This is a genomic window from Chloroflexota bacterium (genome assembly GCA_034717495.1).
GTDB lineage: Bacteria > Chloroflexota > Anaerolineae > JAAEKA01 > JAAEKA01 > JAYELL01.
Genome location: JAYELL010000014.1, coordinates 1 through 51,799, shown reverse-complemented (window position 1 = coordinate 51,799; position 51,799 = coordinate 1). Strand labels below are relative to the sequence as shown.

Below are 51,799 nucleotides of genomic sequence, written 5' to 3'. Positions count from 1 at the left end.
GCCCGCATTGCCGACACCTGTCATCGTTGGCGCGCCGCCCCTGGTAGGGGCAGTGGCTTGTCCCTGCCCGTGGTCGTCCCTGCCAACAGAGGGCGACCACGAGGGTCGCCCCTACGCCGATGTGCCCGGCTTTTTCAAATCGGCTTCGTTGGAATGGGTGCGGCGATATGAGGGCGTAAATTGAAAATGTACGGGTAGGGCCTTGTGCCTGCCCCCTATCCCACCAAAACGGGTGCAATGCCCCCGTCTCATCCAGCGATCGAACGAGGTTGCTCCGGTTTTCCTTCAAGCAGGCGCGGTGGTGAAAACACCGCGCCTGCCCATGGGCAACCCGAGCCGGTGTAGCCTCAGTTGCTCAATGGTTCAGGGTAGCGAAGGGACGCCGTCCTTCCACTCCTCCCAGTTATCGACGATGTGCTGCGCAGCAGCAGATCCGACACGATATGCGTTTTGAACCGATGGCATAAACCCATCGTTCTCGGCACGCACCGACTCAGCCGCCGTCTGGCCCGGGTATTGCTGGTCAAAATTACTGGCGGTGCGAAGCACAGCCACGCGGTCCAGGTCAAGCAAACCTGCGTCTGAAAGCCGACTCAGGGAGGTCAGCGTTCCTGAGTCTTCCATGTTCGACATGCAGTAGTTGCCCTGGCCATCAGTCAACTGATCGGTCCACCATTCGGCCCAATCCGAGAGCAGAGCGCCGTGCCAGTAGGTGCTTGCAGCGAAACTATCGCACTTGGTTACAAATGGGGTTTGCCTTGCCGGCAGGCCCTCGGGATAGTTAGCCCTGTAATCAGGTGCTCCTTCGGAATCGAACAGCTCGACGTCCTTGGAGAGTTGGTAGGACCATTCCGCCAGGTCGGCGTTGAGATGGAATACGTCAGTCCCGGATGACCATCCTCCATCACACCAGGGCTCGGCACAGCCCAGCCTGAACAGAGGATAATCCCACGACTCTGGTATCTCACGAGAATCGATCTCATGGGCGAGATCTCCGTCGACGACCCACTCGGCCCAGGCTGCAGCGCCAAGAGTTCCGTCGTCGGGCGGGGTGCCTGCAATGCCGGCTACCATGATGTACGTCTTTGTCAGGTCAAATTGCGGATCCAGGCCAACCGCCATCAGACTGGCAGCTGCGTTTGCCGTCCCCATGCCGGTGACCATGGCACAAAAACCGGCCTTGTTGCAATAGACTGGCGAGAATGCCCCAGTGACGTCGTACTCCTGGGTCATTTCCTCACCCTCAACCCAGAGTTGAACTTCACCCGGGAAGTCACCTGTAGACTCGCCAACTTCAAACATGGCGACCGTGAGAACTTTCACTTCAAGCGGTTCCCCGCTCTCGGTTTCGGGGACTGTCGCAATGGCGGCGGTGGGGAAGCCCTCCGCTGGTGTTTGTGGTTGTGATACCAGTATGGGCGCGCAGGCCGACACAACCAGGGCGAACAAGACAACGACCGACAGGGTCAGTTGTTTACGATTCACTTCAACCTCCTTTTGCAGGCAACAGGCAAGACTCCATCCAAAAAGCGTCAGACTTTCACTTACACTGGCGTGATCTGGTGACCAGGCGCAGCAACCCTGAGTGGATCGCGGTCGCCATTCAGTGCGGACGCCCATGGGGCACCCGACAGAAGACTACACCGACTTCCTGCAACCATTATACCACAGCTGCTCCCCCGCCATATTCTTACTGGAAAACTCTCACGACCCCTCTCTCAGCCCGCGCGCTGCTCCTTCCGCTTCGCTCCGGAGTCCTGCATAATCGTTTTGGAATTGCCGGCATATGATTCAGGTCATTGTCCCGCTGCCCGTGTTGTGTTATGATTCAACCAGGCCCCAATGGCTGGCCGCGGAAGAGGCGCAAGGATATCTACTTCTCTCTCCTCTCTGCGTTTGCTCATGATGTTGTCAGTGATCAGTGTCCACTAATGACTATCGACTCGAAAGTAGAAACATGACCCCAACCAACACAACAACCCCAGGCGATTCGCTGCCGATCACGCGAAGCCTCACCGTGGCCTATGCTTCGTCTCTCATCGTCGCTCTTCTCATGGCCGCGGTGTCCGTGGCTGGTCTCTTGTACCGGTCCGACATCTATCCATCGGAGGAATTGGCGCAAACTTTCGTCGCCAATGATGTGGTGAATCTTTTTATCGGCGTGCCTATCCTGCTCGTTTCGATGTACTTCGCGCGCCGCGGCAAGCTCATCGGGCTGCTCTTTTGGCCGGGCGCGCTCTTTTTCATCGTGTATAACACCATCGTCTACCTCTTTGCCATGCCGTTCAATTGGGCGTTTCTATCTTATCTCGCGCTCCTGGCGTTAAGCCTGTACACGATGATTGGCCTGGTAGCCAGCATCGATGGAAAGGCAGTGCAGCAGCGGCTCAGCGGAAATGTACCAGAACGATTGGCCGGCGGCGTACTGACCGGACTGGGGACACTCTTCCTGTTGCGCACCCTGGGCGAGCTGGCCAATGCCATCGTCAACCAGACAGCTATTCCCAGGACTGAAGTGGCGCTGCTTGTGGCGGATTTTCTGATGATACCGGCATGGGTCGTCGGTGGCGTGCTGCTGTGGCGGCACCAGGAGCAGGGCTACGTGGGTGGCACGGGACTTCTCTTTCAGGGCAGCATGTTGTTCATCGGCCTGATTGTGTTCCTGCTCCTGGCGCCGATCATGACCGGCGCGCCGTTCGTTCTGGTCGACGTGATTGTGGTATTCATTCTGGGCCTGATCTGCTTCATCCCTTTCGGGCTCTTCGTGCGCGGCGTCGCCAGAGCATAACCAGAAAACGTAACTGCTCAGGCAGTCCCGGGTTTTCCACAGATTTCGCCGATTGACACAGATTCAAACAAAAAAATCTGTGGAATCTGGGCAATCTGTGGTTGATCTGAGCGCAAACAAGTCATTTTCCTGCCGAGCCTGAGTAGTAACGTTGGGGTTAGCTTTTTCGAATACTAAAACGGAGACATCACCATGACTTACACCACTCCTTTCACGCAACTTGGCAAAAACGACATCCCGCTCGCGGGGGGCAAGGGCGCCAATCTCGGAGAGTTGACCGCAGCCGGTTTTCCCGTTCCCGCCGGATTCGTCCTGACGACGGAAGCGTATGGTGCATTTGTGAACGAAAATGGGTTACAGCATCAGATCACCGAGCTGGCCTCTGCGGTTGCGGCCGACGATCCGCAGTCGGCTGAAGAGGCCTCCGCAGCTATCAAAGAGCGCTTTCTCGCTGGCGACATGCCGGAGGCCATCCAGATCGATTTATTGGAGGCGTATGCGGATTTGACCATGGAAGGGGCGATCCCGGTTGCCGTGCGCTCTTCCGCCACCGCCGAGGATTTGCCCACAGCGAGTTTCGCCGGTCAGCAGGACACTTATCTCAACATTCGAGGGGGGCGCGCATTATTGGATGCGGTGAAAAAATGCTGGGCCAGTTTGTGGACGGCCCGCGCCCTCTCCTACCGGATGCGTCAGGACATTGACCCCGCCACTGTGAGCCTCGCAGTAGTTGTGCAACAATTCATTCCGGCCGAGTCCGCCGGCGTTCTGTTTACAGCCAACCCGATTGATGGCGAGCGCGACCAGATCGTTATCAACGCCACCTGGGGCCTGGGTGAGGCGATTGTCGGTGGGCTAGTGACACCCGACACCGTGGTCGTGGATAAATCGACCTGGCAGATAATATCCCGCGAGACAACCACCAAAACGGTGATGACGGTGCTGATTGACAATGGCACAGAGGAGCGATCCACACCCCAATCACAACAAGATCAACGGGTCCTGGACGACGCCACGGCCATCGAGCTGGCACGGTATGGCGCACAGATCGAGGCGCATTATGGTTTGCCGATGGACATTGAATGGGCGATATTCGGCGGCAAAATCGCCATTCTGCAAGCGCGCCCCATCACCAATTTGCCACCGGTGCCGTTGCGAGATGTGCGTTGGGATCCGCCCAGGCCCGGCACTATCTGGATGCGACGACAAGTCGTCGAGCACATGCCGGAACCCCTCTCCCCGCTTTTCGACGAGCTTTATCTGCAAAACGGCCTGGATAAATCGATGGATGAAATTGGCGTTTCTTTGACCGACCTGAGCGGCTTCGAGATCAACGTGTGGGACTTCGTCGAACCGCCCTTTGCCGCCACAGTCAATGGCTACGCATACAGCATCGCCAGCTTTGACTTCAGCTTGAAGATTGTTCCGCTTGTCTTGCGCATCTATACGGTCGTCTTGCCGAAGATGATCCGCCACCTGGTTCCCCGTTGGCGAGACGAGTCATTGCCTGACTATCGGGCTGCCATCGAGCATTGGAAGAGCATCGACTTGCCCAATGCGTCCGACGAGACTCTGTTGCAGGGTGTGCGTGAACTTGCCGCAGAGGATGCTATCTACTGGTTTGCGGCGGCTGTACCCCTGGGATTGGCGCGAGTCACGGATGCCGCGCTCAACCGCTTTCTGAAATCGGTTGGGCGCGGCCGGTCAAACGGCGCCTGCCTGACCAGCGGCTCTTTTCTGCGCGGCTTCCCATCCAAGGCGGTGGAGGCGCAGGCCCGGCTGGAAGCCATCGCCAGAAAGATCCAGGCCTCTGAGACATTGCGGAAACAGGTGTTGAATACGCCAGCTCCACGCTTGCTCGATATGCTGGCGGAGCATGCGGACGGGCAGGCGGTGCTGGACAACCTGCAGCAATATCTTGATGCGTATGGCCACCAGGTCTACAACCTGGACTTCGTTGCACCTACCCTGGCGGATGATCCCCTCCCTGTTCTGTTGAGCTTGCAGGCGGCCGTCGCCTACCCGGAGCGGGATGCGCTCGCTCGCCAGGCCGAGCTGGCGCGGGAGAGAGAGGCGCTGGTCGCGCGCACGGAACGCTCATTGAATCCCACCCAGCGCCCGATTTTCAGGCGCTTATTGGGCTGGGCGCAGCATTACTCGCCCTACCGGGAAGAGGCGCTCTTCTATGTGGGCGCGGCCTGGCCTGCTCTGCGACGGCTGGCCCTCGAACTGGGCAGACGGCTCACGGAAGCCGGCTCCCTCGATGCGCCGGTCGATGTCTTCTATCTGAAGAGCGCAGAACTGGAGGAGGCCATCAATGCACGCGCGGATGGTGTCGGTCGACCAGACCTGGCCAGCCAGGCCCGGGAGCGACGCATTCTGCGCGAAGCGCGCAAGCGCCTCGATCCACCGGTGGTGGTTCCGCCGGATGGCCGGATGAAGTTCGGGCCGATCGACATGGCCATGTTCGAGCCTAAATCCCGCACCATCAGCGCAGGCCCCACGTTGGATGGCTTCGCTGTCAGTCCCGGCCGGGTCACTGCACCGGCCAGCGTTATCCGGTCCCCGCAAGACTTCGACAGGATGGTCCCGGACACGATCCTCGTCTGCACGACCACCACCCCGGCCTGGACGCCTCTCTTTGCCCGGGCGAAGGGGCTGGTCACCGACATTGGAGGCGCATTGGCCCACGGTTCCATCGTGGCGCGAGAGTACGGGATCCCAGCGGTGATGGGTACAGGTATGGCAACCCAGCGTATCGAAAATGGTCAGCGCATTCTGGTTGATGGCGATGCCGGCACGGTAACGCTGCTGGATGAAGTCGACACAGAAGCGATAACAAAAGTGGAGGAAACAAATTCTCCCGCACGGAAATTCGCTCTGGCTGCGTTGGCTGTCGGGTTAGTTGTTGGTTTGGTTGTGTTGTGGGAAAAACGCAGGTAGGTTGTAAAATTGGTGGTGCTCCCCGACTGACTGAGGGTTTGACATCGGGCCGGCGGTTGATGCCCAGACGATGATAGCGCCATCGGGCATGGTGCCAGGTTTGTGGTCCATTTTTTCGGCGGCGGTCGGGTCCACGCTCGGCTCGTCGGTCTGGACGAAGATAACATCGGTTGCAGGCATTTTGACGGCGCGGGGGATGGGATCTTTCGCCAGGCTCGGGCTAAGATCCTTCTAATCCTGCTCATGCCCGTGGCCATGCGCAACACTCTCGGCGCATGGAGCAGCCTCACGCAGTTCACCGGCGTTGTAGCTTGCCAACGTATCACGCACCGTACCGCTGGCGCCGGTTGCAACTCCGATGCCAAGCTGTTCGAAGAATTGGATAGCCCGGCCGCCCATCCCGCCACTAAGCATGACATCTGCTTTCTGTTCATGGATAAACCGTGGAATCTCCCCTACCTGATGACCAGCATAATAGGGATTGTCGATGACTTCTATTGCCTGGACCTCGTTTCCCTGCATGTCCACCAGTGCGAAATAGGGACAACGTCCGAAATGCTGAGCGACGATGCTGTTCAGGTCATTGTTGGTTTGTAGTGAGATTGCGATACGCACAGGTTGTTTCTCCTTATCGATTGATGAGTGTTGTCAATTGCTTCAGTTTTTCTGCTTGCTCATCACTCATGGTTCGCTATCTTCCAGTTTAATCGAGACGTTCGCTGAAACGGCCCTCATTCACGCATCACCAGCTTGTAGAAGGAAGCCTCTCCGCGAATTTTTCAAGATGGAATGGAGCGAAAATGGACCATGCCGATATTTGCATTATCGTTCAGGTAAAGGGCGTTCTTACTGCTCATACGCTCACAATGCTGAAATCAGTCTTTATCCGGCGTCAGTCTACTGCGTTGGCGGATGCCACCGTCTACCAAAACTGAGGAAGGTAGTCCCGGTAAACTTTCAGGTAGTCATCCAAGATGAGTCGAGCCACCTCCAGATCACTGACGATCGGATCCAGCAGCAGGCACTGTAGCGCGGCCTGTCTGTCTCCGTGTATGGCGGCGTCGATGCCCAGGCGGGCGACGGTGAGCTCGCGGCGCAATAATTCGGCGACAGGCTCCGGCAGATTCCCCACTCCCACGCCTTGCACGCCCGCTCCACTAACCAGACCCGGCACCTCCACGATAGAGCCGTCAGGTAAGTTAGCGATGTAACCCTGGTTGGGCAGGTTGACGGCAGGGTGGTAGTGGTTTCCAGCGCCGGCGATATTGACAATCAACTCCAGAGCCCCTTCGCTATCCACCTCCCGAAGAAAGCCGATGTCTTTTTCGCCTGCACCCATCTCAGCAATATCGTCATGCCCTATCCTCCGCAAATCCTCCCACAGACCCCAGTCGTAGAGGCTGATGTCGTATTTCTCCCAGGGTTTGGTAATGGGATCGTTTACCCAGGGCAGGTATTCGCACATGTGCTCATCGCCGGCAACGGGGAATAGGCCGAAGATGTCATAGATGCGCCGGGTCAGAGGTTCGAAGGTGGGGTCCAGCTCTGCCCAACGTTCTGTGAAGAGCGGATACAGATCCCGGCCATTTTGTCTGTCGTAGATGCCCAGCACCCAACTGAAGTGATTGATTCCGGCCGCCTGGATGTCGATGCGCTTCATCGCCTGATGGATCACTTTTACCAGAGGCGGCCAGGTATAGGGATCAGCATGTGTGGATGTGACTGGTTCTGGCACTGTGATGCCAAGGTCATCGGCAAGAGCATAGCCAATCATCCCATAGGCAGCGTGTATCTGATGGCAGAGTCCAACGACCTTGATCTCGCTGTAGCGAGCAATGGCATCGCAGATACGGATCATGGGGTTAGTGTAGTTAAGGAACCATGCGTCGGGGCATTGTTGCTCCATGTCGTGAACGATCTCCATCACCGGCCCAATGTTACGGGCGGCATGGATGAATCCGCCCGGGCCACCGTTTTCGGCGTAGGGCTGGCGCACACCATACTTGAGAGGGATCTCGAAGTCGGACCGCCAGAGAACTTCGCGCGGCGGTGCTTCGATGGCTGAAACAACGAACTCGGCGCCTGAGAGTGCATCATTGTGATGGGTGTGGGCGCTGATCGTCATTTCAGCGTCCCATTCGCGGTTGAGTCGTTCGGCCAACCGGGTGATCAGGGCCAGTGTCTCGGCGTTTCTGTCGACCAGCGCCAGGTGACTGCCCCGCAGGCGTTCACTGCCCATCAGGGCGGCAACGGTATTGAGGCCGAAAATGGCGCTGCCTGCGCCGATTGCGACGATCTTAGTTGGTAGCATTTTCGGTCGTCCTTCTCAGGTTGAGTATTATTACTTATCTTTGCACTTTTACATCTGAATCGAGCTGGCATGGCCCAAATCTAGGATGATAGGGTAGCACAAACCCTCCCTGTGAGTCAATGTAGAGGAACATCCCCCGGAAAGCTCTTGACTCGGGTTTCAATTCCTGCTATACTGATCAAGGTGAGTTGAGCACACGTGTGTTCAGCCAGATAGCAGGAAACGCGACTCAGATAATATTTTTACTATTATTGTACAGGGTATGAAGTAGCACAGGTCGTATTATTTCCGATTTCGTCAAGTCCAGCAGAACTTGTTTTAACCACTACCGCGTGCACAATTCCATTCCAGATTCCACGGCTGTCTTTCTTGTCGTATGGCTTCAGCACTTCAAGTGAACGACCTGCGGGTGTACTACCATACATCCCGCGGGATAGTCAAAGCTGTAGACGCTATCACCTTCGGTGTGAAGGCTAGCGAACGCTTTGGTCTGATTGGGGAGTCCGGTTCGGGAAAGTCAACTATTGCCCTGGCCATCATGCGCCTGATCCGCCCGCCCGGAGTCATTGAGTCTGGAGAGATCCGTCTTGATGGCGAAAATCTGTTGGACCTCTCAGACGAGGAAATGCGCCAACGTCGACTGGCCAGCGTGGCGATGGTCACTCAGGGGGCCATGAACTCCCTCAACCCGGTGATCCGCATTCGCCAGCAGTTTGCGGACGGCCTGAACAGTCACGGTGTAAAGGTTACGCAGAAAGATGCCCGCGAACAGTTGAGCGAACTACTGCTTCGAGTGGGGCTACAGCAGGACGTTGCCGACATGTACCCTCACCAATTGAGCGGAGGCATGAAGCAACGTGTCTGCATTGCCCTTGCCATGAGCTTGCGTCCCAGCCTGATCATCGCCGACGAACCGACCAGTGCACTGGATGTGGTTGTTCAGCGCCAAGTCATGCAGACATTACGTCAGGTGCAGGAGGATCTGAATTCCGCGGTGATCCTTATCGGACATGACATGGGTCTGATGGCACAGTTCACAAGTCGCATTGGAGTAACATACGCGGGTAAGCTGGTCGAAGAAGGACCGGTGCGCGCTGTCTTCCGCCGCCCACAACATCCTTATACGCAACTGCTCATGGACAGTCTGCCATCACTGGAGGAGAAACAGATGTTGTCCGGAGCGGCTTCGGGTTCCCCCCCTTCGGCGTCGGAGCGCCCCGAAGGTTGTGTCTTTCATCCCCGTTGTCCCTATGCGATGGACCAATGCATCGATATGGCTCCAGTCTATCGTCAGGTCGCTCCAGAACAGTGGGTTGCCTGCCACCTGCATAACGACGGGGAACAGTGGAGCGTTCAAACCGAGAAGAGTTACGCGTGACTGCACTGCTTGAAGCGAGGAAGGTCACCAAGATATTTGGCGGTGGGGTTGGCCAACGCACCGAAACTGTTGCTCTAAGACATTTGACCTTCAGTATTGATTCCGCACGCCCTTCCATTACGGGAGTCGTGGGCGAGAGCGGCAGTGGCAAGAGCACAATGGCGCGTCTGCTCTTAGGGCTGGAAACGCCGACAGAGGGGAACGTACTGTATGAAGGCAAAGATCTTACGCGATTGAGCGGTTCAGAACGCCGCGCGTTTCGTCAGGACGTGCAGGCGGTCTTTCAGGATCCGTTTGGGTCGTTCAATTCCCTGTACAAAGTTGACCACATGTTGGAGGTGCCGATCAAGAAGTTCAAGCTCGCGCGGACCAAAGAAGAGAGAATGCAACTGATGATCGGCGCACTGGATGCGGTAGGACTGAGGCCGGAGGAAACACTCGGTCGATTCCCGCATCAGTTAAGCGGCGGTCAACGTCAACGGATCATGGTCGCGCGTGCGCTGATGTTAAACCCTAAGCTGATCGTCGCTGATGAGCCAGTGTCGATGATCGATGCGTCATTGCGTGCAACTGTGCTCACCAATTTGCGTCAATTGCGTGACGAATATGGTATTTCAGTGATTTACATTACGCATGACCTGACTACTGCGTATCAAATTTGTGACGACATCATTGTGCTTTATCGCGGCTACGTTGCAGAGGCCGGGGACGTTGGCATGGTCGTGAAAGATCCCAAGCATCCATACACACAACTATTGGTCAGCTCAATCCCCTGGCCCAATCCTGACCGCCTATGGTCGGAGGAGTCAGAGCCGTCTCCCCTGGCGGCTCAGGCGCAGAATGATCTTGGTTGTCCATTTGCTGCACGCTGCCCAAGCACATTTGAGCCATGTATTCAGAAAGCGCCACCGTTCTTTCGCATGCATGAACAGCGCGCAGCCACTTGCTACCTGTACGAGGATTGCCCGACCTTGGCGTATGACAGCATGAATGAACTGCTCATGCATACATCGGAGGTCGGCGGGCCGACTACAGTTCTGTAGCTGTCATATTCGTCAACATACCGTTCGCCAACGGAGGAGGTGATGATGAAGTAAACGTTTTAGGACGCAGATCGAAGGTTTGTCGTCCGTCAAAGTCTGTTTTCTTGTCTGAGTGAAGAAGGAGATAATCATGTACAGCTTCACAAGGAAAATGGTGGTAGTTTTTCTCATACTTGCCATTGCGATGGTCGCGACGGCGTGTCAGGTAGCGGCACCAGCGGCACCAGTGGCACCAGCGGAGCCGGCAACACCGGCGGAGCCGCCGGCTCCGCCCATCGTTTCGGAACGTGCGTCAACGCTCAATGTTGCTGTCTCAAAACCCTTCGCCAACACTGACAACTACAACATCTATGCACCTGGATTCGATCGCTCTCGCAGCGGGTTGGGAGCGTTGGTTCATGAATATATGTTTTACCTGAACCTGGAATCCGACGAATACATACCGTGGCTGGCGGAAAGCTACGAGTACAACGACGATTCTTCCGAGATCACCGTGAAGCTGCGTTCAGGCGTCAAATGGAGCGACGGCGAAGAGTTCAACGCTGATGATGTGGTCTTCACCTACGAAATGCTGCGCAACAATCCAGGCATGACGTGGGCCAATGAAGCCAACCAGGCAGTTGCAGTGGTTGAGAAGGTCGATAATCTCACCGTCAAATTTGTCCTCACCGAACCGAACCCGCGCCTCCATCTGGTGCGCGAAGCGTTCCCTGCCGTTCCCGTCTGGAGCGGTATCACAATCCAGCCTGAGCACATCTGGAACGGAATTGAAGACCCTGTAACATTCGCCAACGACCCGCCGATCGGCACAGGCCCATACCTGTTGGAAAACGCCACAGAGTCGGCCTATTCGTACGTGCGCCGGGGTGACTGGTGGGGAACCGAGGTCTTTGGCGTCACACCTGCACCTGAGAAGGTGAACTTCATTCACGTTGGACCGGAAACCAGCGTGGCCATCGCGCTCTCCGCCGACGAGATCGATTCACCGGCGATTGGCATTCTCTCAACGGGCGCCTTCCTGTCAGTCAAGGAACGCAACCCCAACGTGCAGGCCTGGCTGGAGGACGCTCCGTACGCCTGGTATGACCCCTGCCCGCGCGCGCTCATGTTCCAGCACGCCAGCGAGCCGTGGAACGATCCGAACCTGCGTAAAGCCGTGTCCAGCCTGGTCGATCGCGATCAGATTGTCAGCCTGGCCTATGAAGGCGCCACGGCAACGGCCGACACAGTCTGGCCTGCCTATTCAGGTCTCGCCCCCTATATGGACGCGATCAGCGACGTCATCGCCGAAGGCGCTGTGACCTATGATCCAGCCAAGGCCGAAGAATTCTTCGCGGCGGCCGGTTATGCCAAGGATGACGAGGGGTTCTGGGCAAAAGATGGCGAACGATTGACCCCTGTGCTACAAACCAACGCCGACTCGTCTGAAAATATGAAGGTGGCCCAGGTCCTGGCCGATCAGTTGGAGGTTGGCGGAGTGGCGGTGGAACTACAACCATTGTCCGGTGCAGTCAATGCTTCAGCCCTTCTCGCCGGCAACTGGGATCTCTATGCGCCGCAGCCCTTCTGTCCCGGCACGGTCTACGAAAACATGGAGCTCTTCCACGGCAAGTTCTACGTACCGCTGGGTGAGGCGGCCCCCTGGTATGAACGCAACTCGTTCCGTTACCAGAATCCTGAATATGATGCCATCGTAGATGAAATGCTGGTGGCATTGGGCGAAAATGCTGACCAGGCGACCCTGGTTGAAATCTTCAGTCGCGGAATGGAAATCTGGTACGCGGATCTGCCCGTGACACCACTGACCCAGGCGCCGGCTCTGGTACCCTTCAACACCACGTACTGGGAAGGCTGGCCTGATGCAGAGAACCCATGGATGATGCCGGTCAACTGGTGGGCAACGATGAACCTTCTGCTCACCGGTTACGAGTCACCGACGACCGGACAGTGGTTTGATGGTATCCGACCGGCAGGACAATAGCGAACTGCCTATCCGCACGTCGTGCGGGTTAATTGTCTGATTCACGCCTACTCGGCAGGATCTAATTGGTTCCAGGGTGAGCGCGCAGGCGCCATCCCCTGCCGAGTAGGTTGGTAAATCCATATGAATGCTTATTCGCGCTATGTGGGCAAACGATTCTTGCTCTTGATCGCTACGGTCTTTCTTTCAATGACCGTCGTCTTCTTTGTGCCGCGCATGGTGCCTGGCGAGCCGATGACAGCTATCTTCGCCAATATGGCTTCTGTGGGCGGCAGCATGAATGCACAGGAGATGATTGCCGAATACCGCGCCAGGTTCGGCCTGGATGATCCGTTGTGGAAACAGTACATCAGTTTCTGGCGGGAACTCTTGCGGGGCAACCTGGGGATCTCGATCAGCAATTTCCCATCGCCAGTGTCTGAGATGCTGATGCGTGCGTTACCCTGGACAATCGGACTGCTCACGGTGACAACGCTGCTGAGTTGGGTATTGGGGTCTGTCGTTGGCGCCATTACCGGTTGGCGCGGACGCAAAGCCGGCGTCTTTCGCCTTTTGGTGCCAGTCTCTCTGGTGCTTTATACAACGCCCTATTATATTTTGGCTCTGATTTTGGTCTTTTTCTTTGCCTTCCGTTGGCCGATTTTCCCGTTATCCGGAGCCTATTCCGTCGGCATGCGTCCTGCACTGACAACGGACTTCATCCTGGACGCGCTTCACCACGCCGTGCTGCCTGCATTGAGTATATTGCTTGTGTCACTGGGCTGGTGGTTCCTGAGTATGCGCAGCCTGATCATCTCGTTAAAAGGGGAAGATTACATTCTGAACGCCGAGGCAATGGGAATTCAAGAGCGACGTGTTACGTGGGGATATGCGTTTCGCAACGCTCTGCTACCTCAGACCACGGGCCTGGCAATCGCCCTCGGTCACATTGTCGGCGGCGCGCTGATCACCGAGGTGATCTTTGCCTATCCTGGCGTTGGCTACCAGATCTATAACGCGATCAAAAGCCTGGACTATCCGCTCATCCAGGGTGGGGTGCTGCTGATCATTCTGTCGGTGGCGCTGGCAAACTTTGTAATCGACATTGCTTATCCTTTGATCGATCCCCGCATTCGTTATGCTGACTCGGGAGGCAAGTAGGCCATGGCTGTTGTCCCGGTGCAGGAACAGGCGGTCGAGGGTCGCCATGGGTTCCTATGGGACCTGCTGCGCAACCGTAATTTCACCATAGGCGGCACCATCTTTCTCTCCCTGTTGCTCTTTGCTCTGCTTGGCAAGCTCTTCGTAGACCCAGAGTTACGCAGGGTCGGTGCTTTCCCGCCCGGGCAACCACCGCTCCAGGACACGCTAATGGGCACCACCTCACTTGGGCGGAGTGTCGCCATCCAGTTGACTGAAGCGATTCCAAATTCAATCATGATCGGCTTGATCGCGGCGACGGTCGGCACAACCCTGGGCGCGTTGATCGGGTTCACCGCTGGCTATTTCGGCGGCAGAGTCGATGCAGTCCTGCGCGTCCTCATCGACATCTTTCTTGCGGTGCCCTCGCTCCTCTTCCTGATCCTGATCGCGGCGCTGGTGCGCAACGTCAGCGTGGTCACGATGGCGCTGATCATTGGCGCATTTGCATGGCCCTCGCCGGCGCGGCAGGTGCGCGCCCAGGTGCTGAGTCTGAAGGAAAGGGGCTTTGTGGAGATGGCGAGACTCTCAGGCATGACCGGCATGGAAATCGTTGTGCGCGAGCTAATGCCACATATGGCTCAGTGGTTGGGGGCCAATTTCGTCAACGCTTTCATTGCCGCTGTATTGGCGGAATCTGGACTGTCAATATTGGGTCTGGGCCCCCAGCGTCAAATGACGCTGGGCATGATGATTTACTGGGCGCTCAGCTTTAGCGCCATCTTCCAGAATTTCTGGTGGTGGTGGATGGCGCCGGTATTTACACTGATGGTGCTTTTCCTGTCACTTTATCTGATCCACGTCGGTTTGGATGAAGTAAGCAATCCCCGACTTCGCATGCAATGATTGAAGAGGTTCAATCAGAGGGGGAGAAGAATATCGGATTGCTCACCGCCCACAGGCCGTCGTCTGCGTCGCGTAGTTCCACATTGCACCACTGTCGTTGACCCGCGTCCAGATGCCACTCCTGTACTCCAGACGGGCCGACAATCTTCTCGTGATAGGCTCGCCCATCTACGACAAGCCGAATATAGTCGCCATCATGGCCGTCGCGCCAACGAATGATAATGGTCACCGCTTCCTGCGGTACAGAGTCTCCGATCATCGCTTCGACGCCAGACTCCGTTCTGACATTGAGCAACAGTTCCGGTCCGGCGCTGATGTAGGAACGCCCGGCCTTGATCGCCTCAATAATAGCACTCTCGTTCAAATCCTCAGCGTAGACCACATTCACTGCCCCGCGCACGCCCGCCGGAGGAGGACCGTGCAGGTCGGTGCCCGCTGTAGCCGTCAGACGATGGCCCTGGTTGAGCCAATGATAAAAGAGTTGAAGCGCCTCCTGGTCAGAGCTCTCCCAATCCCCGTTCCATATCTCCACGGCAGAGGCGTTGCCCGGCATCATATCGTCGTATTCCCAGCGGCACCCGCAACAGCCCGGATCTCCGGGATGCATGGGATGCGCGATGATAAAAAGCGCACCGCTGTCAATGACATTCTGTGCGAGTTCCGGCACCGTAATTTGGCTTCCATCAAGTTTACGCCAGTCAAACCATTGTGTGACGCCAAGTGCTACAGCATGGCCGAAAAAGGTGGACAACTCTATACCGCCCATGGTCAGCAGTTGATCGTCAGCCATGCTGCGCACCTGCGCCAGGCCGGAAATGGTGTTATGATCGCTCAAGGTCATGAAGTCTGCCCCTCGTGCTTTCCAGAAGTCGATGATGTCCGGTATGTCCCAGGAACCATCCGAGTGAATCGTGTGTGCGTGCAGATCGCCGCGGTACCAACCAGGTCCACGTCCAAGAGATCGACCCGCTGGCCACATTAGTGGCTCCTCCTCGATGGGTTCGAAGGACATGCTGACGGTAAGTTCATAGTCCACTGGCGTGTCGGACAGGAGACGAAACACCAGGACAAAGACCATCCAGCGCCCTGCCGGAATCGGACCTGGCGTTCCGCCAGGTGATGTGCGCGCCGAATTGATGAACACCCCTTGCTCATCCGGACGCGAGATTTCAAAACGAGGGCCATTCGTATCGAAGATCATCAGGCTGATCTGGTTCGGTAACTTTTGATCATCGCCGAATCTTGGATTATGACTGAAGAGAAAATGAATGTTGGTGACACCATCAGGCACATCGATATAGAAGGGCTTCGTTTGGTGCATATCCTCTGATGTCAGGTTCCCTCGCAATTCAATCTTCTGTATGTGCGTGCTCATGATATCAGTGACCTCCCAAGATCACATTAACGATGGTAGCGCCATCGGGCATGGTGCCAGGTTTGCAGTCCATTTTTTCGGCGGCGGTCGGGTTCACGCTCGGCTCGTCGGTCTGGACAAAAATCACGTTCGTTGCAGGCTAGAGTTGCGAGACCAGTGGGATGACCCGCTTACGACTGTAATCGCGGTTATTAACCTTCCACCGCTGGATTGAATCGCGGCAGCCAGGCTATTCACCATATGGTCACGCACGTTGTCGGGGATGCTGGGGAATGGTAAGACCATCGTTAACGCTACTCCATCATCTGAAGATACTTCAATATCACGCAGCATCCCCAAATCCAGCAAAGTTGTAGCAATGGCGGGGTGCTCGACGCTCTCAAGAGCCTCCATAACTCTTTGGTTCGTGTTGATATCAGACACTTTTTTCTCCTATACGGCTAATGTGAGATTCCAGAATTGAAAAAGAAGGGAAGACGACAGAAAATGGGGTATCGACTCCCAAAACCATAATCGGAGGACTCCCCAATGAGCAGTATACACTTGGAAGACTTAGCCGCGACAGTTTTTGTATTGGTCGACGACTGGTATAACGTAGTTTGCTGATCTTGACGAGCTTCATTTGCTTTTCAAGCCAGATTGGACGCGTTCGGGGGTGTATGGCAGTTCTCGCATCCACACACCCGTGGCATCATGGATTGCGCTGGCGATGGCTGGAGCTACTGCATCAATTGAAATTTCGGCAACTGATTTAGCGCCAAAAGGTCCGCTCGGTTCATCGGTCTGAACAAAAATCACGTCCGTTGCAGGCATTTTGGCGGCGCGAGGGATATGGTATTTGCCAAAGCTGGCGTTGAGGGGCTGCCCGTCCTGATCGAAGAGCATTTCTTCAGTCAGAGTGAAGCCTAAAGCCTGTGATATCCCGCCCTCCACCTGTCCAGCGGCGGTGAGCGGGTTGATCACCCGCCCGCAATCCACCACCATCAACAGCCGCTCGGTGTCAATCTTGCCTGTTTCGATGTCTACAACGATTTCTGCGAACTGGGCGGCGGTCGGCGGTGGGCTGAGTGGGCTGGTATGCGAGGTGGTCGCCACAATCTGATGCTGGTTTTGCTGGTGCAGACTGCTCAAGCCAACTTCTTCCAGCGTGACCGAGCGTCCATCCGGGGCGATCACTTGCCGATTTTCGAGTTTTAGCCCGGCTGTATCGGTGAGTTCGAGCATCAGCGCGGCATGTTCCAGAATTTGTTCTTTGACCTGCAACGCCGCTTTGCGCACCGCGCCGCCGCTGATGTAGGTGGTGCTGCTGGCATACGCCCCGACATCAAAAGGCGTGAAATCGGTATCCGAGGAGTAGACAATCACATCCTCCAAGGGGATGCCCAGGACCTCCGCCGCCATTTGCCCCAGAATGGTGTCCGAGCCGGTGCCCAGGTCGGTTGCGCCTATCAGCAAGTTGAAAGAGCCGTCGTCGTTCATTTTCAGCGTCGCCGCGGCCATGTCCAGGTCGGCGATCCCGCTGCCGTGCATGACCACCGCCATGCCAATCCCCCGCCGATAGCGTCCGTTTTGTCCGCGATATTGTTTACGTTTGGAATAGAAATCGGTGGCTTCCAGGCCGATGTCCACGCATTGTTCCAGGGCGCTGGTTTGCAGGGCCTGCTCGACCCCCTCGCGCCCCTCGCCCAATTTTTTGGATAGGTGCATCGGTTCGCCGATTTTGAGCCAGTTCTTGCGCTTGAATTCGACCACCTCCAGGCCGAGGCTGTCGGCAATTTCAGCCATCAAAACTTCGATCCCATACTGACATTGCATCGCGCCGTAGCCGCGGAATGCGCCCGCCGGGATCGTGTTGGTGTAAACGACATCGCTGATGAATTGGGCGTTCGGCGGGTTGTAGAGCGTCAGCCCCTTGAAACCGCCGACCATGTTGACTGTCAGGGCGTGCGCGCCGTAAGCCCCGGTATCTCCGAGCAAATAGAGGTCGGCTGCGGTGATAACTTCATCTTTGACCCCGACCTTGTAGCGGACGATGTTGGCGTGACGCCGGCGCGAGCTGGTGAACTCCTGCGTGCGGGTATACTCCATACGCACCGGGCGGCCGGTCGCTAAACTAAGATGGGCACATAAATCTTCCAGGAGCAGTTCTTGTTTGTTGCCAAAGCCCCCGCCGATGCGCGGTTTGACCACACGGATCTTTTTCACGGGCAAACCAATCAGTGGGGCGACCATGCGGCGGATATGGAAGGGAACCTGCGTGCTGGTGCGGATCACCAGGCGGTCGTCCTCGTCCATGTAGGTGATCGTGACATGCGGTTCCAGGTGCGCCTGCTGTTGCATGGGGGTGCGGTATTCGCCCTCAAAAACGTGGTCGGCCTCGATAAAGGCTTTCTCCACATTGCCGACCTGGGCATCAATGTGGACAGCGACATTGCGCTCTCTATCATAAACACCTTCGGTATCTGGCTCATCGTGGATAATTGGCGCGCCCTCCTGCATGGCGGCTTCCATGTCCACGACGACCGGCAAAACTTCATAGTCCACATCGATCATATCCAGCGCCTGATTGGCAATATCGAGCGTCTCGGCAGCCACAATGGCGACGCGGTCACCGACGTGACGGACTTTATCGTCCAGACTGACCTGATCGTAAGGCAACGGCTGGGGATAGCTCTGTCCGCCCGATGCGTACTTGACACGCGGGATGTCCTCGTGAGTCAGGACGGCGTGGACACCTGGGAGGGCGCGCGCCCGGCTGGCATCGATGCCCCGAATACGGGCATGGGCATGGGGACTGGTGAGCAGCGCCCCGTAGAACATCCCATCCAGCCGAAAATCATCGGTAAAGACCGGACGTCCCTGCGCCAGTTTTTTAGCATCCACTTTAACTTCGGACTTGCCGACGACCTTCGTCTTGCCCATCGCCTCTGGGGTGAAAATCAGCGGTGGTAGGGGATTACGCCCCCCATCGCGGCGGTAAAATTCTTCTGGAAGTTCGATTTGTCTCGTGTCAGCGGGCAGGGCGTGGTCAATATGGATATACGGTTCAACCTTCTCCCCACGCATGACCGCAGCCGCGCGATGCACCGCATCCACACCGCGCACATAGCCTGTGCAGCGACAAAGGACGGGGTTCAAGGCTTTGCGGATTTCGCCATCGCTGGGGTTTAAGTTCTTATCCAGCAAGGATTTGGCAGAGAGAATTTGTGCCGGCGTGCAAAAACCACATTGAATAGCGCCGGTTTCCATGAAGGCGGTTTGGATGGGATGCAGTTCACCGTTCTGGCTCAGCCCTTCAAGGGTTGTGATCTTAGCGCCATCGACATCAACCGCTTTCGTTTTGCAACTGAGCGCTGGTTTCCCATTCAACAGGACTGTGCAAACCCCGCAAGTGCCATCGTCACAGCCAGATTTGACGCTGAAATAGGAGGCATTGCGAAGTGCATCCAGAAGGCTTTCACTTTTTCCCACGGAAAGCGTACGGACTGTGTTGTTAATGCTCAGGGTGATTTTTGTAGTAGTTGTTTTCATAAGGTGTTCATCCTCCTCAGATCAGCGTTCACCGAAAAGTTTCGTGCCAATTCTGACGATGTTTGCGCCTTCTTCGATGGCAATTTGATAACTATTGCTCATGCCCATGGAAAGATATTGCATGGTGACATGGGGGATATTTTTAGAGGAGAGACGATCAAAAGCCTCCCGCGTGGCCTGAAAATAGGGCCTGCTGTCCTCTGGCTCGCCGAAGCGTGGCCCCATGGTCATCAGGCCCTCCACGTGGAGATGTTCGAGCGTGCTGATTTGCTGCACGAGTTCGTCTACGTCATTTGGTAGCACGCCCGTTTTGTTTGATTCTCTCCCGCTGTTGATTTCGACCAGCACAGGCATGGTTTTCCCAATATCCGCGCAGCGGCGATCTAAAGCCTGGGCGAGCCGCCACGAGTCAACGGTTTCGATCATGTCGAAGTGTTGCACGGCCATTTTTGCTTTGTTGCGCTGCAGATGGCCGATCATATGCCATGTCACCCGTCCGCCTACCGCCTGGATGATGGGTAGCGCTTCTTGAATATAATTGTAACCGATATGGGTTACACCTGCCTCGATAGCAGCTTCCACCTCCTCCAGTGTCCGTGTTTTTGCCGCCGCTACCAGGATAACTCCTGGGGGAATCGTTGCGAGGATTTGTTTTACTGATTTGAATATCTCGTCCGTTTGTGAGTTCATCTTTATTACCCTTGAGCTTGGACCGCTATTAGTCGACTTCCGAAAAATAGTTGAGGGAAATTTTATCATTTTTCGGAAGTCGCTAGAGGCATTTTCGGATTGGAGGCTTATTTATTTTTCCGAAAATGCCTTACCGATGCAGGCTAGAGTTGAGAGACCAATGGGATGACCCGCTTACGACTGTAATCAGCGACTGATTTCATATCTGTCAAGACTTCGGGAGAAATGGGCACCAGGATTTCTTCAGGCTCGAAAGGTGCATCTTTGATGCGCTCGATACGCATGTAAAGCCGGAAAGGCGCTTTGGTGCTATGTGTCATGATCAGGTTGTCAACGACGGCTTCCAGTTCAGCGATCTCTTCTGCTTTTGCAGTGGTGCTTGCTGAAAATAGATAGGTGCACTTTCCCGTTTCCTGAGCGGTTGCCTTTATTTTTTCTAGGATGCCTCTACCATAAGTGGGAGAGAATAAGAGTAAATTTAAGGCGGAACTGAATATCAGAATCCCAGGCCCCTCGTCCGGCACCATTTTACAGGCTTGTTCGATGGCCGCATCCCACACCTGGGGTTTAACCATATTGGCGCTAAAGTGATTGCCTATTGGGGCAGACATAGCTTCCAGAGTTGCATCCAACTCGATGAAAGCTGTCTGGTCGGCGTAATCGTCCAGGTTAAGCCCGGAAACGTTCTGCAACCCCGACACAATGAAACTGTGATCGGGATATTGCAAAGACATAAAAACGACACTACCGCCCTGCCGCAGCCAGTCTGCCACGATCACGTTGCCGATCAAGGGTTTGCCGGAACCACCGGGGCCGCTTAACAATGTTGAACTGGGGATAGGAAACCCTTCCGGAAAAAGATGATCGAACCAGTCATGATTTGTGTAGAATTTATCCATCGTTTAGCCTCTCCAATTTTGCTGTTCTATTGTCAAAAAGTTCTGGCGCTCTTCTTCGTTCATCACAGCCAGATTCACGGTTACTAATTCTCCACCGCTGGATTGGATCGCGGTAGCCAGGCTATTCACCATATAGTCACGCACGTTGTCGGGGATGCTGGGGAATGGTAAGACCATCGTCAACGCTACTTTTTTATCTGACGATACTTCAATATCACGCAACATCCCCAAATCCAGCAAAGTTGTAGCAATGGAGGGGTGCTCGACACGCTCAATAGCCTCTATAACTTTTTGGTTCGTGTTAATATCAGACACTTTTTTCTCCTATGTGAAAATAAGCGGGGTGTTTCATACATACCAGACGCACCCCGGCGTGATGGATTTGCGGAAAAATACCGCCCTGTCTCACTGTCCGCAGCACCGGCTCGATAGCAGTTACGACCGATCCGCAAAGCAGATCGATCTCGTAATCGAAAAGAACTGGACTGAGAGGAGTGCTTGCTCTCAACAGGATGACATGCGCCTGAGGCGAACAAAGCGCCAACAGGTCTTCTAGCGTGTGGTTGATCAACGCAGTCCCCGTGATGGCAACAACCTCTGCTTTGGGAATAACAGCTAACGCCGTGTCCGCATGAAGGTCTCCGGGCTGTGGGTGTTGCTCCAGGACGACTAACTCGCCAACGCGCGTGCGCAAGCGGGGAATGAAGGGGAAATGCCCAATGAGGGCGACCAGTTTGCCTTCTCCATGCTCGGCGATGACTTCTTCCGCGTTCAGGTCCACCCAGGCATCGGGCTGCGGTGGAATCAGGGCATTGATCGCCGCTACGCCAACGCTGGCTAGCACAGGTTGTTCCGATTGAGCCAGTGCAGCCAATTCCAGACCCGATAATCTCTCCAGTTGTCCCGCTTGAGGCACATCTGGCTCGCCGTGGCGTTTGTGCACGTTGGACAGGGAGGATGCCAGGCCGCAGCGTTGGGCGCCATCGATTTCGACGACGACTGCCGTCCAATGCGAACCGATGTTGACTTGGATCGTTTTGCCGTCGGGCAGGGTGGATAACAAATGGCTAAACATGGAATGGATTCATGAAGAAAGGTCGGGATGCACGATGAAAGTTGGGAAAACAGTAAAACGGGTGGGGTTACTGCCCCTATCCGTGGCCGTGGGCGACACTTTCGGCGCATGGAGCAGCTTCACGCAGTTCACCGGCGCTGTAGCTTTCCAACGTATCACGCACCGTACCGCTGGCGCCGGTTGCAACTCCGATGCCAAACTGTTCGAAGAATTGGATAGCCCGGCCGCCCATCCCGCCACTAAGCATGACATCTGCTTTCTGTTCATGGATAAACCGCGGAATCTCCCCTACCTGATGACCAGCATAATAGGGATTGTCGATGACTTCCATTGCCTGGACCTCGTTTCCCTGCATGTCCACCAGTGCGAAATAGGGACAACGTCCGAAATGCTGAGCGACGATGCTGTTCAGGTCATTGTTGGTTTGTAGTGAGATTGCGATACGCATAGGTTGTTTCTCCTTATCGATTGATGAGTGTTGTCAATTGCTCGGCGCCCACATAGCCTTCAACGGTGATGTTCTGGGACATCACCCCAGGCACTTGAGCAACCGCCTGTTTAATCTGCTGCGCCAGTGATACCGCAATCGGGCACACTGGCGATGATGGACGAAAAGTATAGGTCACTTGACCGTCAGCGGTCACTTCAAGGTCTTCAATCAAACGCATACGAACGACGTCCGCGCGGGTTTCAGGGTCGATGACCAAACGCAAACGGGCGATAATCAACTTCTTGAGTTTTTCAGCTTGTTCATCATTCATGGCGAAACACCATTTTGCAATAGCGCAGTCACCTGCCCCCACACTTCAAGCAAGGCTCGACTGGAAGGAGCATCTGGAGCAAAAAGTGTCACGGGTTGCCCTTGCACCATCGCTTCTGTTACGGTGGTGTCGAAGGGAATCCTGCCCACGACTTGAACTGCTTGCTCGCGACAAAAAGCTTCAATTTCGGCAGCCCCTTTGGGATAAATATCGGCTTTGTTGATACAGACCAAAGATTGCACACCGAAGTGAGCGGTCGTCTCCAGGACGCGATGCATGTCATGCACGCCTGCCGCGGTAGGCTCAGCAACAATGAGCGCCATATCTGCGCCGGAGACGGCCGAAATGACCGGACAGCCGATCCCTGGTGGACCGTCGACAAGCACCAGATCGTAATCCTCATCCAGGGCCAGCAAACGCGCCTGCTGCTTGACCAGCGTGACCAGTTTGCCGGAATTCTCCTGAGCCGGTCGCAAGGACGCATGAAACAATGGCCCATAGCGACTTTCAGAGCGAAACCATTCCCCGACAACCTGATCGTGCATGGTGATGGCATCCACCGGGCACTGGTACACGCAGGCCGCACACCCATCGCAAGCAATGGGATCGACTATCGGGAGCTCAGGGATTGGGGAGGAAGGCGTATCTGACTGCGCAACGCGACGGGCTGCAAGTCGATGAAATTGCGGGCGGGAGGTATCGCCAATGGCATCAAAACGACAAACCTGTTCACAAATGCCGCAGTCAATGCAGGTGTTCCAGTCGATTCTGGCGTACAGGCCGCCCCGGAATGATTCTCGGGTGATGATCTTGGGGGAGAGCACCAATTCCAAATTGGAGGCGTCCACATCGGCATCGGCCAGAACCGTGCGGAAAGGAGCATCATCCAATGAAAGCAAGTGCGCAAAGGCGGCAGCGACGCTGGTTTTGCCGGTGCCGCCCTTGCCACTGAGGATGACCAATTGTTTCACCGGTCACCCCCATTTGCAGCCAAATCCGCAATCTGCGCGTACAACGTCTGAAAGGCATCCTGGTATTCCGGATGGATTTCCAGCAGCGTTTTTCCTTGAGCTATTCCCTGTCCGATTTCCCGTTCGAGCGGTATTTTCATCAAAACGGGCAGCCCAACTTCCTGGCAGTAGACATCAACGCCGGGATCGCCGATTCCATCACGGTTGATAATCAGGCCAGCGGGGATATCCACTTCCTGTGTCAATTCATACGCCTGACGCAGGTCGTGCAGTCCAAAAGGGGTCGGCTCGGTGACCAGGAGCACAAAATCTGCCCCGCGAACAGATTCAACCACCGGGCAGGATGCGCCGGGAGGCGAATCCAATATCACAACCTCAGCATCCATGTAATCGCGCCACGATTTTAGCTGCGTGATGACCGGGACGGCCATCGGTTCGCCCACGTTGAGCAAGCCATGCCCGAAGTTGATCCCATCGGGGGAAAGCCCACCTTCTAAAATGCCCAGCGTTCGTGGCACTTCGGTGATTGCCTTTTCAGGGCACACCAAGGTGCAACTGCCGCAGCCATGACACAATTCCGGGAAAACGAGCGTTTGCCCGCCCAGCACGACAATGGCGTGAAATTGACAGACTTCCGCGCATTTTCCGCAACCGTTGCACAGATCGGCATCCACCTCCGGGATCAGTAAATCAACGTTCTTATGGTGATCCAGCGTGGGCCGAATGAAGATGTGGGCGTTCGGCCCTTCGACATCACAATCCAAACAGGATACAGAAATATCTGCGTGGGCAAGGGCTTGAGCGAGAGCGGTGGCAACGGTCGTTTTACCGGTGCCACCTTTCCCGCTGGCAACTGCAATTATCATTGTGGAGCTGACGCTCAATGATGGAGTTCTGGACCGGTAGCAGCGTTGACCTGTTCCAGCTGACCAGCCAGGAATCTGTCGAGCAGCTCTTCCGGCGTACCGCTATCTGCGACAAAGGCCTGAATGCCGGCCACATCGAGCGCGGAGAAAGCCGTGGGGCCATAACGTCCGCTGATTGTAGCTTCAACGCCGCTATTCGAGAGGAACTGAACCACCTGAGCGCCAGCTCCCCCCCGGGCCGCAGCGGCAGGGTTGGGTCTGGCTTCCCAATCCCGGGTCTCCGTGTCGAAAAAGATAAAGTAATCGCAGCGCGCAAATCGGGAGCTAAGTTCAGTGTCGATTTTTCCATCAAGTGAAGAAATCGCCAGTTTCATGTCTTATCCTTTCCATCGTCCTGTGCTTTCAGCGTGTCGAGCCTGTCATTGACGCGTTGTAGCGCATCTCTCAAGCTCTGGGCTTGCGACTTGAGCATGTTGACTTCTTGTTCAGGCAGGGTTGTTGCGGGGGTGGCAAAAAAGCCTCGACCTCGCCTCCGACCGCCGCGGCCACGGCCAAATCCGCGCCCAGCTCCCCCACCGCGGCCAAATCCACGGCCTTCAGGTATGATATTCTCCGGGACATCCGTTTCTGCACAGTAGCCCAACCTTCGTCCGTTCATTGGGCCTTTCCCTTCAGGGCCTGTTCTATCTCGGAATGGCATTTTTACCTCCTGGTGAGTAAATTGAAGAACGAATTGAATCTCTCTTGGAGCCACAATTGACAATTGACCACTGACAATTAGCTAGCTCTCTTGCTCATAGGCCTGTAGCAGGCGATCTATCTCGTCCCGCGTGCGGCGCAGATCGTCCATCCAGATTGTCAAGCGTATCTTGCCTTCCGGCAAAATTCGATACACACGGCGTCGAGGACCCTGGCTGGCATCATCCCAGCGTGAATCGACCCAGCCTGCATCTTCCATATTGCGCAAGGCCCGGTAAGCCAGGCTGGAATCAAATTGATAGCGGTCGAAGCCAAAATCCTCCAGCCCATCAAGCAGGCTATAGCCATGTGCTTCTCCCCTGGTAAGCAGAAACAACAGGCAGGGCTGCAAAAAACTCATCACCCTCTGCCGGCCTTGTCCTCTTCCCTTACCTTTTCCAAAACCTCGACCTCTTGGCATGGGTTACGCTCCTTACGTTCAGCCATCTACAGTATACGCGACTATAGACAAAATGTCAATAGTCGCCCCAAAGAGATTCCCCCTCCCCTTTTTCGATGCACGCGAAAACGGGCAGTGCCCACGGCACTGCCCGTTGCTCTTGCCATTGACGGTCGCTGGGGTGTCTACACAATCGCTGCCTGAGGCTCCAGCGTCGGTCGGAACTTATAACTATAGAGGATCAAGCCCTCGTCGCCCTGTTCGTTCAGCCGGCGGGTAACCATTTCCACCGGCATTCCAATGGAAATCTCCTCCGGTACAACATCGGTTAGCTGAGCGGTCACCATGGGTCCCTCATCCAGTTGGACCAGGGCTACCGGGTAGGGCGCGTAGCGCTCAAAGCCAGCGGGAGGATCGAAGACCGTCGTGAAGGAAAAGATGGTACCCTTGCCACTCAAGGCGAATTCCTTTTGAGCAGGCTCTGCGCAGTGGGGGCAGACATCCCGCGGCGGGAAGATGGCGTTGTGGCAATACTCACAGCGCTCACCGACTAGACTATATCGTTGGCGACGGGTGCGCCAGCTTCTGGCAACTGTCATTATCAAACTCTCCTATTAAGTTGGTGCGTGCTACGATCCTGGTGATTTACTCTCTGATCGCACACGAACACGATTTTATCATAGTTTTCTCGCCAAAACCTATCAGGATACGTGCCTTTTTTCTCTATTGAGGCCACTTGGTAGGTTTTGGCAGTCTTTTTTCACAGTTATTCGCCGATCAGAATGTGGGAAACGATGGTGGCGCCACTGCCGCCGATGTTCTGGACCAGGGCAATATCAACGTCATGCACCTGGTTTGGGCCGGCCAATCCCTGCACCTGCTGGGCAGCTTCCACGATCTGATAAACGCCGGTAGCGCCTACCGGATGGCCTCGAGCCTTGAGACCGCCCATGGTGGCGACCGGCACCCGACCCTCGATGGTGATCTCCCCCTCCTGGGCCAGGCGCACACCCTGACCCCGTTCGGCGAAGCCGCTGGCTTCCAGCGACAGGGCGGCCATGATGGTGAAAGCATCATGGAGTTCAAACAGGTCGACGTCGGCAGGCGTTATGCCGGCCTGTTGATAGGCTTTCTGGCTGCTAATCCAGGCTGCCTCCAACCAGAGAGGATCGCGCCGATCGTGGATTGCCAGGCTGTCGGTGCCGGCCGCGGAACCGGCAATGCGCACAGGGCGCCGGCCGCCGTTCATGGAGCGGACCAGGTGTTCCGACATCAGCACAACAGCAGCCGCACCGTCACAGATCGGCGAGCTATCCATCAAGTTGATCGGCTCGCAGATCATGGGTGCCTTAAGATAGGTGTCCAGGCTAATTGCACGGCGAAACATGGCATTGGGGTTGCCAACGGCGTTCTGATGGGCGTTGACAGCGAAATAACCAAAGGCGCTGTGGGGCACGTCGTAGACATGCATGTAGCGACGCATGAGCATGGCGTTCAGAGCCACGAAGGAGACCCCCTCGGCCGCCTCATATTCCTGGTCGGCTGCCATGGCGAGGGCAGCGGTGGTGTCCTTGCTAACCGTGTCGGTCATCTTTTCGACGCCGGCGACAATGACCACGTCGTGGATGCCACCGGCGACGGCGATATAGCCCATACGCAGCGCGGCTGCGCCTGAACCACAGGCAGCTTCCACCTTGATCGCCTCGATGCCCCTCAGGCCAACAAAGTCGGCCACGAGAGCACCCAGATGTTCCTGGCCAACCAGCTCACCCGACAGCATGTTGCCAACGTAGAGCGCGTCGGCCCGTTCGATTCCGGCATCCTGCATGGCTGGCATAATGGCATCGTGCGCCAGGTGGCGCAGGGAACGCTGCCACTGCTCGCCCACGGGCGTCTGGCCGTAGCCAGCTATGTAAACAGATCTCATTTTGTTCAGTCCTCCGCTGACCACCGAACCTGGTATTCCGTGACCAGTAATCGGTATTCCGATCACCGAACACCGATTACCGAATACCGTCTTCTGGAAGCTGGCCGCCTCCTCGCCTACTTCATCAGCAACTTGCCGCGGAACCGCGCATAGGTAGCATAATCGATGGCCACGCGGCGGTCGATATACTGCTGCGTGGTCGTGGCGCGATCTCTGGTTTCCTCGATGCCTTCGCTGATCTCCAGAGAGAACGCGTCACTGCCGGCCCCGGAACCGAAGGAAACCAGCAACACCCTGTCGCCCGGGCGTGCCTCGTCGAGTACGCCGGTCAAGCCAACCAGCGATGAACCGGCGTAGGTGTTGCCGATCACCGGTACCAGCAGACCTGCCTCGAATTGTTCCGGCTGAAACCCCAACATCTTGGCTGCCCGGGTCGGGAACTTGGTGTTGGGTTGGTGCAATACGAGATAACGATAGTCTGCTGCACGCCGGCCCAACTCCTCCATGAGCAGGTTGGCTGCACTGGTAACGTGGTGGAAGTAGGCCGGTTCACCGGTGAAGCGCTGTCCATGGCTGGGATAGTGCGCGTGGGGTCTTCGCCAAAAATCGGGTGTATCGGTCACATAAGAGATGGACGCCTCGAACCTTGCCAGGCTCTCTTCGGCTGGCCCCAGCAGAAACGCTGCACCGCCGGCGGCAGCCGTATACTCCAGGGCATCCCCGGGGCGCCCCTGGGCCGTGTCCATGCCGATGCTCAACGCGTAGTTGGCCATTCCTGAGCCCACAAGAGCGATGGCTGCCTGTATGGCCTCGGTACCTGCCTTGCAGGCAAACTCCCAATCGGCTGCCGAAGTCAATGGCACAATATCCAGAGCTTCGGCCACAATGGTGGAGGTCGGTTTGACGGCATAGGGGTGGGACTCGCTGCCTACCCAGACGGCGCGGATCCGTTTAGGATCGATCCGGGCTCGTTTCAGGGCATTGCGTGCGGCTTCGATCGACATGCTGGCAGTGTCTTCATCGAGACCTGCCACTGCCTTCTCCTGGATAGGCAGGTTGGCTGTTCGTCCGCTCCAGACGCGCGCTACTTCCGCGGCCGGCAGCCGGAAACGGGGTATATAGGCGCCGTAACCAACGATGCCCACGTCGCGCTCTGGTTTCAGCAGCGTACGGTCTGTTATCTCGCTCATAAGCATTTTCTCATTTGTCTCTTGGATCTCTTCCCGATTCCTGCAGGATTTCCCGGGCCCGCTCGCTGCGAATTTCGCCTTCGGCCACCAGTTGGGCAGCCACCCTTTCAACCTGATCCTGACTGGCGCCGGCGGCCAACGCTACCTGACGGGCATGCAGGCTCATGTGGCCCCGCTGAATGCCCTCGGCTGCCAACGCTCTCAGGGCCGACAGGTTCTGGGCCAGTCCCGCGGTCGCCATGACTTCGGCCAACTCCCTGGCTGTCGCCACATTCAGAATCTTGAGCGTTACCTGAGCGACCGGGTGAACCCCGGTTGCGCCGCCGACGATACCGACCGCCAGCGGCAGTTCGATACGTCCAACCAGCTCGGCCCCATCGTCATGTTCTTCGACATGCCAATCTGTCAGGGCTCGATACTGTCCATCGCGGGCTGCGTAGGCATGGGCGCCCGCTTCCACGGCTCGCCAATCATTGCCGGTCGCGATCACGATGGGATCGATGCCGTTCATAATCCCCTTGTTGTGGGTGGCGGCCCGGTAGGGGTCTGCCCAGGCAAAAGCGTTGGCCTCCGCAATGCGCCGGATGATTTCCTGGCCGGAAAACTGCGCTGTAGTGAAGGCCTCTGCGGGAATCCGGCAGGCTGCCCAGGCAGTTCGGCGGTCGGACAGGTTGCTGAGGATGCGCAGATTCGCTCGTCCGCCCGTGAGCGTTTCCAGCAGTGGTGTGACCGCTTCGACCGCGGTGTTGATTGCGTTTGCACCCATGGCATCGCGACAATCGAGCAGGATATGCACGATCAACATGGCGCCGGCCGGCGTATGGGCAATCTCTTGTACCTCGACGCCGCGGAAACCGCCACCCAGGCTACGAATGGTCGGATGCAGTGGATCGACCAGCGCGGCGATCTCGTTCTCCGCCTGTTTGACCTTGCGGGCGGCTTGATCCGGGTCGGGCACATCCATGAGCTGCACCTGCCCGATCATTACCGGCTCGCTGCTTCCCGCTGAAAAACCTCCCCCGGCCCGTGCCAGCCTGGCGGCATTGCTTGCTGCCGCTACTACCGACGGCTCTTCGATGACCATCGGAATCAAATAGTCTTTTCCGTTGATCAGAAAGTTGGCGGCGATGCCCAGCGGCAGATCGAAGGTTCCGATCGCGTTTTCGATCATGCTGTCGGCCTGGGCAGGACCCAGCCCTGCGTGCAGGGCGCTGAGATCAGAAGCGTCCAGATTCGCCCATTCGCTCACAATGGCTATTCGCTCAGTGAGCGATTCGCGATAGAAACCGGGCAGTCGAGATGATTCGCTCATAGTCACCGATAGGTCCAGGCAGGGGTCTGGTTGTTGTTTTAGCCCACTATTGTACACAAAAGCGCCCCTCCGCAGTCGGAGGAAGCGCCGGGTTACTTCTTCTATTACGATGCATATGATACCACCAGGCTACTACCAAAACCTATCAACTTTCACCGCGATAGCACTTTTCGAGTCAGATTCTCGACCACTGGGCACGAAAATTGGCCACGAACCTGACCAGGATGTACCATAGTGCTGAATGAACCGCAGACCTGCCCTGAGCGTAGCCGAAGGATAAACGCAGATCAGACATCAGAAAAGACCAGCGCCGAAGGTCTGCGTAATCAGCGTTCCTCTGGCTTGTCCAGGTTAGGACAACAGAGAGTAGAGGGCAGGCGTGCCCCTCTGTTGGCGCCGGTCTGTCGAATTCCGGGAAATCAGGGTGGCGGGGCCAATGTGAAGACAGCTTCTGCGGTGATGAGCAGATTCTGCCAGAGGACTGGCCAAAGGGCGGAGATGACGATGACGCCGATGCCGGCGGCAGCCAGAATCACCATCAGGGAATCCTCCCGTTCCAACAAACGGTTTTCCAGGTGCCCCAACAGCGAACGTTCCCCTCGTAACAGGCCCAGGGAAAGGGCAATTGCGCCTGTTAGAAGCAGGGCTGCCAGAAGCCAGTCCTGAGTCCCCAGAGTTTGGGATAGAGTCCACTGGCTGGCAAAACCCATCGTCAAGGGGAGGCCTGCCAGACTCAAGCCCCCCAGCAGCAGGGCGGTGGAAGACCACGGTGTGCGCGTCCCGAATCCCCGGATGCTGCCATAATCGGTCAGACCCCCGGCCCGATCACGGATTACGGCAAGACCAAATCCGGAAACGAGAAGGCTGACGGTTCGGGTTATCAGGAGTAACCACACCAGCCCCCATGAACTGCGGGCACCGAGACCCAGCGCGATCAGAACTGAGCCGTGGTTGTAGAGCGCAGAGTAGCTCCACACGCGGCTCAGATCGCGCTGGGTCATTGCGGCCATTCCCGCCCAGAGAGTCAGTGCCAGTCCGCCATAGAGTAACAGCTCCGGCAGACGCAGCCCTGAAGGTCCGTAGAAGAGGGCCGTGTTCTGCAGCCATTGGTAGCGAAGCAAAAAGCCCTGTAACAGGGAAACGCTGATGATCAACAGGGCAGTAGAAAGCCAGGCGGCAACCAGAGGAGGAGCTTCTGCACCAAGACTCAGTCCGGGGCCGTGCAGGGGCCAGGGCGCCAGCAGGAGCAGGAGGCCCCAGCTTGCCAGGCGCGCTGCGCTTTGCAATGGCAGTGGATCATCCGGATTTAGCGGGACCTGTTTCAGGTACCAGGCAGCCAGCAGAAAGAGCGGAATGGCAAGGACAGGTAGCCACATGATTCGGGCAGCGCCCCGAGTACTTCCCCGACGACCGGCTTGAATGACAAAGGTCGCCATGCTGAGGACTGCGGCCAAAATTGCGGGGGCCAGCCAGAGTGGCCTGATGAGCAGCACTGTGCTCAAAAGCGCCAGTAGCAGCAGACCAAAGGGAAAGAAGGTCCGTCCCTGGGAGACACGCCAGGCGCCGACGTAGGTTGCTGCCAGGGCAACCGCCATGAATCCGATCGTCCACTGACCGGTGGGACCCATCTCCAGATGCTGACCAAAAAAGAGGACAGGTTGGTTGAGATTGATCACCCGGCCCAGGAAGAAAACCTCTTGATCGTTGGGCCATGTCCATAGCATGACACCCAGGGCCAGGGCTGACAGCCCTGCCAGGGCAGCCGAGGGTGTGGGCCATCGACGCAGCAGATAGACCAGGATGGCAGCGAGCACAAGAAATGTATAGAGGAGCACGACACCAGACATCAGCCGGACTCCTCTTGTGTTGATGGACCGGGTGCAGGTCCTCTGGCAACCATCAAGTAGGCAACTGCCAATCCAATCAGGAGTTCAACGGTGCTCAGGAGCCAGATTAACCAGGGATCCAACTGCAGTGCACTCATGAGCAATTGGGTGCCAACCAGCCACATCAACAGAGCAACGCCCACCTGTAGCGCCTCATCCCCCAGGGCCAACTGTAGCAGCGCAAAGGCTGCCAGCCAGATCACGACCAGCCGTACCTCTGGGGGAACGAGAGGTAGTGGCAGATTTGGGCGTGTCACAAGCAGGACGGCGGCAAGGGTAAGGGCCATCAGTGTGCGGAACGCCGTCGTGGAGGAGAGGGGGCGGGCATGGACTCCGGCCTGATGGCGAAATGGCAGGAATCGTCCTCCCCAGCCAGCCCGTTGCGCCGACAGGAACCACATGATTGCCACCAGACCGCCGACGATAACCCGCAGCAGCGCCCATTGAGGTTGCAGCAGTTGCAGAGTGAGCACCGTGGCGCTCAAATAGAGCACCATGAACGCGGCCAGCACTGCGCGCCAGTCCCGCGCTGCAACGAGCAGGATAGCGCAGAAAAACACAGCGATGACCACGGGCGTGCCGCTCAACTCGCCGGCCTCCGTCGCGAGGTTTTCCAAAGGGGGTAGGGGGGGAATTGGCTCCATGGTTTTGTTTTTCAGTCTTCAGCCTATCAGGGGCGAATGATCAACCATGCGAACAACACCATGAGCATAAGCCATCCGAAGTAGCCTTCTCCTTCAAAAATCACGGTAACGGCGCGCCAGCCACTGTCGACCCAGGTAAGTACCCACTCGATGCCGCGCAGAAGCCACGACAGATCTGTGATTCGAGCCAGGCGGCTGCGCAGGGAAACTGTCATTGGGACACGTGTCAGGCCATATCCCAGGACCAGGCTCAAGATGATCCCAATCAAGCCGGTCACGCCCAGGGCACCCAGGAGATCACCCACCGTCAGCATGGCACCGAAGCTGGCAAAGGAGGCGAGCGATGCCGGAAAGATTCCCCACAGGAGAACCGGTATGGCGGCCAGGCTAAAAGCCGTAAGTGAGCGAATCACGGGCCATTTCAAGGCGATCCCGCCGGCTCCTGGAGCCGGCAGAGCGACCTGGGATGTCTCAGCTGTCCCTTTCTGTCCGATGACCGTCTGGAAAACGGTTGCCAACACCAAGGAATCTCCGACGATCATCAACAGGAAAAGAAGGAGTGACGCGGGAGAGATGAGGGCCCGGGAAGCCAATCCTGCTGTGAGTGGAACACCGGCGAGCGTGGCAGCAGCCAGGGCCGTGGGAACCTGCCAACGCCACAGCGAAAAGCTCGCCTGTCCCACAGCAGTGAGCATGAGGCCCAGTAGTGCTGCTACCATGGCCCAGCCCAGAAGCTCTCTGCCGATGACAGCAGGCGCCAGGGACAGGGTCAGCCACAGCCACGTGGCCCGGCTGGTCGTCAAAAAGGGAAATTGGTCCTGGCCACGGGCGGTCCATGCCGCAGTGCCTGCCAGCAACGTCAGAAGGGCCAGTAGCGGTGGTAGCAGCGGGTTGGAAAACCAGATCGATGCCCCCAGGGTAAACAGCCGTCCCAGCATCCACGCTCCAGTCACCAGGATGATCCCACTGATCAACAATTGGGTGCCCCGGTCCCGTTCGGGGTTGTCAGGCGTGCGCCAGAGATGGAGCGGATAGGCGGTCATTCGAAGGGCGGCGGCCAACAGGATCAGCGCCACGGTCTGTGAAGGCAACGTGGCGGTTACCAGGGAGGCAGTGACAGGCGAGAGGCTCGTGATTCCGATGGCCAGGAAGATAAGCAGGCTACCTCCCGCCACAAGACCTATTGGCGCGGCGCTGCCCATGGGTTTGCCGCCGCGCATGCGAGCGATCAAAAGGATGTCGGTCGCCACCCAGGCTGGTCCGAGGGCCAGAAGATTATCGGACACCACCGTCAGTGCTGCAGACGCCAGCAGCAGCAGGCTGAGGCCGTGAAAAGGTCCGGTGCGCATTCCAGGAAGGCGCCAGGTCAGCAGGATGGCAATGGCACCCGTCAACAGCAGAAGCAATAAGGCGAGGCTGTTCCAGCCATCCAATGCCCACAGGACGTCAAGGGGTGGCAGGACCAGAGGCCGCCACGTAGTTTGCCAGATCAGTGAGCCCACTGCCCGGGTTCGAACCAGCAATACCAGAGATACAAAAAGTGGGCCAAGCCCAGAGAGCGCAAGAGTCGATGACCGTTGGGGTCGAATCAGGACACGCAAAAGCAGGCCCGCTATGCCGAGCAACAGGGCTGGTCCCAAGGGGGAAAGAAGTAGATCGTTCATGGCATGGGGATGCCGGGCGCAGGCCCGACATGACGGTGCTATTCTACCACACGGCCGAAGGAGGTGCCAAGCAAGAAGCTGTTTGACAAGCGTTTCTATCGGCCATATAATTGTGCAATAGTTCTCGACCCTGTCAAAAGCAGGGTTCAACTTATGAGGTTGAGTGTATTGTTGCAGTGGAGCAGGAGAAGAGGTATGGGTTTCCTATCCGACAATGACGACGATGGAACTGTGAGTAACACCGGCGATGATGGATTTCCCCCGGACGGACAAGACGTTCCGCAAGATGATGGTTATTGGGAAGCGTTGCTCAGCGATGGCGAGGTTGCTTCGTTGGATGAACCACCTCCCTGGATGGCGGAAGATGAGCAGTCTGCGGGGATTGCTGCTTCCGGCGACGGAAGCGGTGAAGCCGGGGATGACGGGTACGGATGGGGACGTGCCAGGTCCCTGCTTGCAAGCTGCGATTGTTGCGTTCTCAAGGTAACTGGCTATAACCGTGGTGGCCTGTTGGTCGAATTCGGCGTGATCACCGGCTTCGTACCCAGCTCTCATTTACTCGATTTCCCCATCTATGCCGATTCCCTGGAACGGGAAGATGCGCTGACAGAGCGAGTGGGCCAGACATTGACCTTGCAGGTCATTGAGCTTGATCAGCCGAAGGACCGGCTCATTCTCTCAGAGCGGGCCGCAATCCAGGGTCAGCGATGCGAAGAAGTTTTTTCCAGACTCACGGCCGGCGACGTGGTCAGCGGTCGCGTCAGCAACCTGCGGCGCTTCGGCGCCTTTGTTGATCTCGGTGGATTTGAAGGATTGGTCCACATCTCGGAGATGTCGTGGGGACGGGTGAATTATCCCGGTGATGTGGTGAGCCCTGGCGACGAGGTGCAGGTCTACGTGCTTGATGTGAATCCCGCTGAACGCAAGATTCAGTTGAGTCTCAAACAGCTTCAATCCGATCCCTGGCAACAGGTTGCCGGGCACTACCATGTTGGCGAGATTATCGAGGGTGACGTTACGAATGTGGTGAGCTTTGGCGCATTCGCCAGGTTGGAAGAGGGAATCGAAGGTCTGATCCACATCTCTGAGCTGGCTGAAGGTACTTTTCTCCATCCCCGCAACGTGGTGCAGGAAGGCCAGCGAGTTCGTGTCCGGGTGCTCAACGTGGACCCAGTGAACAGGCGCATCGGTCTGAGCCTTCGCCAGGTGCGCACAAACCATGCAGATCATGCCATCGAAGATCATGACCATGATGACACTGCGAACGTGTTGGTGGAGGTGGCCAGCGACGGTCCCTATTGAGGCGCTTTCTGCGTCATTTCAGCAATCCGAAGACTTGCTGTGCCCCATGGTCCCGAGTATCTCAGGTCTGGTGTCAAGCAGCGGTGCCTGTTCAGGGTCCTGGAACCCTGTCAATCCTGGGGCACCGCTGTTGTACGTCTGGGAAACTGTAAAAAAAGTCTTGTCCATGGGCTTGTTGGGTCTTCAAAGTGTGCTTGGCGGCATCAGGCGGGTTTCCAGGCCTGAATTGCAGCTTTCGAGCGGCCTGGGAAGACCTTCGACCCCTTTTCAAACAGCTACGAAGGACTTGGTTGCCTCATGAGCAAAAAACCAGCCCGTGGCTCCTCGAAAGCTCGCAAGGGAGGGAAGTCAAAGCCTTCCCAACGGGGTGGCTCCTGGAGAGAAGCGCTGGTCGCCAACTCGGAGGTTATCACGCTGATCCTGCTCTTGGTCGGCGGGTTACTGCTTGTTGATTTTTTTACCAGGCAAGAGGACAGCGTCGGGATTGTCAGTAAGGGCTTTGGTTGGGCGGCCTTGCCGGCCTTGCTGGCTTTGATGCTGGCCAGCCTGGGGGTGCTGATCCGGCAGACGACCGACCGGCTGAACGCGGGCCACCGGATTCCCTGGCGCGCCATGGCGGAAGTGTTTGTCGGCCTGCTGTTGCTTCTGCTGGCTGCCATCGGGTTGAGCCATCTATGGGCCGATTCCGCCGACCCATGGGAATACGCCAAGGCAGGTCAGGGGGGGGGAGTGGTGGGCTGGCTGGCAGGTTCACTGCCGGCGTCTCTGTTGGGTGATCTGATTACCACGCTGTTGCTGGTTATCCTGGCAGGCCTTGGTGTGTGGATAATCATGCGGCCTCTGGGTGTTCCTGCGCTGGACCCCAGGTCTGCCGTCACCGGCCTTCGGGACAGCCTTCGTTCCTTGCTACCCGAACCCCGGGAACAGGAGATCTCCGATGTGGTGGACTCACCGCAACCGGCTGGCTCCTCACCACCGGTCGAGCCGGTGATCCAGGACGACCAGGATTTCCTGGGGCCGTCTATCGCTGTCCAGGAGACAGTCCGCCCCAAGCGCAAACGTCCTCCCCGGAAGACAACCAAACCCCGGCCCATCAAGCCGAAACCTCGTCCCGACTACCTGCCGTCATTGGATCTTCTGGCTGCCGAGTCCCAGTCTGGCCTGAAGGAAACGGACATCGAATACAAAAAACAGATGATCGAGGAAACGTTGGCGAGCTTCAACGTGCCGGTGACCGTGGTCGATGTCAATGTCGGGCCTGCCGTCACCCAGTTTGGGGTGAAACCGGGAGAATATGTCCGTCGCGGAGCTGACGGCGAGGATGTCACGCGTCGGGTGCGTGTCAGCCGCATCAAGTCGCTTTCCAATGATCTGGCCCTGGCCCTGGAGGCGCCCACGCTGCGTATCGAGGCGCCGGTGCCAGGCAAGGGCTATGTGGGGATCGAGGTCCCCAATAGCGCCACGAATCTGGTTGGCTTGCGAGAAGTACTGGAATCCCAATCCTTCTTGCGACTCAAATCACCTCTGGCCTTCGCCGTGGGCCGCGATGTCGCGGGCGAGCCGGTGGCCGCAGATCTGGCGACGATGCCCCACCTTTTGATTGCCGGTGCAACCGGTTCGGGCAAATCGGTCTGTATCAATTCTCTCATTGCCAGCCTGCTGTTCAACAACGGCCCCGATCAACTGCGGCTACTGCTGATAGACCCCAAACGGGTCGAGTTGCTTGTCTACGAAGGTGTGCCCCACCTGCTGGCGCCTGTGGTGACCGACCTGGATCAGATGGTAGGGGCCTTCACCTGGTTGATGCTGCAGATGGATGAACGCTATCGCAACTTCAGCCGGGTTGGCGCGCGCAACCTGGATGAATTCAATCGTAAGGTGAGCCGCAAGAAAAAGCCCAAGGCCTGGCAGGACCTGGACCGCTATCCCTCTCTGGTCCTGGTGATTGACGAACTGGCCGATCTGATGTTAGCTGCACCCGATCGGGTGGAGCGTCAGATCTGCCGCCTGGCGCAGATGGCACGGGCGACTGGCATACATCTGGTCATCTCCACCCAACGACCCAGCGTCGATGTGGTGACCGGACTGATCAAGGCTAACTTTCCTGCCCGAATCGCTTTTTCCGTCACCAGCCAGACCGATAGCCGGGTCATCCTGGATTCGCCTGGCTCGGAGAAGCTTCTGGGAAGTGGCGACATGTTATTCATGCGGCCCGATAGCAGTAAACTGGACCGGGTCCAGGGTTGTTTTGTTTCGGATAAAGAGATCGAGAGGCTGGTGCGCTTCTGGAAGGAGTCGATGCCGGCCGAGGAGTTGGCTGCCAACGTGCCGCGCTATCCCTGGACGGGCCTGATGGCACAGTTGGAGGATCACGATGAACAATACGAGCAGGCCCTAGATGTGATACAGGGTGTGGATAGAGCCAGCATCTCCTGGCTGCAGCGACGGCTTCGGGTAGGCTACAACCGGGCGGCAGAATTGATGGCCAAGTTGGAGGCGGACGGTTACGTGGGACCGGACGAGGGCGCCGGGCGGGGACGCGAGGTGCTGTTGGCCAGTGATGATGACGAGCAGGCAATGTGGGGGTAGCACAGCAGCCGGTGCGCTGTCCAGGGAGGAGAAGCAATTGCCCTTTGACATGCCTTGCAGTATAATTGCCCGGCTCAACAGCAAAAGAAAAAAGGCTAAGAGGTTGTTTTTTGTATGGATATTGAACTTTCCAATGCTATAGGCACTGTGTTACAGGGGGTGGTTGCCCTGTGTGGCGCCTTTTTGCTGGCCTTCTGGCTGGCCATGGTGATCTGGGCCTGGCGAGACATTCGATCCCGTTCCCGCGATATCTTCGCTGCCATTCTGGCGGTGGTGCTGGTAGCAGTTTTCCCGATAGTCGGTCTGCTTCTCTACCTGCTGTTGCGGCCCAAGGAGACACTGGCCGAGGCCTACGATCGCGCGCTGGAAGAAGAGGCGTTGCTGCGCAGCATCGAAGAGCAGGTTGTTTGTCCCAACTGTCAGCGTGTGGTGGAGGATGATTGGCGCTTCTGCGCGTACTGCCATACCGGGATCAAAAAGCAATGCCCCACTTGCGGAAAGCTGCTCGAATTGGGATGGGAGATGTGCCCCTATTGTGGAAATGCTGCGTCGGTGCCTCTGTTGCACAGCCAGGAAACATCGGTTGTCTCCCAGGATGGTCCGGAAATACCGGTCGAGGACCTGCCGGTTGTCGAGTCCTGATCCCCGCCTGTTGGCATCGTTGACGTTGATCACTCCTCCTTCTCAGGGAAGGGGAGTTTTTTTGTAGGGAACTCTAAAAGGGGGTCAAGCCCAGGAGTTGGGCCGCCGCCACGGCGACGACCACGATCAGCAAGCGGCGAACCCACACGGCGCCCTTCTCTACCGCAAAAGTAGCCCCCAGCCAGCCTCCGATCATTTGGCCGACCGCCATCAACAGTCCCAGGGACCAGACGACCTGGTCGTTAGCTACAAATACAGCCAGGGCGGCCACGGTGAAGATCATGATGATCAGGCTCTTGACTGCGTTGGCTCGCACCAGGTCGTAACCGACGCCCAAAACCAGTCCGGCCAACAGGAAAATGCCCACCCCGGCCTGAATGAACCCGCCGTAAACGCCGATCGCAAAGAACAACAGGATTTCCTTGATGCCCGGGCGGCGGAAGAGCAACTCGCTACTGCCCTCGAGCCAGCGGTTGGGCCGAACGATGATGATCATCAACATGATCACCATGACCACGCCGATGACCGTTTGCATCATTTCCTCGTCGATATCGACGGCGATACGTGCGCCCAGGATGGAACCGAAGGTGGCCGGGATGGCCAGAATCAGCCCGGCACGCCAGTCCAGCACACCCTTCCTGTGGAAACTGGTCGAGCTGACCATGGTCTGAAAAAGCACACCGATGCGATTGGTGCCGTTGGCGACCGTTGGGGGCAGGCCCAGGAAGATCAGGAAGGGCAGCGTGATCAAGGAACCACTGCCGGCCAGGGTATTGATGAAGCCAGCCAGGGTGCCGGCCAAAATGGCGAGAAGATAGAGGTACCAGGCCATGGGAGTGATGGACGTTATGGTGCCGGCCGGTTGGTTGATGGATCAACGTACCAGTTGCAGAGGTCCTTCAGCACACAGTCTGCGCAGCGGGGACGGCGCGCGTGGCAGATCTGGCGTCCGTGGCGGATAAGGTTAAGGTGCAGGGCATGGAACCAGTCTCCGGGTACCAACGATTCCCAGGTGGCCTTGATGCGAGCTGGATCGTCCTTTGGCCCCGAGATTGCCAGTCGTTGACTGACGCGCCTGACGTGGGTATCGACGGGAAAGGCTGGCTGGTTGAAGCAAAATAGCAGCACGATCGAGGCGGTTTTGTGCCCGACGCCGTCGAGGCTGGTCAGCCATGCCAGACCCTGCTCCACGGGCAGGTCGGCCAGAAAACCGATATCAAACTCTCCCCGCTGCTCCTGAATGCGGCGCAGAGCAGCCTGAATGCGGGGCGCCTTGGTGGGCGCCAGGCCACCCGGTCGAATCGTTTCGGTCAACTCCTCCAGCGGGGCGTCCATGACGGCTTGCCAGTCCGGGTAGGCTTGCTTCAGGCGGTGGAAAGCCCGCCCGCTGTTGACATCTGATGTGTTGGCGCTCAGCATGGTCAGCACCAGTTCATCCATCGGTTCGTAGTCGGCGCGCCAGTCCGGGACACCATATTCTGCCAACAGCAATCGGTGGACTGCGCTGGCCTTCTGTACAAGCCTGGGATCAGGAGGGTTGGAATCGGACATCGCGCCATGCCTCGGGGTGGCTGCCTTGATTGGACAAATACCGCTGCATTCTACCCCATGGATGTTGAGCCGTCAATCAGAGGTTCTGTTCCGAGACTGTTTGACGTTAGCCGGCGGGGATGAATCTGGTTTCGTTGCCTCGATTCTACTTACCTACCAATCTGAAACAGTCTCCGATCGCCAACTTTGCGTTGACATCTGCCATCTCAGATGCTACAAAATTTATTTTCGATGTGACCACCAGAGGTCACCGGATCCCTGCCTACGGGTTCGTTTGCCGTAGGTCCAAATAGCGGCTCTAAGCCGCATAACCCAGCTTAGTTCAACCCTGTAGTGAGCGAAGTCGAATCTGAAAAGTTTATGTGGCGGCTCCCGGCCCGATGGCTCTACAGCCGCAGCCAACACTGACCTAACGATGTCGATCGTCGCTTTTTGTGCCCTGCGCCACATGAAACTCTTATCCCGTTTAGCCGGACGCCGCTCATCCGCTGCTCAGTTAGACCGGCATCACAGCAACCCATGCTATGTCCGTTCAACGCCTCATCGGGTTTGACAGTAATAACGGGTGGCGTTATTATATGAGGGATGATACGGAGCTTTGCATCCAGAGAAGCCGGGAAGGTCTTCCACCGCCGGTTCTCTCGTAGACTGCCACCCAACATTCAGCGAGCGGCCAGGCGAAAGCTGGAGATCCTTGACGCAGCAGAGGTGCTGCAAGACCTGCGGGTTCCACCGTCAAACCGGCTGGAGAAGCTGGTTGGTGATCGCGCTCATCAACATAGCATTCGGATTAACAATCAGTGGCGTATCTGTTTCACCTGGCGCAACGGCGATGCCTATTGCCTATGATGTAGAGATCGCGGATTATCACTAGGAGAGCACTATGACTGAACGAGAGCAATTGTTGCCACCAATCCATCCCGGGGAGATTCTGTTGGAGGAGTTCTTGAAGCCCATGGGGATCAGTCAATACCGCTTGGCGAAAGATATCAGCGTACCGCCCCGTCGGATTAATGAGATTGTTCAGGGCAAGCGGGGCATTACACCCGATACTGCGCTGAGGTTGTCGCGCTACTTTGGGCTATCGGAGCGCTTTTGGATCAATCTTCAAACGCGCTATGACCTTGAAGTGGAGAAGGATAGGTTGTGGGATCGGCTGGAGAAGGAAGTGCGCGTTCATGCGGCGGCTGCCCAACACGGGCTGGAGCCGACCGGGGATGCGGCGCAAAATCAATTCGGGTAGGGCTTGCCCCGGCGCCTCAGCTCGAAGCCGTTAAGCGCGTGCGAGCTGCTTGGCATGAGAGTCGCGCGGTGCACCCCGGGAGAGCTGCTTCATCGATGGGCCTCGGCATGACCTTGAAATGGCCTTGATCGCGTCGAACATCTCACAAGCTAAAGGAAGGATAACATTTGCATGTCACCAAACTCTGCAGAATTGATGAAAAATGCCGGCCGCGCAGGTCTGGCAATCCCGGCTTTCAACATTCCCTATCTCCCGATGATGGCCCCTGTGATTCAGGCAATGATCGACGAAGACGCCTTCGGCTTGATCGAGACAGCTCGTCCCGAATGGTACAAGTTTGAGGCCAGGAGTGCCGCCGCCATCGCTGAAGAATTCGCCAAATATGAGAATCCAGACTTCGTGCGGCTTCATCTGGACCATGTGCCGGTGATCGACGAAGACAACCTGGAGGTAGATTATCTGCCCGTTATCCGGGACGCTATCGACCTCGGCTATCAATCGGTGATGATCGACGGTTCGCGACTGGATCTGGATGCCAATATTGCCGCTACCCGGCAGGTGGCCGAGCTGGCCCACCAGGCGGGGATTCCCTGTGAAGCCGAATTGGGTTCGGTACTCGGTCATGAGGATGGTCCGCCGCTGCCCTATGAAGAGATTTTTGCTTCGGGCCGGGGTTTCACCGATGTGGAGGAGGCGCGGCGGTTCGTGCAGGAAAGTGGCTGCGACTGGCTTTCAGTGGCGGTGGGAAGTGTCCATGGGGCGATCAGCGGCGTCATGAAGGATCAAAAAAAGGTCGAGGCCAGGCTGAACATCGAGCATTTGCAGGCGATCCGCGACGCTACGGATGTGCCATTGGTTCTGCATGGCGGCTCGGGTGTGCAACGCCCCTACCTGCTGGAGGCGATTCGCCATGGCATGACCAAGGTGAATATCGGCACCGAGATCCGTCAGGCCTACGAACAGTCCTACCGTCAATCTGAGGACGTTGGCGAGGCTCAGGAGGCTACCTACGAGCGCACTCGCTGGCTACTGCGCGACTATTTCAACCTGACAGGTACCCGCGACCAGGTATTTGGCGCGGCGAAGGTAGCTGAACGTCTGCCTGGCAAGTAGTGAATCACGGTCGAAGACCTGACAAAAGCGATAACAGATAGAGACCAGGGGTTTGAAGCCGGCCACACGAGCGGCGAAGGTGCTGGCAAGCAGGGAAACCGCTTTCCCCGCGGCGACGGGCATCCATGGGGTGGCGATGATGATGGACTCCCGCCTAACTCACACCTCTCGGTGGCCTTGCTAGGTAAGCGGGCATTGCCATCATGCGGGCGATCGGTTCTGGCCTGCTTCGGTGGCGGGCGCTTCGATTTCCAGACCAGGCAGGGAGGTTCGCAGATGCAGGTCCCGCTGGGGGAAGGGGATCTCGATGCCGTTTTCCTTGAGGGCATCCCAGATCTCCAGGCGCAGGGCACCGGCTACCTTGGCCCGGAACATGGCGTCCTCGACCCAGGCCAGCACGATGAAATCGATGCTCGACTCGCCGAATCCCACCAGCGGTGCTATCGGTTCGGGAATGGACAGCACCTCCGGATTCGACTTGGCTGTCTCGATCAGTAGCTCCTGAACGAAGTGTGGATCCGCATCGCGGCTCACGCTCACGGGCACGCGCGTGCGTACGCGCCGTTCGTTGCGAGTAAAGGTTGTAACTGTCGAATTTAGCCAGTCCTGGTTGGGCACGATGTATTCCACGTTGTCAAAGGTGCGCACAATGGTTGAGCGGATGCTCAGTTTATCCACCTGGCCCTCGGTGCCTGCGATGGCTACCCAGTCGCCAGGGCGCACGGAGCCCTCAAAGAGCACGATGAGGCCGCCCAGAAAGTTTTTGATCACATCCTGCAACGCGAAGCCGACGCCGATGGCGAGACCACCTGTCGCGGCGGCTATGGTCGCTGGGTTAAGCTGGAGGATCTGAAAAACGCCAAAGAGGCCTATCGCAACCAGGCCATACTGGACCATGGTCATGGATGCCTCAATGGAACCGGGGTTGGCACTCTCCCGCCGGACCAGGAAAGCTTTCAAAATATCCTTGAACAGACTCACGCCCATGATCCAGACATAGAAGCCGAACGTTGCCAGAAAGAGAGATCCCAGCGTCAAGGTGGCTCCTTCAAAGGGGAAGAGGGAGGTGCTGGCCAGTGTTTCCAGATCGAACACCGTTCCAAGAATGGAAATCGTTATAATAACCACGACCAGGGGCGCGAAAAGTCGCCTCTGATAATACTCAACCCGCACCGGGTCGGCGACCATATAAACCAGGCCGAGGATCAATCGATAGATGAAGAAAACCCCCAGCATTTGCAGCATGTCGGCCAGGATTCCGCTGTACCACCCCTGGCGCTGGGCAATCACATACACAGCATAGACAAAGATTATGGCGAGAAGGGGGAAGAGGATCTGTCTGAAAAGCAACGTGATAGGATGTCGAAGGCCCAGGCGGCGGCGCAGTTCCCGTTGGATATCCTGCTCGTCCAACTCCGACTCGGGCGAGTCGATGAGCTCACCTTCGGGTAAATCCTCGACGTCAACATCCAGATTAGCCAGATATTCGGCCAGTATCTCTTCGCGCAGTGTCTCTACCCTGGCCTCATTACGATCGTTTACGATGCGGCGGATGCCGCGGGCCACAAACCAGGCCAGCGCAATAGCGCCAATGCCTGCGATTAGCTGGAACTGCACCGCAGGTCGGCCCAGTAGTTTGACGATAGTTTGCCAGAGGTCAGTCAGGATTTCAAAACCGAAGGAGGTGCTGTCCATGGTCCAATACCTTATCTATTCTACACCGTTGGCCGCGTGTACCGCATCCACAAACTCGGCAACAGCTGTCTCCGGATCGGCTCCCTCTTGCAGCACGGCCCGATATAACTCATCCCCCAGGGCTTCCATGGTTGCGTAGGCCGAGTTCTCGATGACCATCGCCGCCATGGTGGCCTGTTCGCGGAAGCCATTGATATGGGGGTATTCATGAAGACCCAGAGTGACGGTTGCGGGGACGTGGCTGCCTGTCTCAAGGAGTAGCAGCTGGTTTGCCGGTAAGTTCAGAAACTGGGCAAAAGCGATGGATGCAGCCGTGGTCGTCTCGTCAGCTTGAGCGTTGATCATAGCACCCTGTACCCGGAGCATAGGGCTACCCGCTGCAACCGGACCATTGGGCAGGGGAATCACGCTGAAGCCATTCTCACCCAGGGCGGAACGGATCAGGGGCAACGACGACGGGCTGGCTACCAGGTAGCTTGCCGTTTCGTTCAAAAATGCCAGATCGCCCTCGTTTGGATCGAAAAGTAAATCCATCCCCGGTTTTTTATCAGCCGATTGCAGCCAGGAAAGCCATTCAACCAGGCCGGTTGTATCCAGCACCTCGCCGGAATAGCTGTCGAAATCGAATCCACCAAAGGGATCCATGCCCCAATATCCCCAATAAAAGCCAACCGGTAGCGCCCACCGTTCGTCGGCGCTTACATCATGTACCAGTTGGTCAAGATCGACTGGCGGGTCACTGACATGCCCGGTATTGTAATAGAGTGCTGCAACTGAAAGGGACTCGGGAATCCCGTAAAGGCGGCCGTCATAGCGCATCACCAGCACAGTTTTGGGCTGATATTGCTGAAGCTCGCCGGGCGCCACCTCCTCGCTGATATCCTTGAGCAAGCCCTGATCGGCCAATCGCGGCAACCAGCGGCTCGAAGCGAAGAGGAGATCAGGGCCACTGCCTGCTTCGGCCTCGCTTACAAATCGCTCGACCAGGTCCGGGCCCTCGAAGCGGTCGATCTCGACGGCCGCGCCCTGGCAGGTTGTTTCGAAGTCTTTGACGATCTGTTCGAAGACGCGGGCCTTCTCTGCGTTGAGCGCGTGCCAGATGGTGATCGTTTCGGGCGTTGGTGGGCAAAGCTCCTCTGGCGCAATCGTTCTCTCAGGAAGGCCATATACCTCGTAGAATCCCTGGAGCGAATCTTCAATCATCTCATTGGGCGTCATGACTCCTTCAATGACCAGCCGGAAGTTGTCGAAAAATCCCAGGGCACCCGCTTTGAGATCTTGCCAGATGCCACGATTATCGAACCCCACCGAGCGGGAAGAATGGGATTGGCGGGCCACCACGATGGTGTGTTCCGGCATGCTGGGCGACAGCCGTACCTGGTTATTGGTCGGTAAACGCCCAATATCGAGCATGGCCAGGTTGGATTGTTCGTTCGAACTGGTTAAATAGTCTGTCATATGCCGCGCCAGGGCCGATTCAGTTGGGCTGGAGACCTTGCTGAAGACAAAGGAATCGGTTTTAAGCAGTGGTTGCGCCGCGCTGCCATTGGGACCGGCAGGAAGCAGGGCCACCCCTACCTTGTCCTCACCCATCGCGTGTTGCAGATCACTCAGGTAACTGGAGTCGGCGACGTAGTAGGCAACCTTCCCGTCGACGAATGAATTGAATAACCGTTCACCATCGTTGCTGAGAAGAAAGCCCCCCCTGGTTCGGGCCTGTTGCAGGGCAGCCATCCAGTTGGCAAAGCCACCATGGCCCAACGCGATTCGGTTTTCGTCGTCGATGAGAAGACCATCGTATGCCGCGATGCCCCAAAAAGCCTCGGCGAAATCGGTGTTGATGGCTGCCATCTCGCCGTTGGCCGCCCGCCTGAGAAACTCAAGCAAGTTGTCTGGCGGAGAATCGACCAGGTCGCGGTTGTAGAAGAGGACCTGGGTGTGGGAGGAAAAGGGCAGGCCGTAGGTGTGGCTGTCATTGGCGACCATCGCCAGGGAAGTGGAAAAGTATTGGGAGAAGTCCAGGTCTTCGTAGGCGTTCAGGTCCTGGATCAGCCCCGCCTGGGCCATATCGTAGACCAGTGGCGCATCCACCAGCAGCAGATCAGGGCCCAGACCGCTGGCACTTTGATCCGCGAAGGTATCGAAGATCCGATCCTCATCCATCGCAATGCTAATGACTTCGACTTCGGGGTTAAGGGTTTTGTAGGCCTCGATCATCTGGTCGAGAACCTGAACCTCCTCGCCCGTCCAGGTATGCCAGAGCAGGACACGCCCGCGCAGGCCTGTGTCCTGTTCGCGACCGACTGCTGGTACATCCGGAAGATCTGGTAGATCGGTACACGCTGCCGGCAGGAGCGTGACCAGCAACGCAAGACTGATTAGTCGTAAAATTCTTGGCATACCCTCTGATCCTCTCGACCCAAGGCCTGGCGACGACATCGTTAACGCCGGGCGCGGCTTGTTTGCTGGCGGGCCTCTTTTTTGGCCTCCTGTGCCTTGTCCCTGTCGATTTCCTGATGAATGCCCCGGAAATAGTAAACGAACTGCAGCACCGAGGTGATAAAGGCGGCCACGTAGGTCAATGCTGCGGCGGTCAGGACCTTGCGCGCGCCTGCTGCCTCCTCCTCAGAGCCGAAGAGATTGTCCTCGCGCAGCATGGTCAATCCCCGCTTGCTGGCATCGAACTCCACCGGCAGAGTCAGCAGCGAAAAGAGTACTGTCAGACCAAAGAAGATGATCGCCACCCAGAGCAGGTTGGTCATATTGAACAGCAGGCCCAGCAGGGCGCTGATGTACATGATCGTGGGGCTGAACATGACCGCCGGTAACAGAAAGCTGCGGGCCTTGATCAGGGAGGAGCCGGTCTGGTATTGCTGGACGTGACCAAACTCGTGGGCGGTAACAGCCATGGCGGACACCGAATCGGCATCGCCGACCGGCGGCGACAGCCTGACCACGTTCTCCTTCGGATCGTAATGATCACCAAGGGGCTGTTTGGTGCGTTCCACAGGGATTGGCTCCAGGGGCGTTTCTTCGATGAGCACGTCAGCCACCTCGCGGCCGGTGAGATTGGCAGCGTTTTCCACCTTGCTCCATTTGCTGAAGGTGCGTTTTAGATAGATCTGCACACCCAACGAAAGCAAGATCGTCGGGATGAAAATATACCAGAAATAGTTAGGATCGAACCAGAACATTTAATACCTCCATAACCTTCATCTTCAGGGTTATCTACGATCAACCAGGCGTGCCCCAGCCACTTTCGTAGTCGTCGACTGTAAAGACATAGGCCCGGTTGCTGCGAATCTGATAGACAATACCGGCAATGGCGATGGCGATCCAGACCGCCAACCACAGCCAACTATCTTGAAGCACAGGGCTGATGGCATTGCCGGCCCCCTGAACCTGGTCGGCGGAGACCCGGCCAAAAAGCAGCAATGGTGCCAATACGATGGCATTGGCGCCGGCCAGGGCGGTCAGAGCGATGACGACGTACTTCTGAATGTTGAAGACATAGACCAGCAGTGCCACGATCACCGCGACGGCAACGCCTGCCAACACAACCAGCAGGGTGGCATCAACACCGATGGCCTGCATGAATCCTGCGCCGAGCCCGTAGCCGATGGCGGCCGCTATCAGGCCAATGGCTGCGGCATAAAACAGATAAGAGAGGAGAGCGAAGATCACGCCAGCCACCAATCCCACGACGAGACCGGTGACACCAGCGAAGAAGCCGTTGCCGAAGATCAGGGAGATGGCGTGGGCACCCAACCAGAGACCGGCAAAGAAGCCGAAGATGGGCAATAGTACCAGAAAAGCGCGATAGCCCCAGAGCAATAGAACAATGCCTATGCCCAGAGCAAACAGGGACAAAAAGAGCGTTTGTATCATGGTTTCCTCCAATCCTAACTTGCCAGCCCGTTGTTATTCGTGTTGATCCTGAACCGTGACCAAAGCGCCACTCTTTGCCAGTCTGGCTGCCAGGTCAGCAGTCTGGTCGGACTCGACGACCATAACGACGGCAGCGGCACCGGGATCGAGGGTCTCACCGATAGCCTCTACGCTTCGGTTCGGCAGGATGACGGTACGTGCCTGCCGAACGGTGGAGATCAAGGCTGACCCGGCAAGGCCTGCCATTTTCCTGCCACCACCGATCAGGATGAGCGTACCATCGATGGCGGTTTCCAGCAGCAAGCCGGCGCTGCTGAGTCCCACATTGAACGCGATACCGGCGGTGTCGCGAGCCAGTTCACCCAGGCTCATCAGGTAGGCATCCTGGATATGGGTTTCACCGAAGAGGTCCCGGGACACCACGGCAGCGTCCTGGACCTGGATCTGTTCGGGATCATCTGTCCGATTCAGCGTGCGCCAGGCCCGCTTGGCCTGGCTGGGACTCTCGTATGTAGCGACAATGACCTGGGACGGTTTTTCAGCCAACTTCTTTATCCTTTCTGTTCGTGATCTCAGGGAAAGTACAGCATTGCGCGACTATCTATTCTACCCGATTTTGTCCTTTCGGTACAGAAGAGTTGTACGCCATCTTGCCTGTGACTAACCCTACAACGAGACTTCGGTCGGTAGCTCCCGCAGCGGTTGCTACCGTAGCTCACGCAGCGGTTGCTACCGTAGCTCACGCAGCGGTTGCTACTGCCCAGCTTCCTGAAGGTGTTGCTGTACGTCTGGAGCGATGAGATCTTCCACTCGTCGATGAGGATGTGACCATCCAGCCAGACTCGGACACCGTGGCGTAGAAGGTGTAGTCGCCCGATTCAAGGGGGAAGCTGCCTGTCCAGCGGACCGAGAAGTTGGTCCCTGGGATGCCGGCGAATATATCCTGGAACGTGTTAAATCGAACTCAGAGGACTTGGCCGGCAATCTGGGACCCGGTTATCAACGCTGGTCGCTGATCATTGTATCAGGATGACGGTCTGGTGGCAAACTTGGTGTATGATCGGGCAGCGTGGATGGTCAGAGCGAACACCGGCGTGATCATTGTCGAATCGGCGAAAATCAGGTATGATCTGGACCGAGGAAACACCTGAGCAAGGATATGCGCACATGGCAAAACTGGATTTCCAAGCGAAGAACCTGACGGCCGACCTGACCTCGGCGGCTGTATCGGGGCTCATCGCTATCCCCGATGCTATCGCCTCGGCCCTGCTGGCCGGCGTGAGTCCGACGTACGCCTTCAATGCCTTGATGACGGGTACGCCCATCGGGTCGCTCTTCACCGGCTCTCAGTTCATTAACATCGGCCTCACCAGCGCCATGATGCTGGCTGTGGCCGATGTATTGGCAGGCATGGACGCCGGGGATACACTCACGGCTCTCTTCACCCTGACTCTCTTCATAGGGGTGTTCCAGTTGATCCTGGGCCTGCTCAAAATGGGCAGATTCACGCGCTTTATCTCCAATACCGTGATGGTTGGCTTCCTGACCGGCGTCGCTGTAGTGGTCATTCTCGGACAGTTAGGCGACCTGACCGGCTACAAGAGCGGGGCTGGAAGGACAGTGACCAAGGCGATCGATACGCTACTGCATCCCGGCCAATGGAACCTGCCATCGCTGGCGATCGGGCTGGCGACCATCATTCTCATTCTTCTGTTCAACCGCACTCGCCTCAGGACCTTCTCGGTGGCCCTCGGGATGATCATCACCTCCGTGGTTGTCATCCTGGGCAGTGCGGCGGGGCTGCCTGGCCTGGACTCGGTGGCACTGATCGGCGATACCAATCAGATCAGTGGCTCGATCCCGATGCCCACGCTGCCCGACCTGTCGTTGATACCCAGCCTGGCACTTTCGGCGGTCGCCATCGGCCTGATCGGCCTTATTCAGGGATCGGGCGTCAGCCAGGGGGTCCCCAATCCGGATGGCGAATATCCCGACGCGTCCAGGGACTTCCTGGGCCAGGGGATTGCTAACATCGTCTCGGGCAGCTTTCAGGGCCTTCCCCTGGGTGGTTCGGTGGGTGGAACCGGCATTGTGATGAGCACGGGAGCAAAATCCCGCTGGGCCAATGTCTTCCTGGGCCTGTTTGTGGGCATCTTCGTATTGCTTTTTTCCGGCCTCGTGGAGGCGGTTGCCATGCCTGCTGTCGCCGGTGTCCTGATAGTGGTTGGATTCGGGATCATCAATCGAGAGAGCATCGCCGATGTCTGGGATGTGCATGTTTCCAAGCGGGTTATTATGTTGGTAACCTTTTTTGCCACGCTGATCCTGCCCGTTCAGCAGGCAATTCTATTAGGGGTTTTTCTTTCACTGATCGATTACATCTACAGTTCTTCTGCCCATGTCAACCTGATCGCCTTACGGCCCCTGGACTCGGGCACCTTCAGGGAAGAGACTGCCCCGGCCATATTGCCCGATGACAGCGTCACGGTCCTGCAAGCGCGAGGCAGTACCTATTTTGCCGCTGCTCGCACGATCCAGGATTTGTTGCCCGAGGCAAAAGAGTCGCAACAAGCGGTTGTCATCATGCGCATGCGGGGCATCGACCAGATTGGCACCACCTTTATCTCTGTCATGGAACGGTATGCCGCCGAATTGAGAGCCAATGGCGGTAGACTGATGCTGTCCGGCGTGGGTGAGAAGGTGAAGGCACAATTGCTGCGCACCGAAACGACAGACTCGATCCCTGAAGATGGCATTTTCATGGCAACGGAAGTCCTGGGCGATTCTACCAGGGCAGCCATGGCAGCGGGCGAGATGTGGCTGGCAACCGAGCACAATGGACCGGACAGCATCTCCAGGGAAGAGGTCGAAGGCGTTGCATGAGTCCTGGACATTCAAGGAACACGAGGGATTGACATGAACTACGCGTGGAAACGGAACATCGTCGGGGCCTTGGTCCCAATCCTGCTTCTTCTTCTGTTGGTCACTGCCTGCGGAGCGCCCCCACCGTCGGATCCAGTGCTGGTGGGCTCTACCTGGCTGGTCAGCGCCTATCAAAATGACGATGGCGAGCTTGTCAGTGTCATACCACCGTCGATCACCACGGCCCAGTTCCGTGAGGGTGGTGAGTTGCTTGGCACGGCGGTTTGCGGCCTCTATTCAGCAGCCTACCAATCGGACGATACGGCTCTCACGATCGGTAGCATCGAGGTGGTACCCACCGGCGAGCAAAGCTGTCCTGAAAACGCCATCAAGCAGGACCGTATGCTATTGACCGCACTGACCCTGGCTGCCACCTACGAGATCAGCGGCCAGATCATGGTAATCTATGGGGCAGATGGAAATCCTGTCGCCAATCTGAAGCATAAACCGGTGGAG

46 protein-coding genes and 1 pseudogene are annotated in these 51,799 nt (G+C 57.1%); 16 read left to right on the top strand and 31 right to left on the bottom strand.

Features of this window, described 5'->3' with window-relative positions; genetic code table 11:
- On the top strand, positions 1-184 hold a 184-nt coding region (locus U9R25_03585; protein ID MEA3334964.1), incomplete at its 5' end, for a hypothetical protein.
- 179 nt (positions 185-363) lie between these two features.
- Here the strand turns inward: U9R25_03585 and U9R25_03580 are convergent.
- Positions 364-1,485 (bottom strand): purine nucleoside permease, encoded by a 1,122-nt coding sequence (locus U9R25_03580; protein ID MEA3334963.1) that lies wholly within the window; start codon positions 1,483-1,485, stop codon positions 364-366.
- Positions 1,486-1,957: 472 nt separating this feature from the next.
- Between U9R25_03580 and U9R25_03575 the strand changes: the two genes are divergently transcribed.
- Positions 1,958-2,788, top strand: a complete 831-nt coding sequence (locus U9R25_03575; protein MEA3334962.1) for a hypothetical protein — start codon at positions 1,958-1,960, stop codon at positions 2,786-2,788.
- 192 nt (positions 2,789-2,980) lie between these two features.
- Positions 2,981-5,731, top strand: coding sequence for a PEP/pyruvate-binding domain-containing protein (locus tag U9R25_03570; GenBank protein MEA3334961.1), 2,751 nt, complete (start codon positions 2,981-2,983; stop codon positions 5,729-5,731).
- Between the two features lie 231 nt (positions 5,732-5,962).
- Here U9R25_03570 and U9R25_03565 read toward each other — a convergent pair whose 3' ends face one another.
- A complete protein-coding gene (locus U9R25_03565) occupies positions 5,963-6,346 on the bottom strand; it encodes a NifB/NifX family molybdenum-iron cluster-binding protein (protein MEA3334960.1) in 384 nt (127 codons plus the stop codon).
- A 307-nt stretch (positions 6,347-6,653) separates the two neighbouring features.
- Entirely contained in the window at positions 6,654-8,042 is a 1,389-nt protein-coding gene (locus U9R25_03560; GenBank protein MEA3334959.1) for a hypothetical protein, read from the bottom strand.
- Between the two features lie 376 nt (positions 8,043-8,418).
- On the opposite strand from U9R25_03560, the gene U9R25_03555 reads away from it, so the two are divergent.
- From U9R25_03555 to U9R25_03535, 5 genes are all read left to right on the top strand, one after another.
- Complete coding sequence (locus U9R25_03555; GenBank protein MEA3334958.1) at positions 8,419-9,420, top strand: ABC transporter ATP-binding protein; 1,002 nt, start codon at positions 8,419-8,421, stop codon at positions 9,418-9,420.
- Positions 9,417-10,463: an ABC transporter ATP-binding protein gene (locus tag U9R25_03550; GenBank protein MEA3334957.1), complete on the top strand. Its 1,047-nt coding sequence runs from the start codon at positions 9,417-9,419 to the stop codon at positions 10,461-10,463. The genes U9R25_03555 and U9R25_03550 overlap by 4 nt, the downstream gene beginning before the upstream one ends.
- Before the next feature lie 130 nt (positions 10,464-10,593).
- Positions 10,594-12,444: an ABC transporter substrate-binding protein gene (locus U9R25_03545; GenBank protein ID MEA3334956.1), complete on the top strand. Its 1,851-nt coding sequence runs from the start codon at positions 10,594-10,596 to the stop codon at positions 12,442-12,444.
- 123 nt (positions 12,445-12,567) lie between these two features.
- Positions 12,568-13,584 carry an ABC transporter permease gene (locus U9R25_03540; GenBank protein MEA3334955.1) on the top strand — a complete coding sequence of 339 codons (1,017 nt, stop codon included), beginning with the start codon at positions 12,568-12,570 and terminating at the stop codon, positions 13,582-13,584.
- A gap of 3 nt (positions 13,585-13,587) precedes the next feature.
- On the top strand, positions 13,588-14,469 hold the full coding sequence (locus tag U9R25_03535) for an ABC transporter permease (protein ID MEA3334954.1): 882 nt from the start codon (positions 13,588-13,590) through the stop codon (positions 14,467-14,469).
- Positions 14,470-14,479: 10 nt separating this feature from the next.
- Here the strand turns inward: U9R25_03535 and U9R25_03530 are convergent, their stop codons facing one another.
- The 21 genes from U9R25_03530 to U9R25_03430 all read right to left on the bottom strand — a co-directional run bounded on the left by U9R25_03530 (position 14,480) and on the right by U9R25_03430 (position 34,398).
- A complete protein-coding gene (locus U9R25_03530) occupies positions 14,480-15,844 on the bottom strand; it encodes a CehA/McbA family metallohydrolase (GenBank protein MEA3334953.1) in 1,365 nt (454 codons plus the stop codon).
- A 123-nt stretch (positions 15,845-15,967) separates the two neighbouring features.
- Positions 15,968-16,267, bottom strand: coding sequence for an iron-sulfur cluster assembly protein (locus U9R25_03525; protein MEA3334952.1), 300 nt, complete (start codon positions 16,265-16,267; stop codon positions 15,968-15,970).
- A gap of 195 nt (positions 16,268-16,462) precedes the next feature.
- On the bottom strand, positions 16,463-19,375 hold the full coding sequence (locus tag U9R25_03520; protein MEA3334951.1) for a molybdopterin cofactor-binding domain-containing protein: 2,913 nt from the start codon (positions 19,373-19,375) through the stop codon (positions 16,463-16,465).
- Between the two features lie 21 nt (positions 19,376-19,396).
- Complete coding sequence (locus U9R25_03515) at positions 19,397-20,065, bottom strand: YggS family pyridoxal phosphate-dependent enzyme (GenBank protein ID MEA3334950.1); 669 nt, start codon at positions 20,063-20,065, stop codon at positions 19,397-19,399.
- Between the two features lie 143 nt (positions 20,066-20,208).
- A complete protein-coding gene (locus U9R25_03510; GenBank protein ID MEA3334949.1) occupies positions 20,209-20,964 on the bottom strand; it encodes an ATPase domain-containing protein in 756 nt (251 codons plus the stop codon).
- A gap of 3 nt (positions 20,965-20,967) precedes the next feature.
- Positions 20,968-21,279 carry an iron-sulfur cluster assembly protein gene (locus tag U9R25_03505; protein ID MEA3334948.1) on the bottom strand — a complete coding sequence of 104 codons (312 nt, stop codon included), beginning with the start codon at positions 21,277-21,279 and terminating at the stop codon, positions 20,968-20,970.
- Positions 21,272-22,039, bottom strand: a complete 768-nt coding sequence (locus U9R25_03500; protein MEA3334947.1) for a DUF364 domain-containing protein — start codon at positions 22,037-22,039, stop codon at positions 21,272-21,274. Before U9R25_03500 ends, U9R25_03505 begins: the two co-directional genes overlap by 8 nt.
- Positions 22,040-22,115: 76 nt before the next feature.
- Positions 22,116-22,487: a NifB/NifX family molybdenum-iron cluster-binding protein gene (locus U9R25_03495; protein MEA3334946.1), complete on the bottom strand. Its 372-nt coding sequence runs from the start codon at positions 22,485-22,487 to the stop codon at positions 22,116-22,118.
- A gap of 13 nt (positions 22,488-22,500) precedes the next feature.
- Entirely contained in the window at positions 22,501-22,800 is a 300-nt protein-coding gene (locus U9R25_03490; GenBank protein ID MEA3334945.1) for an iron-sulfur cluster assembly protein, read from the bottom strand.
- Entirely contained in the window at positions 22,797-23,771 is a 975-nt protein-coding gene (locus tag U9R25_03485) for an ATP-binding protein (protein ID MEA3334944.1), read from the bottom strand. Before U9R25_03485 ends, U9R25_03490 begins: the two co-directional genes overlap by 4 nt.
- Positions 23,768-24,637, bottom strand: coding sequence for an ATP-binding protein (locus U9R25_03480; protein MEA3334943.1), 870 nt, complete (start codon positions 24,635-24,637; stop codon positions 23,768-23,770). Before U9R25_03480 ends, U9R25_03485 begins: the two co-directional genes overlap by 4 nt.
- 14 nt (positions 24,638-24,651) lie before the next feature.
- Positions 24,652-25,011 (bottom strand): NifB/NifX family molybdenum-iron cluster-binding protein, encoded by a 360-nt coding sequence (locus U9R25_03475; protein MEA3334942.1) that lies wholly within the window; start codon positions 25,009-25,011, stop codon positions 24,652-24,654.
- A complete protein-coding gene (locus U9R25_03470; GenBank protein ID MEA3334941.1) occupies positions 25,008-25,337 on the bottom strand; it encodes a DUF5320 domain-containing protein in 330 nt (109 codons plus the stop codon). Before U9R25_03470 ends, U9R25_03475 begins: the two co-directional genes overlap by 4 nt.
- Positions 25,338-25,418: 81 nt before the next feature.
- Complete coding sequence (locus U9R25_03465; protein MEA3334940.1) at positions 25,419-25,796, bottom strand: PadR family transcriptional regulator; 378 nt, start codon at positions 25,794-25,796, stop codon at positions 25,419-25,421.
- A 164-nt stretch (positions 25,797-25,960) separates the two neighbouring features.
- Entirely contained in the window at positions 25,961-26,374 is a 414-nt protein-coding gene (locus U9R25_03460) for a Zn-ribbon domain-containing OB-fold protein (protein ID MEA3334939.1), read from the bottom strand.
- Between the two features lie 167 nt (positions 26,375-26,541).
- Positions 26,542-27,702: a thiolase domain-containing protein gene (locus U9R25_03455; GenBank protein MEA3334938.1), complete on the bottom strand. Its 1,161-nt coding sequence runs from the start codon at positions 27,700-27,702 to the stop codon at positions 26,542-26,544.
- 116 nt (positions 27,703-27,818) lie between these two features.
- Positions 27,819-28,892: a hydroxymethylglutaryl-CoA synthase gene (locus U9R25_03450; GenBank protein MEA3334937.1), complete on the bottom strand. Its 1,074-nt coding sequence runs from the start codon at positions 28,890-28,892 to the stop codon at positions 27,819-27,821.
- Positions 28,893-28,902: 10 nt separating this feature from the next.
- On the bottom strand, positions 28,903-30,204 hold the full coding sequence (locus U9R25_03445) for a hydroxymethylglutaryl-CoA reductase, degradative (protein ID MEA3334936.1): 1,302 nt from the start codon (positions 30,202-30,204) through the stop codon (positions 28,903-28,905).
- Positions 30,205-30,623: 419 nt separating this feature from the next.
- Positions 30,624-32,051, bottom strand: a complete 1,428-nt coding sequence (locus U9R25_03440) for a proton-conducting transporter membrane subunit (protein ID MEA3334935.1) — start codon at positions 32,049-32,051, stop codon at positions 30,624-30,626.
- Complete coding sequence (locus tag U9R25_03435; GenBank protein ID MEA3334934.1) at positions 32,051-32,734, bottom strand: hypothetical protein; 684 nt, start codon at positions 32,732-32,734, stop codon at positions 32,051-32,053. The genes U9R25_03440 and U9R25_03435 overlap by 1 nt, the downstream gene beginning before the upstream one ends.
- 26 nt (positions 32,735-32,760) lie before the next feature.
- Complete coding sequence (locus U9R25_03430) at positions 32,761-34,398, bottom strand: hypothetical protein (GenBank protein ID MEA3334933.1); 1,638 nt, start codon at positions 34,396-34,398, stop codon at positions 32,761-32,763.
- A gap of 195 nt (positions 34,399-34,593) precedes the next feature.
- On the opposite strand from U9R25_03430, the gene U9R25_03425 reads away from it, so the two are divergent.
- The 3 genes from U9R25_03425 to U9R25_03415 all read left to right on the top strand — a co-directional run bounded on the left by U9R25_03425 (position 34,594) and on the right by U9R25_03415 (position 38,931).
- Positions 34,594-35,700 carry a S1 RNA-binding domain-containing protein gene (locus U9R25_03425; protein MEA3334932.1) on the top strand — a complete coding sequence of 369 codons (1,107 nt, stop codon included), beginning with the start codon at positions 34,594-34,596 and terminating at the stop codon, positions 35,698-35,700.
- A gap of 297 nt (positions 35,701-35,997) precedes the next feature.
- On the top strand, positions 35,998-38,289 hold the full coding sequence (locus tag U9R25_03420) for a DNA translocase FtsK (GenBank protein MEA3334931.1): 2,292 nt from the start codon (positions 35,998-36,000) through the stop codon (positions 38,287-38,289).
- Between the two features lie 114 nt (positions 38,290-38,403).
- Positions 38,404-38,931, top strand: coding sequence for a zinc ribbon domain-containing protein (locus U9R25_03415; GenBank protein ID MEA3334930.1), 528 nt, complete (start codon positions 38,404-38,406; stop codon positions 38,929-38,931).
- A 73-nt stretch (positions 38,932-39,004) separates the two neighbouring features.
- Here U9R25_03415 and U9R25_03410 read toward each other — a convergent pair whose 3' ends face one another.
- Both U9R25_03410 and nth read right to left on the bottom strand, forming a co-directional pair.
- On the bottom strand, positions 39,005-39,763 hold the full coding sequence (locus U9R25_03410) for a sulfite exporter TauE/SafE family protein (protein ID MEA3334929.1): 759 nt from the start codon (positions 39,761-39,763) through the stop codon (positions 39,005-39,007).
- 14 nt (positions 39,764-39,777) lie between these two features.
- Complete coding sequence (nth, locus tag U9R25_03405; protein MEA3334928.1) at positions 39,778-40,482, bottom strand: endonuclease III; 705 nt, start codon at positions 40,480-40,482, stop codon at positions 39,778-39,780.
- A 585-nt stretch (positions 40,483-41,067) separates the two neighbouring features.
- On the opposite strand from nth, the pseudogene U9R25_03400 reads away from it, so the two are divergent.
- The 3 genes and pseudogenes from U9R25_03400 (at position 41,068) to U9R25_03390 (ending at position 42,838) form a co-directional block, all read left to right on the top strand.
- Positions 41,068-41,356 (top strand): annotated as a pseudogene (locus tag U9R25_03400) (type II toxin-antitoxin system RelE/ParE family toxin).
- A gap of 9 nt (positions 41,357-41,365) precedes the next feature.
- The gene (locus U9R25_03395) at positions 41,366-41,725 is read left to right on the top strand and encodes a HigA family addiction module antitoxin (GenBank protein MEA3334927.1); all 360 of its coding nucleotides are present in this window, start codon (positions 41,366-41,368) and stop codon (positions 41,723-41,725) included.
- A 171-nt stretch (positions 41,726-41,896) separates the two neighbouring features.
- Entirely contained in the window at positions 41,897-42,838 is a 942-nt protein-coding gene (locus U9R25_03390) for a class II fructose-bisphosphate aldolase (GenBank protein MEA3334926.1), read from the top strand.
- Positions 42,839-43,039: 201 nt separating this feature from the next.
- On the opposite strand, the gene U9R25_03385 is transcribed toward U9R25_03390, so the two are convergent.
- The 5 genes from U9R25_03385 to U9R25_03365 are packed head-to-tail and all read right to left on the bottom strand — an operon-like array spanning position 43,040 to position 48,967.
- Positions 43,040-44,533 carry a mechanosensitive ion channel gene (locus U9R25_03385; protein ID MEA3334925.1) on the bottom strand — a complete coding sequence of 498 codons (1,494 nt, stop codon included), beginning with the start codon at positions 44,531-44,533 and terminating at the stop codon, positions 43,040-43,042.
- 15 nt (positions 44,534-44,548) lie between these two features.
- Positions 44,549-46,933 (bottom strand): extracellular solute-binding protein, encoded by a 2,385-nt coding sequence (locus tag U9R25_03380; protein ID MEA3334924.1) that lies wholly within the window; start codon positions 46,931-46,933, stop codon positions 44,549-44,551.
- A 41-nt stretch (positions 46,934-46,974) separates the two neighbouring features.
- Positions 46,975-47,727, bottom strand: a complete 753-nt coding sequence (locus U9R25_03375) for a zinc metallopeptidase (GenBank protein MEA3334923.1) — start codon at positions 47,725-47,727, stop codon at positions 46,975-46,977.
- A 40-nt stretch (positions 47,728-47,767) separates the two neighbouring features.
- Positions 47,768-48,421, bottom strand: coding sequence for a DUF4203 domain-containing protein (locus tag U9R25_03370; GenBank protein MEA3334922.1), 654 nt, complete (start codon positions 48,419-48,421; stop codon positions 47,768-47,770).
- Positions 48,422-48,454: 33 nt separating this feature from the next.
- Positions 48,455-48,967 carry a hypothetical protein gene (locus U9R25_03365; protein ID MEA3334921.1) on the bottom strand — a complete coding sequence of 171 codons (513 nt, stop codon included), beginning with the start codon at positions 48,965-48,967 and terminating at the stop codon, positions 48,455-48,457.
- A 621-nt stretch (positions 48,968-49,588) separates the two neighbouring features.
- Between U9R25_03365 and U9R25_03360 the strand changes: the two genes are divergently transcribed.
- Positions 49,589-51,304: a SulP family inorganic anion transporter gene (locus U9R25_03360; protein ID MEA3334920.1), complete on the top strand. Its 1,716-nt coding sequence runs from the start codon at positions 49,589-49,591 to the stop codon at positions 51,302-51,304.
- 33 nt (positions 51,305-51,337) lie between these two features.
- A partial coding sequence (locus U9R25_03355) for an META domain-containing protein (protein ID MEA3334919.1) occupies positions 51,338-51,799 on the top strand: 462 nt, incomplete at its 3' end.

Excerpts from the sequence above, each read along its gene's own strand:
- U9R25_03480 (MEA3334943.1), bottom strand. The coding sequence starts at position 24,637 with ATGATAATTGCAGTTGCCAGCGGGAAAGGTGGCACCGGTAAAACGACC.
- U9R25_03460 (MEA3334939.1), bottom strand. The coding sequence starts at position 26,374 with ATGACAGTTGCCAGAAGCTGGCGCACCCGTCGCCAACGATATAGTCTA.
- U9R25_03555 (MEA3334958.1), top strand. The coding sequence starts at position 8,419 with ATGGCTTCAGCACTTCAAGTGAACGACCTGCGGGTGTACTACCATACA.
- U9R25_03515 (MEA3334950.1), bottom strand. The coding sequence starts at position 20,065 with ATGAACTCACAAACGGACGAGATATTCAAATCAGTAAAACAAATCCTC.
- U9R25_03415 (MEA3334930.1), top strand. The coding sequence starts at position 38,404 with ATGGATATTGAACTTTCCAATGCTATAGGCACTGTGTTACAGGGGGTG.
- U9R25_03445 (MEA3334936.1), bottom strand. The coding sequence starts at position 30,204 with ATGAGCGAATCATCTCGACTGCCCGGTTTCTATCGCGAATCGCTCACT.
- U9R25_03465 (MEA3334940.1), bottom strand. The coding sequence starts at position 25,796 with ATGCCAAGAGGTCGAGGTTTTGGAAAAGGTAAGGGAAGAGGACAAGGC.
- U9R25_03520 (MEA3334951.1), bottom strand. The coding sequence starts at position 19,375 with ATGAAAACAACTACTACAAAAATCACCCTGAGCATTAACAACACAGTC.
- U9R25_03510 (MEA3334949.1), bottom strand. The coding sequence starts at position 20,964 with ATGGATAAATTCTACACAAATCATGACTGGTTCGATCATCTTTTTCCG.
- U9R25_03425 (MEA3334932.1), top strand. The coding sequence starts at position 34,594 with ATGGGTTTCCTATCCGACAATGACGACGATGGAACTGTGAGTAACACC.
- U9R25_03535 (MEA3334954.1), top strand. The coding sequence starts at position 13,588 with ATGGCTGTTGTCCCGGTGCAGGAACAGGCGGTCGAGGGTCGCCATGGG.
- U9R25_03455 (MEA3334938.1), bottom strand. The coding sequence starts at position 27,702 with ATGAGATCTGTTTACATAGCTGGCTACGGCCAGACGCCCGTGGGCGAG.
- U9R25_03370 (MEA3334922.1), bottom strand. The coding sequence starts at position 48,421 with ATGATACAAACGCTCTTTTTGTCCCTGTTTGCTCTGGGCATAGGCATT.
- U9R25_03575 (MEA3334962.1), top strand. The coding sequence starts at position 1,958 with ATGACCCCAACCAACACAACAACCCCAGGCGATTCGCTGCCGATCACG.
- nth (MEA3334928.1), bottom strand. The coding sequence starts at position 40,482 with ATGTCCGATTCCAACCCTCCTGATCCCAGGCTTGTACAGAAGGCCAGC.
- U9R25_03380 (MEA3334924.1), bottom strand. The coding sequence starts at position 46,933 with ATGCCAAGAATTTTACGACTAATCAGTCTTGCGTTGCTGGTCACGCTC.
- U9R25_03490 (MEA3334945.1), bottom strand. The coding sequence starts at position 22,800 with ATGAATGATGAACAAGCTGAAAAACTCAAGAAGTTGATTATCGCCCGT.
- U9R25_03390 (MEA3334926.1), top strand. The coding sequence starts at position 41,897 with ATGTCACCAAACTCTGCAGAATTGATGAAAAATGCCGGCCGCGCAGGT.
- U9R25_03435 (MEA3334934.1), bottom strand. The coding sequence starts at position 32,734 with ATGGAGCCAATTCCCCCCCTACCCCCTTTGGAAAACCTCGCGACGGAG.
- U9R25_03375 (MEA3334923.1), bottom strand. The coding sequence starts at position 47,727 with ATGTTCTGGTTCGATCCTAACTATTTCTGGTATATTTTCATCCCGACG.
- U9R25_03475 (MEA3334942.1), bottom strand. The coding sequence starts at position 25,011 with ATGAAACTGGCGATTTCTTCACTTGATGGAAAAATCGACACTGAACTT.
- U9R25_03560 (MEA3334959.1), bottom strand. The coding sequence starts at position 8,042 with ATGCTACCAACTAAGATCGTCGCAATCGGCGCAGGCAGCGCCATTTTC.
- U9R25_03420 (MEA3334931.1), top strand. The coding sequence starts at position 35,998 with ATGAGCAAAAAACCAGCCCGTGGCTCCTCGAAAGCTCGCAAGGGAGGG.
- U9R25_03440 (MEA3334935.1), bottom strand. The coding sequence starts at position 32,051 with ATGTCTGGTGTCGTGCTCCTCTATACATTTCTTGTGCTCGCTGCCATC.
- U9R25_03470 (MEA3334941.1), bottom strand. The coding sequence starts at position 25,337 with ATGCCATTCCGAGATAGAACAGGCCCTGAAGGGAAAGGCCCAATGAAC.
- U9R25_03360 (MEA3334920.1), top strand. The coding sequence starts at position 49,589 with ATGGCAAAACTGGATTTCCAAGCGAAGAACCTGACGGCCGACCTGACC.
- U9R25_03545 (MEA3334956.1), top strand. The coding sequence starts at position 10,594 with ATGTACAGCTTCACAAGGAAAATGGTGGTAGTTTTTCTCATACTTGCC.
- U9R25_03410 (MEA3334929.1), bottom strand. The coding sequence starts at position 39,763 with ATGGCCTGGTACCTCTATCTTCTCGCCATTTTGGCCGGCACCCTGGCT.
- U9R25_03385 (MEA3334925.1), bottom strand. The coding sequence starts at position 44,533 with ATGGACAGCACCTCCTTCGGTTTTGAAATCCTGACTGACCTCTGGCAA.
- U9R25_03570 (MEA3334961.1), top strand. The coding sequence starts at position 2,981 with ATGACTTACACCACTCCTTTCACGCAACTTGGCAAAAACGACATCCCG.
- U9R25_03500 (MEA3334947.1), bottom strand. The coding sequence starts at position 22,039 with ATGTTTAGCCATTTGTTATCCACCCTGCCCGACGGCAAAACGATCCAA.
- U9R25_03450 (MEA3334937.1), bottom strand. The coding sequence starts at position 28,892 with ATGAGCGAGATAACAGACCGTACGCTGCTGAAACCAGAGCGCGACGTG.
- U9R25_03540 (MEA3334955.1), top strand. The coding sequence starts at position 12,568 with ATGAATGCTTATTCGCGCTATGTGGGCAAACGATTCTTGCTCTTGATC.
- U9R25_03430 (MEA3334933.1), bottom strand. The coding sequence starts at position 34,398 with ATGAACGATCTACTTCTTTCCCCCTTGGGACCAGCCCTGTTGCTCGGC.
- U9R25_03395 (MEA3334927.1), top strand. The coding sequence starts at position 41,366 with ATGACTGAACGAGAGCAATTGTTGCCACCAATCCATCCCGGGGAGATT.
- U9R25_03495 (MEA3334946.1), bottom strand. The coding sequence starts at position 22,487 with ATGCGTATCGCAATCTCACTACAAACCAACAATGACCTGAACAGCATC.
- U9R25_03530 (MEA3334953.1), bottom strand. The coding sequence starts at position 15,844 with ATGAGCACGCACATACAGAAGATTGAATTGCGAGGGAACCTGACATCA.